Origin of the sequence: uncultured Polaribacter sp. (genome assembly GCF_947503875.1) — a bacterium.
Lineage (GTDB): Bacteria > Bacteroidota > Bacteroidia > Flavobacteriales > Flavobacteriaceae > Polaribacter.
This window is the reverse complement of the sequence record NZ_CANNFH010000004.1, coordinates 57,672-115,342: the sequence shown is the minus strand read 5'-3', so window position 1 is coordinate 115,342 and position 57,671 is coordinate 57,672. Positions and strand designations below refer to the sequence as shown.

Here is a 57,671-nt window from a genome sequence, read left to right as displayed (position 1 = left end):
TCAGAAGGCATGTTGTAATATTTACTTTCAGAAATATGTTTAATACAATCGGTTTCAGAAATTATACCCACCAATTCATTTTTATCATTTACAACTGGTCCACCAGAAATTTTATTTGCAATTAATTGTGCTATTACATGATCTAAAGAATCGGTTGCTTTAAAGGTTATTAGTTTTGTAGTCATGTAATCTGATACCAAAATTTGTGTTTCTTCTTTTGCTGTACTTGCATCTCTTTTTCCTTGAAAGCTCTTGATTCCCATGATAGTATGTTTTATAGTTTTTCTAAAGTTAGCAAAAAATTTATTCAATTTCCTTTTTTCGGCAACAATTTTAATTTTCTTACTCTTATAAAAATCAAATATTTAAGATGAAAAGGTTTTCTACTATAATTTCTATAGTACTTATTATAAGTGTAATTTATTGGAGTTTTTCTGATGCCAAACCCAGTATAACAGAAAAAGTAGAAGTTGCAGAAACGGATTTCTCTATAGATAATGCTTTGTTTTATCTTAAAAATATTTTAGAAAAAGCACATTTTGTAGGAAGTAAGGAACACAAAACTGTACAGAATTATATTGTAAAGCAATTAGAAAAGTTGGGTTTATAACCAGAAATATAAACACAAACTGTAATAAATAAAAAATGGTTTTCAGGTATTACAACAGAAAATATTGTTGCAAAAATTAAAGGTGCTGAAAACGGAAAAGCTTTGTTATTGTTAACGAACTATGATTCTACCCCACATTCCTCTGTTGGTGCAAGTAATGCAGGTTCTGGTGTGGTAACCATTTTAGAAGCTATTCGTGCTTTTTTAGAACAAAATAAAACGCCTAAAAACGATATTATTATTATTATTATTATTTTAATTTCTGATGCGGAAGAATTGGGTTTGTTAGGGGCAAAAGCTTTTGTAGAACATCATAAATGTAAATTGTTTAAGTTATATCGAACTTGGGCTAAATTAAAAGGTACCAGCAAACGCTAAAGAAGAGTGTTAATTACTATGGCTAATTGGAAAAAACTCTTGTACAACGCGTAATTCTGTTCTAAAAGTTAACATTTTAGCCCCAAACTTTTGTAAACCTTCTGCTTGTAGATTGGCTGCATTTTCTTTGTAATAAGCATCTAAAGTTTCTTTATTAGGTGTAGTATATTGCACAGAATAGGTTTTACCACCCATTTCTTCTTCTACCAAAACTTCAGTAAGTTTTGCAGAGGTAAATTTCCCAGTATCTAAAACTTGCGTTATTTTAGAGCTAATCCAGCTTAACCATTCTTTATGAACAGTATCGTCTATATTTATAGTTACGTTATATATATACATTTTTCTTATTATTTTAAGATTATAGGGTTTAGTTATTTTATAAAATATAACTACATCAACCATCAACTAAATAGTATCTCCTCTTAATTTTCTGTATCTTTTTCTGGCATCTACTAGAAAAATACTAGAAGGATAATCAAAAATTATTTTCTGGTAATACTTTTGTGCTTTTTCTGTATTATTCAATTTCTCATACATTTCTGCCATAATAAAATAGACGTCATCTGTTAAAAAACCTTGGTTATCTGCCGCTACAATTTTAGCTAAATCTAAAATAGCTTCTTCGTATTTTTCTTGTTTGATGAGTAATTTTGCTCTAAAAAAGAAAACATCATCGTAAATTACTTCACTCGGTATTAAACCATTTATTAATATATCTTTAGAATTAATAAGGTTGTCTAATTCCATTAACGCTTCATCGTCTTTATTTTGAAAGGCTAATAATTCTGCATTTGCCAATTGTTTTAATCCAGAAGGAATAGAGTCTACGGGTTCATTATCAGAAATTTTTAAAAATAAATCTACAGCATCATTCGCAATTAATTGCGTAGTAGAACCTTTTAAAACTTTTGCCTGTGCTTTTGCCCATTCAAAATCTCCTTTAAAATAGCTAGTTTGTGCCACTTTAAAACGCGCCTCTTGCGCAAGCACGTGGTTTTTTAGTTGGGTTTGTATTTGCGAAAAGTAGATTAAAGCTTTGTTGTATTTTCCTGTAAATACTAAAACATCGCCTAACTTTAGTTTAATTCTGGCTTTAGAGAATTTAGAATTGGCATACAATAAAGCCTCTTCTAACACTTTATTTGCCTGTTCTGGTTGGTTTGCAGAAAAGGTTAAAAAATCTGCATAGGCTACTTGCAAGTTAATAGTTGCACTATTTTTACCAAACTCTCTAAATAAATCTTGAAATAAATTTTCTGTCTCTGGGTTTTTTGTAGCTATCGCTATTTTTGCCAAAAATAAATGAGCATTTATGGCTTCATTTTTATTAGATGTTTTTTCTATAATATAATTAAAACATTCTTCAGACGCTTCATAAGCCTCATTTTCAAAGGCAATTTTAGCTAAGGTAAAAATTGTGCTTAAATCTTCGGGTAATCTTTGGTATAATGCTTTTTCTTGTAAAAGTGCTTTACCATATTGTTTCTGCTGCGTAAACAACCAGCTTAAAAGCACATTCCAAACATCTTTAGGTTTGCTTAAGGACTTTTTTAGCAATGTTTTTCTAAATAGAATGTTGGCTTCATTTTCTGCATCATCTGTAATATATTTACTAATATCGCGCAAAACAGTAGTGTAATACCGTTCATTTTTATCTACCATATTTATGTAAGCCTCAAACATTTCTTTATAGGCTGCTTTTTCTCCATAAATTTGAGCTATCTGAAAGTTATAATTGGCATTTTTATTAGCTTCCATTGCTTTTTGGTAAGCTAAAATAGCTTTGTCTAAGAGGTTGTAATCTTTAAATATTCTACCTAATAAACCGCCATAAGAAGGAATTTTTTCTAATGCCTTTAAGGCAATAGTATAGTTTTCTTCTGCTTTTTCTTTGTCTCCATTTCGCTCAAAATTATAACCTAAATATACAAATAAGAAAATATGCTTGTTATTTGCTTTTATGCGCTCATTTAAAAGCTTTTTGGCATCTAAAAATTGATTAGTTTCTTGGTAACACGCTATTAAACGCCCTAAGTAGTTGGTGTTAAAAGGAGAATATTCATATAGTTTCTTATAAAGCTGAGTTGCTTTTTCGTATTCTCCTGCTCTGTAGTAGTTTTCTGCAAGTAAATAATTATTACGCGCTTGTTGTTGTTTTGCATTTTGTGCAAAACTAAAACAGCTGATTATTAATAAAGTAATTAAAATTATTTTTCTCATACCGAATCAAAGATAATCAACATTAATGTGAATTTTAAACGAAACCAAATCTATTTTTAAGGAGTATTGTAAGGTTTTGGCATAAAAATTGACTTAAGGTATATAACTTATCAAAATTTAAAATTATGAATACTTTTACCAAACAATACGAAATTGCAAAAAATAACGCGAAACAATACATGAAAAACGGTCAAATTTCTGCATACTTACAATCTTTAGTAGAAATGAATAAGTATAAAAAATTAATGGTTACTGTAATCGCAAATTAATAGCCTATTTTTTTGCAGACATTTCTCAAAAGTGAGAGTTTCTCACTCTTGTATTTTTTTTTTTTAATAATAGTGTTTAGACTGCAAACTAAGACCTAAAAAACGGCAATTAATACGTTTAATTGATTATAGAAAACCCACAATAAGGCACCAAAACATCTGGTATTTTAATACCGTCAGCAGTTTGGTAGTTTTCTAAGATTCCTGCTAAAACTCTAGGTAAAGCTAAAGAACTACCGTTTAAAGTATGGGCTAATTTACTTTTACCGTCGGCATTTTTAAAACGAAGTTTTAATCTATTTGCTTGAAAAGTTTCAAAATTAGAAGCAGAACTTATTTCTAACCACCTGTCTTGGGCTGTAGAAAACAATTCGAAATCGAAAGTTAAAGCAGCTGTAAAACCAGTATCTCCACCACACAAACGTAAAATTCTGTAGGGTAATTTTAATTCACGTAAAATGTTTTTAATATGCTCTACCATGTCATTTAAGGCATTGTAAGAGTTATTTGGGTGCTCTATTCTAACAATTTCTACTTTATCAAATTGATGCAATCTATTTAAACCACGCACATGCGCGCCATAACTACCTGCTTCCCTTCTAAAACAAGGCGTGTAACCTGTTGCTGTAATAGGGAAATCTGTTTCTTGCAATAAATCTCCACGAAACATATTGGTAATGGGCACTTCTGCTGTAGGTATTAAAAACAAATTATCTTCTGTGGCATGGTACATTTGGCCATCTTTATCTGGCAGTTGCCCTGTTGCAGTGGCAGATGCTGTATTTACCAAATGTGGTACTTGGTATTCCTTATAACCTGCCTCAATATTTTTATCTAAAAAATAGTTGATTAATGCACGTTGTAAACGTGCGCCTTTCCCTTTATATACCGGAAAACCTGCACCTGTAATTTTGTTTCCTAATTCAAAATCTATAATATCGTATTTTTTAGCCAATTCCCAGTGTGGCAAAGCATTTTCGCCTAAATTTGGTATAGTTCCTTCACTAAAAATTTTCTCATTATCTTCCTCAGAGTTACCCGCTTTAACAGAGGCATGTGGTATGTTTGGTATTTGGTACAATAAGGCCTGTAAATCTTCGGCAAGTGTATTTAACTGTTCAGTTATTGTTTTAGAATCTTCTTTTAATTTACTAGTTTTTTCTTTTAGAATATTGGCTTTTTGTATCTCACCAGACTTAAAAAGACCACCAATTTCTTTAGATAGTTTATTAGATTCAGCTAAAATATCATCTAAAGCAACCTGTGTTGCTCTCCTGTTTTCATCTGTATCTAATACTTTTTTAACAATATTTTCTGCATCCGCAAAATTACGTTTTGCTAAACCTGCCAATACTGTTTCTTTATTTTCTCTAATAAATTGTACTTGTAACATTCTGTAAGAATTTAAGAATGCAAATATATAATTTGTCCTTTTAATAGTAACAACTTACTACATTAAAAATATGAAGGCTATTTTTTTTTGGGCGTTACCACAAGGGTCAGGTTTTCCGTTGCAAGTCCTCGTTCGTACCTCACTGTGGGCTTTTCACTGCAACCCTTAACGCGAGCTTGTCTAATTTTAAAATTATTTGTAAAATATAGCTACCTAAGTTAAATACACTTGTATTTCATGTAAAATGAAAAAATACACGATTTATTTACAAGCATACCTTACAAATCTTGGGGAGAATTAGGTAGCCTTTTATTTTATGGTTAAATACGTTTCTTTAAGAATGTTATTTAAAAGTATTTTAATTATAAATTCATTTTTTTGTAAACATTAAGTTAGCTTTTTTAAGTTGCCATTACTTTTTTTACTATTCTTAATAGTGTTTAAAACACAGCAATTTTTAATACTAGTTTAAGACTCATATTCAATTTAGTATAAAAGTAAACGGCTACCTCAGTTAACTATATTTGTTTCAAATAAAATAAATATATCTTTTGTATAACTGGGGGAATTAGGTAGCCTTTTACTTTTTTTATTAGAACTTTTAAAAACAATTTGCAAGTACACTTGTATTTTACAAAAATCGGGGGAATTGATTAAATTTTAGTGTAATTTTTAAATACGTTCTTTTAAGCTTATGGTTTTATTCCAATTTACTTGTGGGTTTATTTTTACTATTTCTTTTCATTTCTGTAGTGGTTATGTTATGTAAGCAATTATCGTATTTTTTCTATAATTTTTTAAGACAGTATAATCTTTAAAATTGTTTTTAGGGTTAACCAAAAAATATTTTGTAAGTACACTTGTATCATTTAAAAAATATATACTAATAGTTACAAGTGTATCTTACAAAAATTGGGGGAATTGGTTAAATTCTTATTTTATTGTTAAATACGTTCCTTTAAAATTTTGGTTTAATACCATTATCACTAAAGGTTTACTCTTATTTTCTCTTTTAACTTCAATAGAAGCTTTACCATTTGCCAGTTCTATAACTTCACTGCCTGTTGGTGTACCTAAACTTTTAAGGGTTTCTCCACCAGACATGCATTGAAAGTAAACACGACTTTCATAATCTAAACACCGCAAACCTTTTGCATCTATTGCAACTGCAGTAATTAAGTAGTTTCCGTTTTCTAGTAATTTATAGTCTAATTTTAGTTTTTTGGGCTTTCCGTTTTTGGTAAACCTGTAATTTATTTTTAGTTCATCTTTTACCGTTTTTCCGTCTGCTGTTTTACCAGAAGCAACTAAAGTATTTTCGCCTTCTTTAAACTGTAATTTCCAGTTTAAACCAGCTGCAGGAAAATCTTTTGTATTTCTCTTTTTGGTGCCTAAGTTTTTACCGTTTAATGATAATTCTACTTCTGGGCAGTTTGAGTAAACACTAATAGCTCTTGCCAAACCTTTTGGCCCTTGTCTCTCTGTCCAAGTATGCGATTCTATATATGTAAAAGGTTCTTTAGACCAATAACTTTTAAAAACATAAAAAGCATCTTTTTTATTACCAGCTCTATCTACCAAACCTTTTTGGTTCATGTATGGTATTGCATTTTCTGGTCTTAGAGGTGTACCAAAATCTTTAAATGCCCATTGAACGTTACCTACAAAAGTGTCGTCGTTTTCAGATATTCTTAAATGCCAATCAAATAAATCTACAATGTAGTTTTCAGACCAATCTCCTATTTGGGCAATGTTAGCAACATCTGTTTGTACAATAGCTTCTTCCCAACCATCTGCTTGTATTTTCCCTTCGCCAGTAATTGGGTTTTCTGTATGGCGTCCTACATGACTAGAGCCACCATATTCTGCATGTAAAAAATGTTTGTATTCTTTTTTATATTTATCAATTGCTTTTTGGTAGCTCTTGTAACTTCCAGAATACCAACCAGACCAAATAGACGGCGAGAATACATCTATAATATCTGCACCTTCATAATATTTTCTAATAGCTGTTTTTCTAGTTGGATCTAATTTGTGTGCTAAGTCGTTTAATTCAGATAAATAAGCACCTATGTTTTCTGTGTTTTCACCGTTTTCAAAATCTGGTAACCAATACATTTCATTGCCTAAAGACCAAATAATAACACTAGGTCTGTTATAGTTTTGTGCAATAATTTCTGTTAACATATTTTTGGTATTCCTTTTCCAATTGTCGTTTCCTAAACCACCTCTGCACCAAGGTAATTCGTCCCAAACTAATAAGCCTAATTCGTCACAGGCTTTGTAAATTTCTGGGTCTTGTGGGTAGTGGGCCAAACGTACAAAGTTGGTTCCCATTTCTTTAATCAATTCCATATCTGCTCTATGTTGTGCATTGCTCATTGCAGCGCCAACTCCAGCATGTTCTTCGTGTCTGTGCGTTCCTCTTAACAATAATCTTTTTCCGTTAAGATAAAATGCACCATATTCTTTAAACTCAAACCATCTAAAACCAACTTTATCAGTAATTTTATCAATGGTTTTTTCTTCTGATAAAAGTGAAACCTCTATAGTATATAAATTTGGGTTTTCTGTATCCCAAAGTTTTGGGTTTGCAATGTTATTAAAAGCTATTTTTGCTTGATTATTTGCAATAGTAAATTCTTTTTCTACAACAGATTTTCCATCAGAATCTAATAAAACGGCTTTTACTTTTGCATTTCCATCTGCATTTAAAACTGATACAGAACCAACTAACGTTGCATTTGTGTTAGAAACTTGTGGTGTGGTATATTTTAAGTTTGCCAAATGTGTTTTAGGCTTTGTTTGTAAAAAAACATCTCTTGTTATTCCACCAAAAATGAAGAAATCGCTTTTTTGAGAAGGAATAATTTCTGGATTATAACTATTATCTGCCCTTACTACAATTTCATTTGTACCATTTTTAAGAGCATTAGAAATATCTATGGTAAAACCTATATAACCTCCTATATGGCTACCAACTTTGTTGCCATTTACATAGATTTCTGAAGTAATATTTACACCTTCAAAATATAGCTCATAAATGGTATTTGTGTTTATAGTGATATCAATATTTTTTTTGTACCAACTACCATTTCTTCTGTAACCTGGTACAATGTCTGTAGCATCTAGACTATTCCACGAATGTGGTAAGTCTACAGGCTGCCATTTTTTTACTGCTAAAGCTGCATCAATATTTTGAGTATTATTTTCTAAATATTGCCAATCTTTATTAATATTTGTTTTTGTTCTACCTATATTTTCTAAGTTAGTATTGTTACAACAAGTGAATAGTAAACTTATTGTGAAGAAAATAGTATATACAATTAAGGATGATTTAATTTTCATAAGTCTAAATTGATTTTATTCTTAGTAAAGCTTCTAAAAAATAATAGTCTCCGTAAACTATTGGTTCATCCATTTCTGCTCTCTTAGACCAATCGCCAGAACTGTGATCTAAAATAAATGGCGCCTGTATATTTTCGGGTAATATGTAAGTTGCTGTATGTACATTTTTTAGAAACTTTTTACTGTAATTCAAATAAGTTTCATCTTTTGTGTAATCATATAGTTCAATTAATGCAGAGGCTACAATTGCACCTGCAGAAACATCTCTGGGTTCATTTGGTATGTTTGGTGCATCAAAATCCCAATAAGGTATTCCGTCTTCTGGTAAATTTTTATGATTTAAAACAAAGGCAGCTGTTGCTTTTGCTTGCTCTAAATATTTCGTATCTTTAGTATATCTGTAAGCCATAGTAAAACCATAAATTGCCCAACCTTGGCCACGTGCCCAAGAAGAATCATCATTTATACCTTGGTGTGTTACACGCATTCTAACTTTACCATTGGTAGGATTGTAATCTAAAACGTGCCAAGTGCTATTATCTGCTCTAAAATGGTTTTTTAAGGTAGTATTTGCGTGCTTTACGGCAATTTTATGAAAGGTAGAATCTTTAGAAATTTTAGTAGCTTCAAACAACAATTCTAAATTCATCATATTGTCTATAATTACCGGAAAATCCCAACGTTTTTTATTAAAACTCCAAGAACGAATACTTTGTACAGTGTCATTATATCTTGTAATTAAGGTTTGTGCACTTTTAACAATAATATCTTTATACTCTTGATTGTTTTTATGTTTTAAACCTTTACCAAAACTGCAAAAAACTTTAAAACCCATATCATGAGTTCCATCATTAAATTTCTCTTTTTCTATAAAAGCTGTCCATTGTTTTGCTAGATTTTTATAGGCGTCTTCTTTTGTGATTTCATAAATCTGCCAAAGGTTTCCTGCATAGAACCCACTGGTCCAATCTTTAGAAGGTACTTTTTTAATTTTATCTTCTTTAATATTATAGCTTCTTGGGAAAGCTAGAGAATCTAAAGTGTATTGTTTTAATTTTTGATATCTAATTTGTAATGCTTGCTCACCATTAAACGTTTGTGATTCTTGCTTACAAGAAAACAAAACGCTTAAAGTTATTAAGAGTATTAACGTTGTATATATGTGTTGTTTCATAAAATGTAATTTAAACTAACAGCTTTGCGAAAGTAACTATGTTTTAGGTTTTAGATGTCCTAAAAAGGGTGTGTAAAAATACAAATATTTAAAAATCAGAGTGTTATTTTGTTATGATTCTGTTTTAAATATTATTAATTAAAAAAGGCGTTTAACTTTTTTAGAGTTAAACGCCTTTTAATTCAAATAAAAACTCAAAAAATGATGTTTATTTTAGTAACCAGGATTTTGAGGTAATAAATTAGGGTTTCTTGCTAATTCATCTGGTGGTAAAGGCATTAAATAGTCATTATCATCAAATCCAGGTTTTGCTCCTTCTAAGCCTGTTGCACTAAATACTTGATTACCTATTCTTCTACGTGCAATATCATACCATCTTTTAAACTCAAAAGCTAGTTCTAATCTTCTTTCTTCCAGAACGGCTGTTCTTAAATCGTTTTGAGATAAGCCTGAAAGGTTCGCAGGAAAAGCAGAACCATTTCTAGCTCTTCCTCTAACTCTGTTAATGTAAGATAGTGCTTCAGCAGAACCTCCTTGAACTTCATTTAATGCCTCAGCAGCTATTAATAAAACTTCTGCATAACGCATCATAGAATAATTATGTTGAGAACCTCTACCATTATTGTTAGCAGTAGTTCCTGTAAATCTGGTATACTTTGCAATATGTGGCCTGTTTACAGCTCTACTATTAAAATTTCTATAGTTTGTAAAAGGTTCTACATTACCTTCAAAAACTCCTGTAGCATCAAAACTAACTGCTTTTCTATAATCTCTATCATCCCAAGTATTAAAAACATTTAAAGAAGGCACTGCTACAGACCAACCGCCACCAATACCATATTGTTCATCTGAACGAATACCAGTTAAGGCTGGTTGATAATCTTGACCAGAATCTCCATCTCTAAAACCATTAAAGTCTATTGAAAATATTGGTTCTACAGAAGCATCAATTGTATTTGCGTTAAAAAGATTTTGAAAATCTTGTTCTAATCCAAGACCATAAGTTGATTCGTTGTCTATAACGCCTTTTGCTTCATTGTAAGCTTTTTGGAATTCTCCATTTGTAAGATACACTAAAGCTAAGTAAGAATGTGCAGCAGATTTTGCAGGTATTGTTCTAGAACTTTGCTTATTTGGCAACCATTGCTTTGCAAATTCTAAATCTGCTATAATATTTGTATAAACATCGGCTGCTGATGTTTTACTAATAGAGCCTGCTGCAGCTGCATCTGTTACTGTGCCATCTAAATAAGGAATATCACCAAACTGTCTTACCAAATGAAAGTATGCAAAAGCTCTTACAAAATAGGCTTGTGCTACTATTGGGTTTTTTTGACTATCAGGAGCATCTACTAAGGCAGCGCCTTCTATTGCTTGGTTTGCAGCCGCTATCATTTGATAAGTTCTTCTCCAAAAATCTGGTATCATACCATTATCACCAGGTACTTCAAAATCATTATGTTGTATTCTTCTAGCAGAGGTAGTAGGGTCACCAATATCTACCATATCACTTCTTAACATAATAGTTAAAGACATTTTTCTTCCCCAGAAATCTTCATGTTGCATGTGGCCAAATGTTCCATTTACAGCTGTTTGTATATCTTTTGTAGATTGAAAAAAGCCTTCTGGAGCTAATAATCCTACTGGTTGTTCTTCTAAATCTGAACATGCCACCATAGTTAGACCAATGGCAAACAGTAAAAGTTTATATGTTGTTTTCATATTTCTAGTTTTATTTGTTTAAAATTTTATGTTTACGCTTACGTTAATTGCTCTTAATGCTGGGTAATTACCAAAATCAAAACCATTAGTAGTATTAGCAGCGGAGTTGTTGCCACCACCTGCACCAAAATAGCTTACCTCTGGATCTAAGCCAGAATAATTAGTAATGGTAAATAAGTTTTGAGCACTTACAGCTAGTCTTACATTCTGCATTTTTAACTTACTAACTATATCACTTGGTAATGTATAACCTAAAGCGATATTTTTTAATCTGATATAACTACCATCTTCTACAAAACGAGATGAAATTTCTTTTCCTCTTAATTTAGCACGCGGAATATTTGTATCTGTATTCGTTGGCGTCCAAGAGTTTAAAATTTCTGTTGTTGCATTAGAATCTCCGTTAAACAGCTGTACTGCTGTTAGGTTCATAATATCTCCACCTTGTGCTCCTTGAAAAAAGATGTTTAAGTCGAAGTTTTTGTATCTAAAATTATTTGTAATACCAAACGTAAAATCTGGTGTTGGATCTCCTATTATTTGCTGATCTGCAGGCGAAATGTCTCCACTACCATCTACATCTGAAAATAACTGATCACCCGCTTCTCCTCCAGGTAATAATGCAGTACCTGCTGGTAATGCTCCACCTTGGTAAACGCCTTGATAATCTAATCCCCAAAATGCGCCTAGTACTTCTCCTTCTCTTAAAATGTGAGTACGATCTATATTAAAGTAACCTGGAGATGCATCTAAAAAGATATCTAAATTTTCTGTATCAGATAGTTTTACAACTTTGTTTCTATTTAACGAAAGATTAAAATCTGTTGTCCAGCTAAAGTTTTCTTTACTAATATTTCTAGTATTTAAGTTAACTTCAAAACCTTCATTATTAACCTCACCTATATTTCTTAAACTAGCAGCTCTTAAAAACCCAAAATATTGTGGTTGGCCACTGTCTGATAAAATTAAATCTTCTGTATCTATATTATAATAATCTAAAGATAACGATACAGCACTATTAAATAAGCCTAAATCTACACCAATATTCGTTTGAAATGAAGTTTCCCATTTTAAATTTGGGTTTGCACTTTGTAAAGGGGTTACAGCACCAACTGTATTTCCGTTAGCAACTGCATAAATGTTCTGAAAACTAGCTAAAGATTGAAAAGGTGAAATACCTTGATTACCTGTAGCTCCATAACTTGCTCTAAATTTCAAGTTTGAAATACTTTCTATATTTTCTAAAAACTTCTCGTTAGATGCTTTCCAACCAAATGCAAAAGATGGGAAGATGGCTATTTTTTCGTTTGCAGCAAAGTTAGATGCACCATCACGTCTTATGGTTGCTGTAAATAAATATTTGTCATCAAAATCGTAATTTAATCTACCAAATTGAGATTGAATTTCAGATTCTACTAGAGAAGAAGTTGGTATAAGTTGTACAGCACCACCTGCTAAATTACGATAAGAGAAAGAATTTGAAGAAAAGCCTTGCGCTCCTGCTGAAAATCTTTCTGCAACATCTTTTTGGTAAGAATACCCTGCTAATAAAGTTAATTTACCTTTGCTAATTTCTGTAGTATATGTTAAATAGTTTTCACTAATTATGTTAGACCTTCTTAAGTTTCCTATTAAAGCTCTACCACCTACATTACCACCTGCAGTTGTAATTAAACTAGAGGGTCTAAAAAGACCTTCTGTTTCATTAATTGAACTAAAACCAAAAGTGGTTTTAAAGGTTAAGTTTTCTAAAATGTCATAATTCGCATATAAATTTGCTCTAAAGTCATCTCTTTTTGTTTCATTAACACCCTCTGTAGCTACTGCAAAAGGGTTGTCTATATCGTCTCCAACGCTATTTATAGTATTTAATCCGTTTGCATCTAAAATGCCTAAATCTGGCGAAAATCTAAACGAACCAGAAACAACATCATCTCCACCACCATTTGCTGTAGCTCCTGTAGACTGTGTTGGTACGCCGTCTTCTGCTCCTCTACTTCCAAATAAATTCATTCCTAATTTTAGCTTATCAGAAACTTGCGCATCAACATTTGCTAAAAAGGTAAATCTTTCAAATGCAGAGTTAATTAAAACACCGTCTTGTTTAAAGTAATTTGTAGAAGCATAAAAGTTTAATTTATCTGTACCACCAGAAAAAGAAAATTGATGATTTTCTGTAGTTCCTGTTCTGTACAATAAATCTTGCCAATCTGTATTAGCTGGCCCTTGTGCATAAGACGGATTAATAGTTTGTTGATACGTTGCAAACTGGTTTGCATCTAATAAATCTAATTCATTAATTGTATTCTGTATCGAGTAATTGGTATTAAACTCCATAGTAATTTTGCCTTTTCTACCTTTTTTAGTAGTAACTAAAACTACACCGTTAGAACCTCTAGAACCATAAATTGCAGTTGCAGAAGCATCTTTTAAAATTTCCATAGATGCAATATCATTTGGTTGAGGAAAAGTTGCCCCAACAAAACCATCTACTACAATTAATGGACTACTTGTAGCTCCAATAGAGGTGTTACCTCTAATTTGAATATTAATTGGTGCACCTGGTTGCCCACCATTATTAGATTGTACAACTACACCAGCAGCCCTACCTTGTAAAGCTTGTGCAGCGTCCAATACAGGAAATGCATTTAGTTCTTCTGATTTTACAGAAGAAACAGCACCAGTTACATCACTCTTTTTACGAGAACCATAACCTACTACTACAACTTCATCTAAAGAACTAGCATCTTCCATAAGTTTTACATTAATTACGCTTTTGTTACCTACCGTAATTTCTTTAGTTTTAAAACCTAAGTAACTAAAAACTAGCACATCAGATGCACTTTTTGTAGTTATGGTGTAATTACCATCAAAATCTGTGGCAGTACCTACAGAGCTTCCTTTAATTTGAATGTTCACTTGAGGAATTCCTCCTCCAGAACTTCCATCTGTTACTTTACCTGTTACTTTCTGTTGTGCAAAGACACTAGCAGAGGCAATCAAGAAAAAGCTTAGAATTAAATTTTTAATTGCGTTTTTTTTAAGCATGAATTTGATTTTAGTTAAAAATTTATTGGTTTACCAAATTGGTTTACCAGTTTGGTTTTCCAAATATACATAAATATTTGACTTTACAATAAATTAACTTTAAAAAGTTAATTTATCTTAAAATTTACAGAAGATAAATAATACTAAGCATAGTGGTAAAAATTATCACAACTAGGATTACCTCTAAAACAGAAATTTTTAATTTATCTTTCATGTGATAAATGTATCTAAAATTTTAACTTTAAAAATCCTAGAATAGTACTAAAAATGTACAACCCTTGTGTTTTAAGGAAAAAAACAGGGGTTATTTTGTCAAATTAGTAATCGGAAAACTTGTTGGAATACTGTGTTGGCGTCTCACCAAACTTTTTTTGAAAGCATTTACTGAAGTATTTTGGGTTTTTAAAACCTACTTTATAACTTACTTCTGAAATGTTAATCTTACCCTGTTCTAGAAGTTGTGCAGCACGTGTCATTCTAAAGTGTTGTATAAATTCATTTGGTGTAAAACTGGTCCAAGCTTTAATTTTCACAAACAACATTGTTCTACTTACACCTAATTCTGAGCAGAAATAAGGAATGTCAAAAGCATCGTTTGATATGTTTTCTTCTACAATTGCTATCGCTTTTTCAAATAATTTTTCGTCTAAAGAAGATAAAATTACTTTACTAGGTAGTAAAGTTTTGTTAGCGGAAAGGTTTTCTTTTTGTTTGGTAGAGGTTTCTAAAATATTTTTAATTCTAAGTTTAAATTCTTTTAAGTTAAAGGGCTTACTAATATAGTCATCAGCACCACTTTCTAAGCCTTCTAATTTATAGATTAGAGATGTTCTAGCAGTTAATAGTATAATGGGTATATGGCTTGTTTTTATGTCTTTTTTTATTTTGGTACATAGCGTAGTACCATCCATAACAGGCATTACAACATCACTTACTATTAAGTTTGGGTTATATTTAGTTGCCATTTTTAAGGCAATTTCTCCATTTTCTGCTTCAATTATATTATAATCTTTATTTAATATATTCTTTATAAAAGAGCGCAATGGTTTATTATCTTCTGCAAGAAGTATGGTTGCCGCATCTTTTTTATGAATATTATCTCCAATTTGATCTTTAAACAGTTCATTTGGTTTTTCTAATTGTGAAACGTACTGAGATAGATCGTCACTAAATTTAAAATCTTTTGAAATCTCATCTTCTAAAAGGTGGTTTTTTCCTAATGGTAAAGCTACCGTAAATATAGATCCCTCGTTATTTGTATTATTACTAATGTTTATTTTCCCTTTATGTAACACTACAATATTTTTTGCAATAGAAAGACCTATTCCTGTGCCTTTATTGTAGTTCTTATCAGGCTTGTTATTGGCATCAACTTCAAAAAATCTATCAAATATTTTATCTTTGTAGGTTTCAGATATACCTACACCAGAATCTTCTACAGCAATTAAGATTTCATTGCCATCTTTGGTTATACGAACTGTAATTTTACCTTTTTTAGGAGTATATCTAAAGGCATTAGATATTAAATTATAAAAAACTCTTTCTAATTTATAACGATCGTAATATACCAAAATCTCGTTAGCTGAGGTAAGAAAATTATAATCGTAGTTACCATCTTTAGCATATTCTGAGAAGGATAGATAAATTTCTTTTAAAAATTTTACAATATTGCCCTCTGCAGCTTCTAATTTAAAAAGATTTTTTTCTAGTTTTCTAAAATCCATTAACCTATTAATTAAAGAGAGTAAATGGTTGGCGCTACTTTCTATAACTAATAATCTTTTATACATTTTGCTACTACCTGTATAATCTTCTAATATTTGGTGTAAAGGGCCTAGTATTAGTGTTAATGGTGTTCTAAATTCGTGAGAAATATTTGTAAAAAAATCTAGTTTTGCTTTGTTGTTTTCTTCTTTCTTTTCATTCTCTAGAAGTTCTAAATTATAATCATGTTTTAAACGAACCTTAGATTTTTGTATAGTAATTAAAAAATATAAGGCAATAACTATGGCAAGTGCATAAAGTAAAAATGCCCACCAACTTTTCCAAGGAGCGGGCAATACTTTAATTTCTAAACGGGTTGCATTTGTATTCCAAATCTCATTGTTATTTGCTCCTTTTACTTCAAATGTATAATTTCCTGCATTTTGTATGGTATAATAGGCTGCATTTTGCGTGGTATGTATCCACTCTTCTTCAAGTCCTTTTAATCTGTATTTGTAACTATTTTTTTTAGAGTTGATAAAATTTGGAATTGCAAAGTGTATAGAGAAATTTCCTTCATCGTAGTTTAAAGTAACTTTGTCTGTATAGCTTATGGTTTCTTCTATAATTGCATCTTTATCAGTAATTTGTATCGATTTGTTTTTTAACTGAAAGTCTGTTATTAATACTTGAGGATTATACGTATTCATATTAAAATTAGCTGTATTAAAAGAAGTAACCCCACTTGGTCCGCCAAAATAAAAATTAGAATCGCCCAATTTTAAGCTTACATTGTTATTAAATTCATTACCAACTAAACCATCTTTTTGATTATAAACAGTGGTGTTACCTGCTTTAACACCGTACTTTACTATGCCATTATTAGTACTTATCCATAAATTTCGTTCTTTATCTTCTAAAATGCCGCTTATGTTAGAAAACGCATCTCTATTACCACCTAAAATTATGTTTTCAAAGGTTTTATTGGTGGTTAATTTAAATAAACCTTTTGCCTTTGTGCCTACCCAAATTGTATTTTCTTTATCTTGATAGGTTGTGGCAATATCATCTCCAGATTCAACATTATTATCATAAAAAAATCTTTCTACCTTTTTGCTGTTTGTTATTTTATTTAAACCTACTTGCGTGCTCACCCAAATCGCATTTGTAGCATCTACAAAAACAGAACGCACTAAATTGTTAGAAATAGAGTTGCTATTTGTTGTGTTTTTATAGGTTTTAATTTGTTTTGTCTCGGGGTTAAAATTAAAAACACCTTGTCCAAATGTACCAAACCAATATGTATTGTTTTTATCTTTTGTAATGGAGTAAACACCTACATTTTGTAAAATATTATATATTTCCGCGTTAATTATATTATTTTTAAATTGTTTTGTTTTTAGATCATAGAGCGCAATTCCTTTATTTAAAGTCCCAATCCAAAGATTATCATTTTCTACAAAAAGAGCTTTTATATTGTTACTGGGTAATAATGTTTTATTAGTGGGGTTTAAATAGGTAATTTTATCTGTTTGGGTGTTGTAAAAATTAATACCCTGCCCTTCTGTACCAAAAATTAAAATATTTTTATACTGTGCAATAGATCCTACAACATTATAATTTAATTTTCTAGAAATTTGTTGTTCGCAAAAGTTTAAAAAGTTATTGTTAGCTTTATCCCAAATGTTTACACCTCCGTAATATGTACCTACCCAAATAGAGCCTTTTTTATCTTTATAAATTGATTTTACAGAGTTTTTACTAATACTCTCAGGAGCAAAACTATTTGCTTTTATGGTTTTTATTTGTTCATTTTTATCTACTAAAAACAAACCTTTATATGTACCTACCCAGAGTGTACTCTCTTGGTCAAACATAAGTTGTCTAACATTTTTAGAGATAACGCTATGCCCTTTTTCAGATAAATATTTTTCTACTTTTTTAGTAGTTGTGTTTAGTTTTAAAACACCATTATTTCTAGAGCCGAGTAATAAATTGTTATCTGAATCTTCTATAATATTTTGAATCCAAATAGGTTTTGTACTATTGTTAAGTGTATTGTAATTTTCAAAAGCAAAATCTCCATTTATATTACTTTCAAATTTGCTTAAGCCTGCTTTTGTACCCAGCCAAATATTTTTGTCTTTTGTTTGTGTTATGGTTAAAATAAAGTTGTTTACAAGACTATTAGCATTCTTGCTATTACGATAAACATTGGTAAATTCACCTGTTTTTTTACTATAAATAGAAAGACCTCTAGAGGTACCTACCCAAATTTCTCCTGTGCTTACTTCTTTAAGACTCCATATTGTATTGTTACTTAAAGAGTTTTTTGTAGTGGTATGAAAAAAAGTAGTAAAACTGTTTTTTTTAGGATTGTATCTGTTTAAACCATTATAAGTTCCTATCCATAAAAAACCTTCGTTATCTTCTATTATTGATAAAATATCATTGTTACTTATAGAATTCGCATCGCCAACAATATTTCTATAAACAGTAAAATTTTTACCATCAAACTTGTTTAAGCCATCTCTAGTGCCAAACCACATTTGCCCTAATTTATCTTGATGGGTAACAATAACAGAACTTTGAGATAAGCCGTGTAAAGTAGAAATATGCTTAAATACTATTTCTTCTTGTTGGGCAACAAGAACTAAGCAAGTTATATTTAGGAAGAAATAGAGAAGCAATTTTTTCAATTTCATATAAACAAAAATAGAGAAGAATTAACATAGTATTACAAATAAGTTTTTAATCTTTTTAAGTTTTGTTAATTTGGCAATATAAAGTGCGTTTTTGTACATATTTGTAAATTTACAATTTTTGTAATTTAAAATCTATCGCTTTTTAAGTAACATTAGGCTAAAAATTTAGACCAACAGTCAATTTATTTATCGTTTGAAAATAGAATAATAAAAATTTATTTTTTACAAATACGATAATTTTAAATACTAAAATTTATTAAATAATTAATTTTTGAAGTGTTTTTTAAATAAAAAATAAAAAAATAGCTTTACTTATAACGTTAACTTATTTCAAGTAAAAACAACTTATTTTATGTATTTTTGAAATTACAAAAGTTGTTTTTTATTTTCGTTTCACGGAAGCAAAGGGTCTAAATATTGTTAGTTTTAAAACTTAAAAAACAGATTTTTTTTAAATGTAAAACACTGAATTTCAGTATTTTGAATTTTTTTATTCCTTTTGTGTATTATAACGTAAAATAAAAATATTAATATTATAATTACAAATAAGAAAACTAGTAATGAGTAAAACAATCGTATTAACAGGTGCAGGAGGCGTACTTTGTAGCACAATGGCTATGGCTCTTGCAAAACAAGGTAACAAAATAGCAGTTTTAGACTTAAGAGAAGAGGCAGCAAATAAGGTTGCTACAGCAATTAACCAAGCAGGAGGAGAAGCTATAGGAGTTGCTGCGAATGTTTTAGAAAAAGATTCTTTAGAAAAAGCAAAAGAAGTAATTAATACTGCTTTTGGTAAGGTAGATATTTTGGTAAATGGTGCAGGAGGTAATCATCCCTTAGGAACTACATCTAATCCGTTTTTTGCTATAGAAGATTTACAAAGTACGGTAGAAGGTTTCAAGACTTTTTTCGATTTAGATCCAAAAGGAATCGAATTTACCTTTAATTTAAACTTTTTAGGAACATTAATTCCTACACAGGTTTTTGCAAAAGATATGGTTGGTCGTGAAGGTTGTTCAGTTTTAAATATTTCATCAATGAATGCTTACACACCATTAACTAAAATACCAGCATATAGTGGTGCAAAGGCAGCTATATCTAACTTTACACAATGGTTGGCAGTACACTTTTCTAAAGTAGGTATTCGTGTAAATGCATTGGCTCCAGGTTTTTTCTTAACCGATCAAAACAGGGCTTTGTTAACTAATGAAGATGGTAGTTTAACCCAAAGAGGGCAGCAGATTATAGATCAAACTCCAATGGGACGTTATGGAACTGCAGACGATTTGGTAAGCTCTACACTATTTTTATGTGATGATGCATCAGCATTTGTTACAGGAATTGTAATTCCAATTGATGGTGGTTTTTCAGCCTATAGTGGGGTTTAATTTCCCATCTTAAATCTTCCCAAAGGGAAGAAATACTCTTTTAAAAAGATAATAATTAAAAAACAAAAACTTTGAATTCAGAACAAAAAGCAACTAATATCTATGAAACATCACGTCCTTCTGCAAAGACTGGAATGGGATTAGAACAAACATGGCGATGGTATGGGCCAAATGACCCAGTTTCTCTATCAGATATCAAACAATCTGGTGCAACAGGTATCGTATCTGCATTGCATCACATTCCAAATGGAGAAGTTTGGACAGTTGAAGAAATCCAAAAAAGAATTGCACAAATAGAAGCAGTAGGTTTAACTTGGTCTGTGGTAGAATCTGTGCCAATTCATGAAAATATTAAAACCAAAACAGGCGATTATAAAAAATACTATCAAAATTACAAACAAACACTTTTAAATTTGGGTGCTTGTGGTATTGATATTGTATGTTATAATTTTATGCCAGTTTTAGATTGGACACGCACCAATTTAGATTATGAAGTAACTGACCAATCTACAGCTTTGCGTTTTGAAGCGGCTGCATTTGCTGCTTTTGAATTGTATTTATTGAAAAGACCAGGTGCAGAAAATGACTATTCTGATGCACAAAAACAACAAGCTGCAGATTTTATAAAAAATACTTCTGAAGAAGAACAAACTAAACTAATAAGAAATATTATTGCAGGTTTACCAGGCGCAGAAGAAGGTTATTCTTTAGAGGAATTTAATGCAATTTTAGCCACGTATAAAAATGTAGGTCCAAAAGAATTAAAGGCGAATTTATTTTCATTTTTATCAGAAATTATTCCTGCAGCAGAACAAGCAGGCGTGTTAATGTGTATTCATCCAGATGATCCACCTTTTCCTATTTTAGGATTACCAAGAGTAGTATCTACAGAGCAAGATATTGTAGATTTGTACGATGCTGTAAAATCTCCAAATAATGGTTTAACTTTTTGTACTGGATCTTTTGGTGTAAGAGCAGATAATGATTTGGCAGGAATGGTAGAACGTTTAGGAGATCGTATTCACTTTATACATTTAAGAGCTACAAAAAGAGATGCAGAAGGAAATTTCCATGAAGCAGATCATTTAGACGGAGATGTAGACATGTATGCTGTAATGAAAGCTTTAATACTAGAGCAACAAAAACGAATTGCAGCAGGAAGGCAAGATTTAAGAATGCCTTTTAGACCAGATCATGGTCATAAAATGTTAGACGATTTAAAAAAGAAAACCAATCCAGGATATTCTGGAATTGGCCGATTAAGAGGTTTAGCAGAATTAAGAGGTCTAGAATTAGGAATTAGACGTTCACTATAATTAACAATAAATGTCAGTTTAAGCGCAGTCGAAAACTAAAAGCCTTTTGACTGTGCTAAATGTGACAACAAAATAAAAAAACAAAAACTATGGCAACAACATTTGAAACAAGATACGCTTCAAGTCCGCAAGCAGTAAAAAAATACGATACACAAGAACTAAGAGATGAGTTTTTGATACCAGATTTAATGAATGCAGGTCATATAAAATGGGTGTATACGCATTATGATAGATATATGGCAGGAGGTGCAGTACCAACCAGTGAAGCATTAACTTTAGAAACCATAGAATCTTTAAAATCAGAAAACTTTTTAGACAGAAGAGAGGTTGGTGTTATTAATGTTGGTGGCACAGGAACAATTACTGCAGACGGCAAAAGCTATAAAATGCTGCATAAAGATGCATTATACTTAGGTAAAGGTGTAAAAGAAGTAACTTTTACTAGTGAAGATGCCAACAATCCCGCAAAATTCTACATGAATTCTGCACCAGCACACACTGCTTACCCAACAAAGCAAGTTACAAAAGAGGAAGCTAACAAAATTGAATTAGGTAGTTTAGAAACAGCAAACCATAGAACTGTAAACCAAATGATTATTGGTGGTATTGTAACTACTTGCCAATTACAAATGGGAATGACAGAGTTGAAAACGGGTTCTGTTTGGAATACTATGCCAGCACACGTGCATGACAGAAGAATGGAAATCTATTATTATATGGACATTATGGAAGAGCAATCTGTGTGTCATTTTATGGGAGAGCCACAAGAAACACGTCATATTTGGATGCAAAATCATGAAGCAGTAATTTCTCCACCATGGTCTATTCACTCAGGTTCTGGTACTTCTAACTATACCTTTATTTGGGGAATGGCAGGAGAGAATTTAGATTATAATGATATGGATGTAGCAAAAATTACAGATTTAAGATAATATGTCACAAACCTTATTTGATATTACAGGAAAAGTAGCTTTAGTAACAGGTTCTACACATGGTTTAGGAATGTCTATGGCTATGGGTTTAGGTAAAGCAGGTGCTACTATTGTGGTGAATGGAAATTCATCTCAAGAGAAAATAGACAAAGCAGTTGCTTTATACAAAGAAGCAGGAATTAATGCTGTTGGCTACAAATTTAATGTTGCTGATGAAACGCAAGTAATAGCTGCCATTAACAAAATTGAAACTGAAGTTGGTGCTATTGATATTTTAGTAAATAATGCTGGAATTATTAAAAGAACGCCATTGGCAGAAATGGAAGTTGCAGATTTTAAGCAAGTCATAGATATTGATTTGGTGAGTCCTTTTATTGTTTCTAAACACGTTATTAAAGGCATGATGGAACGTAAAGCTGGTAAAATTATTAACATTTGTTCTATGATGAGCGAATTGGGTAGAAATACTGTTGGTGCTTATGCAGCAGCTAAAGGAGGTTTGGTTATGCTTACTAAAAATATGGCTACAGAATGGGCACGTTTTGGTGTACAAGTAAACGGAATAGGACCTGGTTATTTTGCAACTTCACAAACAGCACCAATAAGAGTAGAAGGACATCCTTTTAACGATTTTATTGTGAACAGAACACCAGCAAAAAAATGGGGAGACCCAGATGATTTGGCAGGAGCAGCTGTGTTTTTATCATCAAAAGCAAGTGATTTTGTAAACGGACACATTTTATATGTTGATGGAGGAATTTTAGCCACTATTGGAAAACCGTCAAACGAAGAATAATAAATTATAGCTCCACAAAACACCTGTTTTGTGGAGTTTTTAAGTACCTTAATTATGAAGAAAATAGCACTTTTTTTATTTGGACTTTCATTTTTTACATCTTGTAAAGAAAGTCCAGAAATACTATCTACAATTACTGTAGAAAACAAATTAAATCTTGATAGAGAATTTGAAACTGTAGCAGTAGATATTTCTAATATTAATATTGAAAAAGTAGCTGATCTCGTAATTTTAGATAAAGAAAACACACAACTTACCGCTCAACTTGTAGACAATGATTTGGATGGAAAAAACGATGTTATCCTTTTTCAACCCAACATTAAAGCAAATTCAAGTAATACATACACTTTAGCAATTTCTAAAGCTGAAAAAAAAGCAGATACTGCATACTGCTACTCACGTTTTGTACCAGAAAGAACAGACGATTATACTTGGGAAAACAATAGAGTTGCTTTTAGAACTTTTGGACCAGTTGCACAAAAAATGGTAGAAGATGGTGTAAAAGGTGGTACTTTATCTAGTGGAATAGATGCTTGGTTAAAACGTGTAGAATATCCAATCATTAACAAATGGTACAAAAGAAACGATGCTAAAAAAGGTGCATATCATAAAGATTTGGGTGAAGGTTTAGATAATTTTCATGTAGGGGTAAGTAGAGGAATTGGTGGTACTGCAGTAAAAGTAGATACTTCTTATTATTTTTCTAGAAATTTTACTTCTTATAAAACCATTAGCACAGGTCCTTTAAGAACTAGTTTTGTGTTAACCTACGCTACTTGGGATGCCAATGGAAAACAAATCAACGAGACCAAACACATTTCTTTAGATTATGGTCAAAACTTAACACGTTTTGAAATTGACGTAAAAGGAACAAATACCATTTCATCAGGAATTACATTGCACAACAAAAAAGGAGTTACTAATGAGCAAGATGCTAATTTTTGGATAAGTCATTGGGAAACTTTAGACGATTCTGAAGTAGGCACAGGAATAGTAACTACAAAACCTTACTTTGCAGGATCAGAAAAATACGTAACTGCTAGAAAAGATGAGAGCAATCACTTTTTACATTTAAACGTAATTGATAACAAAGTTGTTTTTTATAGTGGCTTTGGATGGAAAAAAAGCAAACAATTCAGCACACAAAAAGAATGGGAAAATTATTTAACAGATTTCTCAAAAAAAATCAATAGTCCATTAATCGTTACCAAACTTTAATCGCATTATAAAAATGAGAAAATCATATTTTTTTCAATACTTAACTATAGCAGTTACCACTTTATTTTTTCTGGGTTGTCAATCTAAATCTAACGTAAAAACCATACGTTTAGGGCATGCTTTAGATACCCAACATCCAGTGCACAAAGCCATGGTAATTTTAGGTGAAGAATTGAATAAACAATCACAAGGAAAGCTAAAATTAAACATTTATCCTAGTGGACAATTGGGAGGTGAAAGAGAATGTTTAGAATTGTTACAGATTGGTAGTTTGGATATTACTAAAGTATCTGCAGCCGTTTTAGAAAACTTTATACCAGAATACAAGGTGTTTAGTGTGCCTTATATGTTTAGAGACAAAGCACATACTTTTAGTGTTTTTGATAGTGAAATAGGAGAAAGTTTATTGTTAAAAGGAGAAAAGTTTAGATTACGTGGTTTAACCTTTTACGATGCAGGAAGTAGAAGTTTTTATATGAAGGAAGCCCCCATAAAAACCCCAGCAGATTTAAAAGGAAAAAAAATTAGAGTACAAAAAAGTAACATGGCAGTAGCTATGGTAAATGATTTAGGAGGCTCTCCAACTCCAATTTCTTGGGGAGAATTATACACCGCTTTACAGCAAGGTGTTGTTGATGGTGCAGAGAACAATCCGCCAAGTTTTTATACTTCTAAACATTATGAAGTTTGTAAATTTTATAGTTTAGATGAACACACAGCAGTGCCTGATGTTTTATTAATAGGAACAGATACTTGGAAAAGATTAAATGAAGAAGAAAAATCTTGGGTAAAAGCAGCTGTAAAGGTGAGTACTGAAGCGCAAAGAAAATTATGGGCAGCTTCAGAAAAGGAATCAATAGCTGCAGTAAAAGCAGCTGGTGTGCAAGTGGTTTATCCAGAGAAAAAACCATTTGAAGAACAAACCAAAGGAATTTTAGAAATGTTTGATGGTAATGAAGAAATGAAAACACTAATTACTTCTATCAAAAATAAAAAATAATGAGAGCAAAAATAGACAGTGTTTTAGAAAAGTTAGTGCTTTTAATATTAGTAATAATGTTAGTTAGTGTAGTTTGGCAAGTATTTTCTAGATTTATATTAAGAAATCCAAGCACCATTACAGATGAGATTTCAAGTTTTTCATTAATTTGGGTTGGACTTTTAGGAGCAGCTTACGCAGCAGGAAAAAACTTGCATTTAGCCATAGATTTAATACCAGAAAAAACAGTTCAAAAAAATCAAAATTTATTTAACGGAATAGTATTTATTTCAATTGCTGTTTTTGCATTAACTGTTATGATTATTGGAGGAGCAAGATTGTGTCAATTGAGTTTTCAATTTGGGCAAACATCTGCAACCTTAGAAATTCCATTAGGATTTATTTACTTGGTAGTGCCAATTTCAGGCATATTAATTTGCTACTATAGTATTGATACACTTTTAAACTTAAGAAAATTAAACAAAGCATAAATTATGAATTTAGTAGAAGTCCTTATATTAGTAGTTAGCTTTTTAGTTTTTTTATCTTTAAGAGTTCCTATTGCGTTTGCAATTGGTTTAGCCGCTTTATTTACCTTATTAAGTGCCATGCCTTTTTTACCAAGTGTAACAACATTGGCACAAAGAATGGCAACTAGTTTAGATAGTTTTACCTTGTCTGCCATTCCGTTTTTTATATTGGCAGGTCAAATTATGAATAGAGGAGGAATCGCCGTCCGACTCATAAATTTTGCCAAAGCCATAGTTGGGCCATTGCCTGGAGGTTTGGCTTTTGTAAACATTATTTCTTGTATGTTATTTGGTGCTATTTCTGGATCAGCAGTAGCAGCAGCCTCTGCAATTGGTGGTTTTATGAATCCAATGATGGAAAAAGATGGGTATGATAAATCATTTAGTGCAGCTGTAAATATTACCAGTGCAACTACAGGTTTAATTATACCACCAAGTAACGTGTTAATTGTATATTCTTTAGCAAGTGGTGGGGTTTCTATAGCCGCATTATTTATTGCAGGTTATGTACCAGGATTGTTAATTGGTTTGGCATTAATGATTGTAGCTTTAATTTACTCAATCATTAAAAAATATCCAACAGATAAAATGGTAGGCTTTAAAGAATTCTTTAAAAGATTTATAGACGCTTTTCCTAGTTTAATGCTTTTGGTGGTTGTAATTGGTGGTATTGTAGCAGGAATTTTTACCGCTACAGAAGCCTCTGCAATTGCAGTAATTTATACGTTGGTTTTAGGTTTTGTATATAAAGAAATCACAGTTAAAGACATTTCTCCAATACTATTGGAAACCATAAAAACATCAGCAATTGTGTTGTTATTGGTATCTACGTCTATAGCGATGTCTTGGGTAATGAGTTATGAAAATATTCCTCAGGAAATTAGCAACACATTATTGTCAATTAGTGATAACCCAATTGTAATTTTAATCATAATCAACTTAATTTTATTATTTGTTGGTGTTTTTATGGATATGACGCCAGCCGTTTTAATTTTTACACCAATCTTTTTACCAATTGTAACAGAATTAGGAATGGATCCTATTCACTTTGGTATTATTATGATTATGAACTTATGTATTGGTTTATGTACACCACCAGTTGGCTCCGTACTTTTTGTAGGTTGTAGTGTTGCCGATTTAAAAATACAACAGGTAATAAAACCATTGTTACCCTTGTTTTTAGTAATGATTGGTGTACTCCTTTTAATTACATATTTCCCAGATTTAACGCTTTGGTTGCCTAGAGCTTTTGATTTGGTGTAAGTGGAACTTATTTTAATTTAAACATTAAAAAAGCTGTTTCTAATTGTTTAGAAACAGCTTTTTTGATGCATTTTATGCTATGAAAAAATGTGTTTATAGCTAGTTTGGCTTACTTAACGTGAATTTCATATAACTATATAACTTATATTTTTTATATAGCTGAAAATGTGTTATTTGTCATTTCGAACGTAACGAAGTGTAGTTGAGAAATCTTGTATTTAATTTGAGATTTCTCCACAAGGTGCAAATGACTTTAGTTTAAATATTATAAATTGTAATGAACTAACAAAAGGTGTTTTTTAAATCGAATTCACGTTATTTAATAAAAGCGTCCATTATTTCCATAACTTTTATGCCATTTTCTAAAACACACGGATTTTCACCTTTGCCTAAAAAGTAGTTTACAGCGCTTTCTATCATAGGGTATTGAATGTTTTCTGGATTTTTAAAAGTGAAAACTTCTTGCTTACCATTATGATTTAAAAATACTTCTTCACCATAAAAAGAAAAGGTAATTGTACCGTTTTCTCCATAAATTTTACATTCGTCTTTGGTTTCGTTTTCATTGGCATTAAAATTCCAAATTCCTTGAAACTGTACACCACTTTTAAAGCTAACAATACCGTTAACTAAATCGTGTACATGGTTTACTTCATTTGCAGTTGCAAAACCATGAAACGATTCAATTTCGCCAAAATAATTTAGCAATAAATCTATTTGATGAGGTGCAATATCATTAAAATAACCACCACCAGAAACAGCAGGGTTTAAGCGCCATTGGTCTTCTGTTTGTGCAATTATTTTATTTTCTTTTGCTTGAAAAATGTGTATTTGAGCACATTGTACTTTACCAATTGCATTGGCTTCTAGCAATTCTTTAACCTTTGCAAAAGCGGGTAATTTTCTTCTGTAATGTGCTACTACAATTTTATGGGTATCTTCTACAATTTTTTGCAGTTCAATAGCCTCTTGGTAATTTAAGGTAATTGGTTTCTCTAAATAAATTAGTTTATTAGCCGCTAAACATTGTTTAGCAATGGCTAAATGTGTGTTGGGTGGTGTAGCAATATAAACCGCATTAATTTCTGGGTTGTTTAGTAAATCGTCTACAGAATCGTACCAAAAAGGTACGTTATGTCTTTCTGCAAAATCTTTTGCTTTTGCAGTATTTCTGCGCATTACTGCAACTAGTTTAGAGTTGGCCACTTTGTTAAAAGCGGGTCCACTTTTTACTTCTGCAACGTCTCCTGCACCTATAATTCCCCAATTAATTGTATTCATTCTTTTGTTTTATACTTCCCCAAAGGGGAAAAATATTTATTTAAAATTAAAGTAGTTTTTAGCATTATAGTAACAAATATCACTTACAATTTTTCCTAGAAAATCTAAATCGTTTGGTAATTCGCCATTGGCAACATCTGTACCAATAACATTACAAAGAATACGTCTAAAATATTCGTGTCTTGGAAAAGATAAAAAACTTCTAGAATCTGTTAACATGCCAACAAAACCACTTAGTAAACCTTGATTAGAAAGTGTATCTATTTGTTTTTCCATACCATCTTTTTGATCTAAAAACCACCAAGCTGCACCAAATTGTACTTTTCCTTTTATAGTACCATCATTAAAATTACCAACCATAGTTGCAAAAACCTCATTGTCTGAAGGATTTAAATTGTAAACTATTGTTTTTGTAAGTTGGTTAGTGCTATCTAAGGTATTTAAAAAGCCACTTAATGCTTCCGCTTGCGAATAATCTCCAATAGAATCAAAACCAGTATCTGGCCCTAAATCTGCCAATAATCTTTTGTTGTTGTTTCTAATTGCACCCAAATGCAATTGCATTGTCCACCCTCTTTTATGGTACATTTTACCTAAAGCAATCATCGTTTTTGCTTTAAAAAAGGCAACTTCATCTTCAGATAAATTAGTATTGTTTTTTATTTTATCGAAAAGTGAAGCAATATTGTATTTTTCTGTGTTGAAATGATACAATTGCCCCAAACCATGATCTGATAATCTACAACCGTTTGCATTAAAAAACTCGACTCTATTTTCTAAAGCTGCTAATAAATCTGCATAAGAATTTATAGTAATTGAACTTACATTTTCTAGTTGATTCAAGTATGCATTATAACTAGCCACATCTTCTACTGCAAAAGATTTGTCTGGTCTAAAAGTTGGAAAAGTTTTAACTTTAGTGGCATCATTTTGTATGGCAATATGATGTGCTAAAGAATCAACAGGATCATCTGTAGTACAAAGCGATTCTACATTCATCAGTTTTAATAAACCGTTTGCAGCATAACTTTTTTCTTGCAACATTTTAGAAGTCTTTTCATAAATTTCTTCGGCATTTTCTGGAGTTAGTATTTCATCAATTCCAAAATAACCTTTCAATTCTAAATGCGTCCAGTGAAATAGAGGATTTCTAATGGTAAAAGGCACTACTTCTGCCCACTTTAAAAACTTTTCTTTATCTGTAGCGTTTCCTGTAATATATTTTTCATTTATACCAAAAGCACGCATTGCACGCCATTTGTAATGATCTCCATACAACCAAACTTGTGTAATATTTTCAAATTGTTTGTCTGCCGCAATTTCATTTGGTGGCAAATGATTGTGATAATCTATAATTGGTAATTTTTTTGCGTAATTGTGGTATAATGCTTTTGCAAAATCGGTTTGCAATAAAAAATCTTCCGTTAAAAAAGTGTTCATTTTATATCCTATTTCTGTGTGGTAAAGATAAAAATTATTACCTTAAAATGCGCTATCAATAGTAAGATGTAATTGTAATTTTTTATGCGGAAAAGTTAGTTTTTAACGGTAAAATTTCGCAAAACCAATAGAACATCCTATATTTGGTAAACCAAATTGGTAAACCAATTTAAGTTTTAACCTATTTATCCTTCATAAATCTAAGATATGATTAAAAAAATTGCATTTGTAGCCATTCTATTTTTATTAATTTCTTGTAAAGAAAATACTATAAATCGTATTTCTGTAGCCAATTCATTAGCATTAAAAAAAGCATTAAAAGATTTAAAACCTGGTGATGTAATTTTACTACAAGATGGTATTTATAAAGATGTAGAAATGCAGTTAATTGGAGACGGAACCAAAGACAAACCCATAATTTTAAAGGCAAAAAATGCTGGTAAAGTTTTTATAGAAGGTGTTTCTAGCTTAGAACTTAGCGGAAATTATTTAGAAGTTTCTGGTTTGTTTTTTAGAAACGGATATTCGCCTAAAAAAAATGTAATTGCTTTTAGAACTAGTGCTAAAAACGTTGCAAACCATAGTAAAGTAAGCAATTGTGTTATTCTAGATTTTAATAATTTAGAAAGAGATCAAGACAATCTTTGGGTACAATTCTATGGCAAACATAACCAGTTTAGTAATAATTATTTGGCTGGTAAAACCAATGGAGGTCCAACTTTAAGAGTAGATTTAAAAGGAAATCAAAGTATTAGAAATTACCACAAAATCATTAATAATCATTTTGGACCAAGACCTAGAAAAGGTGGCGCAAGAGGAGAAACCATTCAGTTAGGTAGTAGTTTTACGTCTATGAGTCCAAGTAACACTTTAATTGCCAATAATTTATTTGAAGAATGCAATGGCGAAGTAGAAATAATTTCTAGTAAAACCAATTTCAACATTATAAAGAATAATGTGTTTTATAAAAGTGAAGGTTCTGTGGTAACAAGGCATGGTAATTATGTAACTGTAGATGGCAATTATTTTATTGGCGATGGCGTTAACGAACAATTTGGTGGAATTAGAATTATAAATACTGGGCATTGGGTTACAAACAATCTTTTTTATAAAATAAAAGGAAAAAATTTTAGAAGTCCAATTGCAGTGATGAATGGTATACCAAAATCGCCTTTAAATAGATACAACCAAGTAACAGATGTTGTGGTGGCGTACAATACGTTTGTAGATTCAGATGCACCTTTTCAATTTGGAGTTGGGCAAAATCTAGCACAAAAAGACGTTTTGCCAAAATCTGAAATAAGATCTGCAAGAGCTTTAAGAACAGAAGTGGTAAACAATGTAATTTACAATTCTAAAGGAGATAAAACGCCTATAATTGAACATGATAAAGCAGATGGTGTTACTTTTAAAAGTAATGTGATAGATAATAATGGCGTAAAAATTACAAATGCACACGGCTTAATTGCTAAAGAGTTAAGCTTAATAGAAATAGGTGCTAATATTGCTGTTCCTGTAAATGGTTTTGCTGATGTTGAAGAGTATAAAGGTTTCGATTTTGAGGCAATAAAAAATGATTTGTTAGGGAATTCTAGAGCAAAATCGAATCAAATAGGTGCAATTCTTCAAAAGGAAAACATTAATTTAGAATTGTTAGATAAAACAAAATATGGTGCTTCTTGGTTTTCTAATGAAGTTGAAGAAATGGAGATTACAAGGCATGAGGTAAATAATGTTAACGAATTCACATCAAAATTAAAAGCAGCAAAAAGTGGCGATATTTTAGAGTTAAGTAATGGTGTTTATGAAATTTCTAAATCTTTAGAGATTGATAAAACAATTAGAATACAATCTAAAGAAAAAGTAAGTATTGTTTTTTATGGTGAAGAAAACTCGCCTGTTTTTCAATTGAAACCTTATGGTAAATTAACGTTGAAAAACATCAACCTAAAAGGAAATAACAAAAACTATGCTTTTGCAACTTTAAAAAGGCACATGTCTAACCATTTTGGTTTAAATATTCATAATTCAGAAATTAGTAATTTTAAGTATGCGTTAAAAGTGTATAAACAAGCTTTTTCAGAGGAAATTACATTTAAAAATACAGCAATTTTAAATTGCGAAAATGGTTTAGAATTATCTGAAGAAACCAATGACAGAGGAGATTATAATACAGAATATTTAACTATTGATGGCTGTACTTTTAATACCGTAAAACAAAATGTGATTGATTATTACAGAGGTGGTTATGATGAATCTACCATTGGTGGAAACTTATTGGTAACAAATTCAACTTTTACAAACTGCGGAGCAAATGAAAAAAATGGTATTTTATTAAATCATAGAGGAATTGTAAATGTGAACATAAATAACAACACTTTTAAAGATAATAATGTGCAGTTTATTTCTATCTTGTGGGGAGCAAAGAACAATACTGAATTAAACAACACTGTTTCTAATTCTGGAAGTATAAAAACAGAAGAAAACCTGAAACAAAAACTAATGTACTAATATGGCTAAAAAACTAGTAACTTTTGGTGAAGTAATGATGCGTTTATCTCCTCCAGGATATGAAAAATTTTCTCAAGCTTCTTCTTTTGAATTGGTGTATGGTGGTGGAGAAGCAAATGCGGCAATATCTTGTGCGTATTTAGGCATGAAAGCAGAGCATGTAACTCGTTTTCCAGATAATGCGCTTGGTAAAGCAGCAACACAATTTTTACGCAAGCATTGGTTAAGTACAAAAAATGTTATTTATGGAGACCAAATGATGGGCAAATATTTTCTTGAAAAAGGAGCTGTACATAGAGCTAGTGAGGTTATTTACGAAAGAGAAGGTTCTGCTTTTTCTAAGATTACGCCTAATATGATTAATTGGGAAGAAGTCTTAAAAGGTGCAGATTGGTTTCATTGGACAGGAATTACGCCTGCTATTTCAGAAGGCGCTGCTCAATGTTGCTTAGAGGCTATAAAAACAGCTAATAAATTAGGAATTACAGTTTCTGGAGACATTAATTCTAGAAATAATATGTGGAAGTATGGTACGCCAATGCAAGACGTAATTCCTGGTTTAACAAAACATACAGACGTTGTAATTACAAGTAGTAGAGGAATTCGAGAAATGTTTGGCATTGGAAGTGATGAGGATACTTTTAAGTCGCTATCTAAACAATTAATTGCTGCAAATCCCAATCTTAAAAAAGTAGCTAAAAAAACAAGAAGAATTTTAAGTGCTTCACATCATCAAATTCAAGGTAAAATATGGAATGGTGAAACGTATATTAAAACAAATATGCTGAATATTACACATATTATAGACAGAGTAGGAACTGGAGATGCTTTTGCAGCGGGTTTAATTTACGGCTTGTTGCATTTTAATGATGAAAAAGCAATAGATTTTGCAGCATCTGCTTGTGCTTTAAAACATACGGTTCCTGGAGATGTAAATACGGTATCTTTAGAAAACGTAATTGGTTTAATGGACGGTAACATAACTGGTGCAATTGTAAGATAGTGTGTTTTTAATACCAATTAAATTTTAAAATGATACATAAATAAATTGAATTATTTTTTTCTTTATCAAGGCAAAATTTTTAATCATAGCCTAAGTTATGGTTTAAAATTTTAACGCAGATAAAGGTAAAAAGAAACTAGTTATATGGGTTATTTTACTGTTTAATTGGTATAATTGGTAAAAACTGCGTTTTTTATACCTTTTACAATTGTTATTTATTTTAATTCCACTAAAATTTTGATAAAATATTAATTAAGTATATATTTGGTAAACCAAATTGGTAAACCAATTATAAAAACGGATTAAACTTTACAAAATGTCTAGCAAAACTAACTTTTTTTCTTTCTTATTTAGCATTTTGTTCTTCATAATTGCTTGTAATCAGAAAAAAGAAGAAACCGTAGATAATTCCAATAATAATAGTCACCCTAAACTAATACTTACTGCAAAAGGTGTAAAAGAAATAAGGGCACAATTGGGAACAATTCCTATTTTTGATAAAACACTAGCAAAAGTAAAAGCAGCAGTTGATGCAGAAATTGAAAACGGTATAGAAGTCCCAATTCCTAAAGATTATTCTGGAGGTTATACACATGCACGTCACAAACAAAATTGGTTTACAATGCAAAAAGCAGGTGTGTTGTATCAAATTTTAAATGATGATACCTATGCCAAATATGTAAAAGACATGTTAATGGAATATGAGGTTTTGTACAAAACTTTGCCATTACACCCAAAAACACGTTCTTATGCAAGAGGTAAATTATTTTGGCAATGTTTAAACGATTCTAATTGGTTGGTTTATGTAAGTCAAGCTTACGATTGCATTTACAATTACTTATCAGCAGAAGAAAGAAACAAATTAGAAAACAATTTATTTAGACCTTTTGCAGATCATATTTCTGTAGATAGTCCACAATTTTATCAACGTGTGCATAACCATAGTACTTGGGGCAATGCTGCTGTTGGTATGATTGGTTTGGTAATGGACGATCAAGAATTAATAGACAGAGCTTTGTATGGTATTAAAGGCGTTCGTTTAGATAAAACTAAAAAAGACGATGATGGTGGATTTTTAAATAAAGATGGAAAAGCAGGTTTTTTGGCAAATATAGAAGAACCTTTTTCGCCAGATGGCTACTATAATGAAGGCCCTTATTACCAACGTTATGCAGGTTATCCTTTTTTAATTTTTGCAGCTGGTTTACAAAATGTACAACCAGAACTTAAAATTTTCGAATATAAAAATGGAGTGCTTTTAAAATCTATTGATGCATTGTTAAATTTATCAGATGCAGATGGTGCCTTTTTTCCGTTGAATGATGGTCAAAAAGGAATGTCTTACCACACCAGCGCTTTAGTTTCTGCAGTAAATATTTCTTACAAATTTGGTGGTGAAGCACCAGGATTATTAAGCATTGCAAAAGAACAAGATAAAGTGGTTTTAGACGATAGTGGTTTGGCTGTTGCACTAGGCATTAAAAATGATAAAACGGTTCCGTTTCCTAAAAAATCCATCAATTTATCTGATGGACCAGAAGGTAAGCAAGGTGGTGTTGGTATTTTAAGAAATAAAGAAATAGAGTTGGTTTTTAAATACGCTTCACAGGGTTCTAGTCATGGGCATTATGATAAATTGTCTTATTCTTTGTATGAAGATGGCAAAGAAATCATTCAAGATTACGGTTTGGCACGTTTTGTAAACATAGAACAAAAAGGTGGTGGTAATTATTTAAAAGAAAACAAAACTTGGGCAAAACAAACCATTGCACACAATACAGTTACTGTAAATGAAACTTCACATTTTAATGGAAAATATGAAATTGGAAGTAAATTCCATTCTAATCTTCATTATTTTTCTGCGGATGATGCCAATGTAAAAGTAGTAAGTGCAATAGAAAATAACGCCTATCCAGAAGTTAATATGCACAGAACTATGGCGTTAATTAATGATGATGATTTTGAAAAACCATATTTGTTAGATATTATGAAACTTACTTCAGCGAAAGCCAATCAATACGATTTTCCGTATTATTATTTTGGTCAGGTTTTAGAAACAAATTTCGATTATACTACGCAAAATACATTAAAACCTTTGGGTGATAAAAACGGATATCAACACCTATTTTTAGAAGCAAAAGGAAAAGCAGTGGCTGGAAATTCTAAATTTTCTTGGATGCATCACAATCAATTTTATTCTTTAACAAGCGTAACAAATTCAAAAGACCAGCTTTTAATGACGAGAATTGGGGCAAACGATCCCGAATTTAATTTACGTAGAGATCCTGCACTAATTTTAAGAAGAAACAATACAAAAAATACCACTTTTGTTGCTGTAATAGAATCTCATGGTAGTTATAGTCCTGTTTCAGAATCTGCCATAAACACAAAAAGTAGTGTAAAAGAAGTGCAATTGGTTTTAGATTCTAAAGAATACACAGCAGTTTTAATAACTAATATAAATGATACTACAAACCTGTTTATAACGGCAAATTCAAATGCTTCTGAACAAGCAAAACATTCAATAACTATTAATGGTAAGAATTATACTTGGTCTGGTACTTACTATTTTCAATAAAAAATAAATTCAATAAAAATTATGAGTCGATTTAGTGAAAAATACATCATTACAAAAAATAAAGAATGGGAAGTTTTAGGAGGTGGAGTGTCTAGAAAGTTCTTAGGTTATGACAACCAAATAATGATGGTAAGAGTAAAGTTTGATGAAGGCGCATTAGGTGCACCACATCAACATTTTCATACACAGGCAACTTTTGTAGTTTCTGGTAAATTTGAATTTGAAATTGATGGCGAAAAACAAATAGTAGAAGCAGGAGATGGTGTTTATATAGAACCAAATTTACTGCACAGTGCTGTTTGTATAGAAGCCGGTGAATTAATAGATACATTTAGCCCGGTAAGAGAAGACTTTTTATCAGGAGAAAAAGTATCTTATTTTGCTGACTAGGTATTAAAATTGCTCTAAAATTTTAATAATAACTACATATTATTATTTTTTTCCTTTAATTTGTAAATTCCCCAGTCAACATATTTAAAACTATGAAATTAGATACACTTGTAAAGACAGATAACACAAACATTCAAAAAGAAATTATTTCTAAAATAGGAGCATTAATTAATTTTAAGAACCTAGAACCTGGAGATAAATTACCAGCTGAAAGAATGTTGTCTGATAAATTTAAGGTATCTAGAAGTGTAATTAGAGAAGCAATTCAGAAATTAGAATTCTATGGGATTTTAAAATCCATTCCACAAAGTGGAACATTTGTAGCAGATATAGGCGTAATTGCTATGAATGGTATGATTGCAGATATACTCAGATTAGATGAAGCCGATTTTAAATCTTTAGTAGAAACAAGAATTCTTTTGGAGTTAAAAACAGTAAGGTTAGCAGCTACAAGAAGAACAGCAGAAGATTTAATATATATTAAAGATGCTTTAGATGCATATGAAAAAAAGGTTTTAAGCGGAAAAGATGCTGTGCAAGAAGACTTATTGTTTCATTTGGCAATAGCAAAGGCAAGTGGAAATACTACCATGAATAACTTTATGCTAATTATTACACCAGAAATTATTACCAACTTTCAAAAACATCATGTTTGTGACGCAAGTTTATCTCAAAGAGGAATTCAAGAACACCAAGCAATTTTTGAGGCCATAAAAGCACAAAACCCACAATTAGCAAAGCAAAAAATGAAAGATCATTTTAAGGAATTATACCAATATTGCTATCACTCTGCTTAATTTTTTTCTAAAAACAGTAACTTTTTAAACTTTTTGCTTTAATTCTAAAAATATAAATATTTTAGAGTGTGTATTCCTTAAAAAATACTTAAATTTGGTAAACCAAACTGGTAAACCAATTTTAAATATGAATTTCAATCAACTATAATGAAAATAAAAGGCTTAAGATGGTGGGTAGTAGGGCTTGTTGCCCTAGCCGCTGTTATTAATTATATAGATAGGCAAGCATTTGGAGCTTTATGGCCAGAAATAGCGAAAGAGTTATTTCCAGAAATGAATGCTGATGAGACAAAATTAATATATGGTACCATATCTGCCGTGTTTATTATGTCTTACGCTTTTGGGCAAACTATTTTTGGAAAAATATTTGATTGGATAGGAACAAGAATAGGTTTTGCGTTATCTATAGGTATTTGGTCTGTAGCCACTATGATTCATGCATTTGCACAAGGCATGTTAAGTTTTTCAATTTTTAGATCAATTTTAGGTATTGCAGAAGCTGGTAACTGGCCAGGAGCAGCGAAGGCAAATGCAGAATGGTTTCCAATAAAAGAAAGAGCGTTAGCCCAAGGTATTTTTAACTCTGGTGCAGCAGTTGGCGGTATTGTAGCCTATCCTATTATAGGATTGCTTTCTATTTATTTATCATGGCAGGCTATTTTTGTTTGTGTAGGTTTGGTAGGTTTATTATGGTTAATACCATGGTTATTTATTGTAAAATCATCACCAGAAAAACATCCGTGGTTAACGGAAGAAGAAAAAACATACATTCTTACAGGAAAAAGAATTGTGGATGAAAAAGGAGTAATTGAAGCAGAATATAGTCCAGAAACATCAGAACTATTAAAAAGAAAAGAAAGTTGGGGTGTAATTATTGCATCTGCTGCCATAGATCCAATTTGGTGGTTATTTATTGTTTGGATTCCAATTTATTTAAATGAAGTATTTGGTTTAGATGTAAAAGAAATTGCATTTTCAGCTTGGGTACCTTATGTAGGTGCCATGTTAGGTGCTTGGGCAGGTGGTCTTATTGCTCAAAATAGACTTACTGCAGGTTGGTCTGTAGATAAAACTAGAAAAATGGTAATTACACTTGGTTGTTTATTAATGATTCCTTGTTTTATTTTACTGAGAACTCCAGGTACAGCAATAAATGCAGTAATAATTATGGCAGTTTTACTTTTTGGTTTTCAAGTTGCCATAGGTAATGTACAAACCTTACCAAGTGATATGTTTAGTGGAAAAGTAGTAGGAACTTTATCTGGTTTTGCAGGTACAGCAGCAAAACTTGGTGCTTTTGGTTTAACCATATTAATACCTTTATTAACTAAAGGAGGAAATTATACGCCAGCATTTTTAATTGGTGGTGCTTTAGCAATAACAGCCTTGTTAGCGGTTTGGATTTTATGTCCTAAAATAGAACCATTAAAGACATTAGAAGAATAAAAATAAAAGAATTATTAAACAATAAAATAGTAACTATGAGTAATAAGAATAGAGTAGCAATAATAACAGGAGCTACAGGAGGTATTGGTTTTGAAGTAGCCAAAAGATTAGGTAAAGATGGTTATACTGTTATTTTAAATGGAATAAATGATGAAGCTGGTGCAGAAAAATTAAAAGAATTAACAGAAAGTGGAATTTCTGCAGAATATTATGGTTTTGATGTTACTAACGAAGATGAAGTAACAACAAATATAAATACCATTGGAAATAAATATGGTAAAATAGACGTACTTGTTAATAATGCAGGTGGTTTAGGTGGTAGATCTCGTTTTGAAGAAATGACAACAGAATTTTATAAATCTGTAATGGCATTAAATTTAGATTCTACATTTTATGCATCAAGAGCAGCAATTCCTTTTTTAAAGAAAAGCGATTATGCAACTATAATTAATTATACCTCTAACGCAGGATGGAATGCTGGTGGACCAGGAGCAGGAATTTATGGAACGTCTAAAGCAGCAGTGCACGCAATTACAAGAGCTTTAGCGAAAGATTTAGCTGAGTATGGTATTCGTGTTAATGCAGTTTCTCCAGGTACAATAGATACACCATTTCATTCGCAAATAAAATCTACAAAGCCAGAAGTTTTTGCTTCTTGGGCAAATAATATTATGTTAGGTAGATTGGGGCAACCAGAGGATGTTGCTGGTGTTGTTGCATTTTTAGCAAGTAAAGACGCTGCTTTTATGACTGCAGAAACCATACAAATTGGTGGCGGTCAAGCTTTAGGTATTTAAAAATAAATATTTGAATAAATTAAAAAACGGTCTAGAATTACTCTAGATCGTTTTTTTTGTTAGAAGATTCTCTAACAATTAATTTAGCCTCTAAGATTTGTTTTTTTAGTGATTGTTTAAAGGTGTCTTTTTCTATATAATCTAAAAAAGTTTTGGCAGCCATTCTTCCAATCTTGTAACTATGCTGATTTACACTAGTTATTGGCGGTGTAACCATTTTAGAAAAAGGCTCATCACCAAAACCTACCAGTGCAATTTCTTCGGGTATTTTTATATTTTGCTCTTTTAAAACCTGCAATGCACCCAAAGCAGCATAATCTCCAGCAACATAAACGGCATCTGGTCTTTGTTTTAAGTTTAATAATTTTTGCATTTTTTCCCTACCATCTTCTGTAGTTAAACTACTTTCTATTAGTAATTCATTATCCAAAGGTAAGTTGTGTTTTTTTAAAGCGTCTATATATCCTTTAATTCTGTTATTGTAAATTCTTGTTCTTTTAAAACCACCAATATGCGCAATTCGTTTACAGTCTTGTGCTACTAAATGATTCACAATTTTGTGACTACTTTCATAATCATCTATTCCAATATAATCTACATTTAAGTCGTTTTCTCCTCTATCAAAAGTAATTAAAGGAATACCTGCATCTTTTATTTTTTGAAAATGACTTAAGTCTGTGGTTTCATTTGCCATAGAAGCAATAATACCATCTACTTGCGTAAAAAGTAATGTATTTATATTTGCACACTCTTTTTTATAAGATTCGTTAGATTGTGTAATGATTACATTATAACCTTCTTCATTTAAAACTTCTTCTATATTGTGTATGGTGGCAGAAAAGAAATTGCTATTTGTTTTAGGCACAATAACGCCCACCAATTTACTTTTCCCACTTCTTAAAGCACTTGCTAAATGATTTGGTTGATAATTTAGGTTTTCTGCAACTTGCAGCACCGCTTTTTTGGTTTTATCGCTAATTCTAGGATTGTTATGCAACGCTTTAGAAACAGCTGCTGCAGATATATTTAGCACATTTGCAATATCTTTTATTGTCGTTTTCTTTTTGTTTGCCAATTTTTTATATATTTGCTTAAACGTTTAAACAAATGTAATGTTTGAACTGTTATAATCAAAACAAATAACTAATTATAGGTTTTGATTTTATTTTTAAATATTGGTTAAACGTTTAACCAATTAAATATAACTTATTATAAAAAAATATAAAATGGGTAAAGTAGTAACTTTCGGAGAAATCATGTTAAGATTAGCTCCTCAAGGATTTTTAAGATTTTCTCAAGCAAATAATTTTGATGTTGTTTATGGTGGTGGAGAGTCTAACGTAGCAGTTTCTTTAGCAAATTATGGTGTAGATGTAGATTTTGTAACACGTTTACCAAAAAATGATATTGGTGAGTGTGCTATGATGGAAATGCGCAAAAGAGGTGTAAATACAAATAAAATTGTTTGGGGTGGAGACCGTTTAGGAATTTACTTTTTAGAAACTGGTGCAGTTTCTCGTGGTTCTAAAGTAGTTTATGATAGAGCACATTCTGCAATTGCAGAAATAGAAACAGGTATGATAGACTGGGATGCTGTTTTTGAAGGTTGTGAGTTTTTCCACTGGACAGGTATTACACCAGCAATTTCTCAAGGTGCTGCAGACGTTTGTTTAGAAGCTGTAAAAGCTGCTAGTGCAAAAGGAATTACTATTTCTACAGATTTAAATTACAGAGCTAAGCTTTGGCAATTTTGTGATGCTGCACACAGAGAAAAAATAATGACAGAATTAACTTCTTACTGTGATATTGTTTTAGGAAACGAAGAAGATGCAGAAATGCACTTTGGTATTAAGCCAGAAGGAATTTCTGTACAAACAGAAGGGCATAACGTAAAAGCAGAAGCATTTTTGTCTGTTTGTGAGCAAATGATGGAAAAATTTCCAAGAGCTAAAAAGGTAATTACTACTTTAAGAGGTTCTATATCTGCTTCTCACAATACTTGGGCAGGTGTTTTATACGATGGAAAAACATTGTTTCAAACGCGCCAATACCAAATTACAGATATTGTAGATAGAGTTGGTGGTGGAGATTCTTTTATGGGTGGTTTAATTTACGGATTATTACAATTCCCAGAAGATGACCAGCATGCATTAGATTTTGCAGTTGCTGCTTCTTGTTTAAAACACACTATTAAAGGTGATGCCAATTTAGCAACAGTTGCAGAAGTAGAAAAATTAATGGGTGGTGATGCATCTGGACGTGTAGCACGTTAAAAAGGTTTAATTGTTGAAACGTTTAATTGTGTAATTGTGTTCTTCACATTTATGTTTTTTATTCTACCCAACAATTAAACGATTAAACAGTTACACAAATAAATAATTACACAAAATATTATGGCACAATATACAAGATTAGAAGTAGCACAAGTAATGAAAGATACAGGAATGGTTCCTTTGTTTTTTCATAATGATATAGAAGTAAGTAAAAAAGTACTTAAAGCCTGTTATGATGGTGGTGCAAGATTAATGGAATTTACGGCTAGAGGAGATTTTGCGCATGAAGTTTTTGGAGAATTAACAAAATTCGCAATTAAAAACCTACCAGGAATGATTATGGGAGTTGGATCTGTTACAGATGGTGCAGCAGCTTCTTTATATATGGCTTTGGGTGCAAACTTTATAGTTACACCAGTTTTAAGAGAAGATATTGCAATTGCATGTAACCGTAAAAAAGTTTTATGGTCTCCAGGATGTGGTACTTTAACGGAAATTGCTAGAGCAGAAGAATTAGGTTGTGAAATCGTTAAATTATTTCCAGGAGATATTTACGGGCCACAATTTGTAAAAGGTATTAAAGGGCCACAACCTTGGACTTCTATAATGCCAACAGGTGGTGTATCTCCAACAAAAGAAAATTTAGAAGGTTGGTTTAATGCAGGTGTAACTTGTGTTGGAATGGGTTCTAAATTAATGGCAAAAAATGCCGATGGAAGTTTTGATTACGCAACAATAGAAAGCAATACAAAAGGAGCTTTAGATATTATAAAAGCACTTAGAAAGTAATTTTAAAGTATTTTAATATATAAAAACTCGGACTATTAATTTAGCTCCGAGTTTTTTGTTGTAAAAAACAATACTATTTTACTTCCTTTTTTTGTGAAATGATTACATATTAATAAATATCTTTAACGCTAGAAATTAAAGAGAACAAAATTTATTTTTTTAATAAAAAAATTAAAATAAACCCAATGTCAAGTATAAAGTTTTTAGACGCATTAGAAAACCATATAGAAATACAAAATAAGAATTCTAGGGCAATTATAAACCTAGTAAATGGTGCTAGTTTGCAAGAGTTGGTTTTAAATGATCAACTAATTATTAAAGATATAAGCGAAAATTATAAGGTAAATTATGCGTCTTCTATTTTGTTTCCTTTTCCTGGTAGAATAGAAGATGGTAAATATACTTTTAAAGACAAAGTATATCAAGTGCCTTGTAATGATACAGACAATAATAACGCGTTACACGGTGTAGTTTTCGATAAGAAATTTGAATTCGTTTCAAAAGAAAATCTAAATGATGCAATGGTTGTTAAACTCTCTTATCAACCAGAAAAAAGAGAAAGCAGTTTTCCGTTTCTGTATAAAATCGATTTAATATATACTTTATCTGCTACAAGTTTAACTCTAAAAATGGAAGTTACTAATGTTGATAATACTAATTTTCCGTTCTTTTTAGGTTGGCATCCTTATTTTGAAACTAGTAATTTAGATAAAAGTTTTGTTGATTTTAAGAGTAACCAACAATCGAAATTAAATGAGCGATTAATTGCTGTTGACGTTCTTGATAAATTGATAACAGCACCTATAAATTTTAAAAATAAAACATTTGACGATTGCTTTTATTTAACAGATAGCAAAGTAAAATTTACCACTCCAGATTACAAACTCTTAATAAATTCTGATGCAAAGAATACATTTTTACAAATGTACACGCCACCAGATAGAAAAAGAGTTGCTTTAGAGCCGCAAACTGGTCCTTCTAATGCTTTACACAATAAAACAAGCTTAACAATTTTAGAACCTAAGAAAAACTATACTGTAAATTGGTCTTTACAAATCATAGATTAATATGAATTTAATTATACAAGAGGCAAAACAAACGTATATAAATACATTTAAAAATGAACCTATATTGGTTTTTTCTCCAGGTCGAATAAATATTATTGGAGAGCATACAGACTATAATGGTGGTTTTGTTTTTCCGGCTGCTGTAGATTTGGGTATTGTTGTTGCAATTGGCAAAAGCAATACGAACAAAAGTAATGCAATTGCCTTAGATATAAATAGCAATATAACCTTCGATTTAAATAACTTAAAACCATCTAAAGAAGCGAGTTGGGTAAATTATGTGTTTGGCGTTATAGCAGAATTACAAAAAGAAAAAAAGCATTTAGATAATTTTAATATTGTAGTAAAAGGTAATATACCTGCAGGTTCAGGTATGTCTTCTTCTGCAGCATTAGAAAATGGGTTTGTTTTTGGTTTAAATGAACTATTTAGTTTAGGCTTATCAAAAACTGAAATGATTTTTATTTCGCAAAAAGCAGAGCATAATTTTGTAGGTGTAAAATGCGGAATTATGGACCAATATGCGAGCATGTTTGGTGTGAAAAATAATGTGCTTCTTCTAGATTGTAAAACTATTAAAGCAAAATCTTACGAGATTGATTTTAAAAATCATCAATTTGTTTTAATAAATACAAATGTGAAACATAGTTTGGCTGATAGTGCATACAATGATAGACGTGCTGCTTGCGAAAAAGTGGCAAAACTATTAAATGTAACAACTTTAAGGGAAGTTACAGAAAAGGACTTGCAAAAAATTGAGGCTGTAATTACTCCAGAAAATTATCAAAAAGCCTTGTACGTAATTCAAGAAATAGAAAGAACACAAAAAGCGGCAAAGGCAATTGAAAATAATGATTTAGAGGAATTAGGGAAACTTATATACGCTTCACATAATGGGTTACAAAATCAATATAAAGTAAGCTGTAAAGAGTTAGATTTTTTGGTAGACCACGCAAAAAAAGATAACAATGTTTTAGGCGCAAGAATGATGGGTGGTGGTTTTGGTGGTTGTACCATTAATTTAATTGAAAATAACGGAACAGCGCCATTTATTGCAACAATATCTAAAGCGTATAAAAAAGAATTTAATAAAGACTGTACTGTTTATTTTGTAAAATTAGCAACAGGTACGCATTTGGTTGAATAAGCTTTAAAATGGCAAACATGAAAGACAGTAATTTACAAGATTATTCACATAAAAGATTAAATATTTTAACAGGTGAATGGGTTTTAGTTTCTCCACACAGAGCAAAACGACCTTGGCAAGGTCAGAATGAAGAAATTTCTGCGGAGAAAAGACCTGCTTATGATAAAACTTGTTATTTATGTGCAACAAATACCAGAATTAATGGAGAGATAAATCCAGATTATAAGGATGTTTTTGTCTTTACCAATGATTTTGGTGCATTACAAAAAGAGTCGCCTACTTTTGTTAAAGATGATGATTTATTGCAAGCAAGAAGTGAAACAGGTATTTGTAAAGTAATTTGTTTTAGTCCAGATCATTCTAAAAGTTTGGCAGATATGGAAGTTGCAGATATTAAGAAAGTGGTACATGTTTGGCAAAAGGAATATCTAGATTTAGGTAAAAATGATACGATAAATTACGTACAAATTTTTGAAAATAAAGGAGCTGTAATGGGTTGTAGCAATCCACATCCACATGGGCAAATTTGGAGTCAGTCTACTTTACCAAACGAAGTAGTTAAAAAAGACAAACAGCAAAAAAGTTATTTTACTAAAAATAAAACGAGTCTTTTAGGAGACTATTTGCAACAAGAATTAAAAGAAAAAGAACGTATTATTTTTCAGAATGAAGATTTTGTAGTGCTTATACCTTTTTGGGCAATTTGGCCTTTTGAAACCATGATTGCACCAAAAAAAGCGAAAAAAGATATAAGTCAATTAAATGATAGTGAGGCAAAAAACTTTGCAGAAGCTATTGCTGTAATTACAAAAACTTACGATAAATTGTTCAATACATCTTTTCCGTATTCTAGTGGTATTCATCAGGCACCAACAGATGGAAAAAGTAATGCACATTGGCACTTTCACATGAGTTTTTATCCACCTTTATTAAGAAGTGCAACCGTTAAAAAGTTTATGGTAGGTTATGAAATGTTTGGTACACCACAAAGAGATATTACTGCAGAAAATGCAGCCAATAGATTAAGAGATTTACTTTAAATTTAAGTATTTAAACGCCCACTTTATTACCAAAATATGGAGTATAGTGCTGTAAGAATAAGTAGCACTGCAAAACCACCAATATTAAATAAAGGAGACGTTTTAAATAACTCTTTAGAAATATCAATACCTTTTTTATCATTACTACCCTTTTGTTGAACATAGCTAAATATACCAATAGCAAACATGGTTAACAATAAGGTATATCCCATTTGATCCATAAAAGGAACATCTACAAATACTACTAAATTAGACCATCCTTTAGGCGCTACTTTAAAGTACATAGCAATTGGTATGGCTATTAAAGCACCAAAAATGGCTCCTTTGTTTGTTGTTTTTTTCCAGAAAAGGCCTAATAAAAAAACAGCTAAAATTCCAGGACTTACAACACCCGTATATTCTTGTATAAATTGAAAGGCCTGATCTAAATTACCTAGTAAAGGTGCCATTATGCAAGCAATAATTAGTGCTACTAAACCAGACAATCTACCTGTGTTTACAGTGGCTTTATCAGATGCATTTTTATTGATGTACTGTTTGTAAATATCCATGGTAAAAATGGTAGATGTAGAATTTAACATAGAAGCTAAAGAAGAAACAATAGCTGCTGCTAAAGCTGCAAAAGCCACACCTTTAAGACCTGTAGGTAAAAATTGCAATAACCAAGGATATGCTTTATCTGCTTGTTCTAAAGACGGAAGATTGTCTTGTGCGGCTGCCCCTAAACTTACCATAATTTCAGGATCGTTAATCATTACCCAAGCAGCAATACCAGGAATTACAACAATTAAAGGAATTAATAATTTTAAAAAAGCGGCAAGTAAAATTCCTTTTTGCGCTTCTTTTAAAGATTTTGCTGCTAATGTTCTTTGTATAATATATTGGTTAAAACCCCAATAATATAAATTAGCAACCCACATACCACCCACTAAAACAGCTAAGCCAGGTAAGTTTTTATATTCAGGATTTGTTTCGTCTAAAATCATTTCAAAACGACCAGGAACTGCTTCATATACCGTTGTTAAACCTGCTATAAATCCTTGTCCTCCAGAAACTGTATTTAATGCTAAATACGTGGTTATTAATCCTCCTAATACTAAAAAAACTACTTGTATAACATCTGTCCAAGCAACTGCAGATAAACCACCGTATAAAGAATAAGCTGCGGCAAATAAGGCCAAACCTAAAACCCCATAAATTAAAGGAATACCTATAATAGTTTCCAATGCTAAAGCACCTAAATATAAAACAGTGGTAAGGTTTACAAAAACATACAAGGCAATCCAGAATACAGCTAAAATAGTTTTTAAATTGGTGGAGTATCTTTTTTCTACAAATTCTGGTATGGTATATAATCCTTTTTCTATAAAAATTGGTAAAAAGTATTTACCCACAATAATTAGTGTAATGGCAGCCATCCACTCATAAGAAGCAATTGCTAGGCCAGAGGCAAAGCCAGAACCAGACATACCAATAAATTGTTCTGCAGAAATATTTGCTGCAATTAAAGAGGCACCAATTGCCCACCAAGGTAAAGATTTACTTGCTAAAAAATAATCTTCGGCATTTTTTTGATGTCCTTTTTTATCTCTAGAAACCCATAAACCAACTCCTAATATTAAAATTGCGTAGGTAATAAAAACTACATAATCCCAAAAGTGAAAACCTGCTGTCATAATTTTGTTTGTATAAATTATATCGAAGGCTGTAAACTTAAAAAAAATTAGTAGATAAATTTAAGTTTTAGAACACAAATTCTGTGTTGTAAGGTATTGAGTTTTAGATTATTTTTTATGATGCTTTGTGGTTCAATTTATTTTAGTAACTAGTTATAAAATATTGTTTTAGTTTATTAGATATTCTACGTTTATCTTCTTCTAATAAATTAGAACCTGATGGTAAACAGAGTCCATTATTAAAGAGGGTTTCTGCTATATTTTTACCATAATAAGGATATGAATTAAATATAGGTTGTATGTGCATTGGTTTCCATAAAGACCTAGATTCTATATTTTCTTCGTCTAGATGTGCTCTTAATTCTTTTCTATTAAAATTAGTGTTTTCTTTTATTAAAATAACACTTAGCCAGTGGTTAGAGAAATAATTCTCATTTGGTTCTTTAAAAAGATTAACTTCTTTAATATCTGTTAGCAGTGCTTTATAAAATTTATGATTAGCTCTTCTTTTAGCAATATGCGAATCTAAAACCTCCATTTGCCCTCTGCCAATGCCTGCTAAAATATTACTTAATCTATAGTTATAACCAATATTAGAATGTTGATAATGTGGTGCATTATCTCTTGCTTGTGTTGCTAAAAAAATGGCTCTTTCTTTTACTTCTTTATTTTTACAAATTAAAGCACCTCCACCAGAGGTAGTTATCACTTTATTTCCATTAAAAGAAATAATTCCAAAATCTCCAAAAGTACCACACTTTTGGCCTTTATAACTAGAACCTATTGCTGCTGCTGCGTCTTCTATTAAAACAATATCATAGGCCTTTGCAATTTTACTAATTTCTTCAATTTTAACAGGCATGCCATAAAGATGCACTACTACAATTGCTTTTGGTTTTTTTCCTAGTGCAATGCGCTCTTTTATCGCTTTTTCTAAATATACTGGAGACATGCCCCAAGTATCTAATTCTGAATCTATAAAAATAGGTATTGCTCTTTGGTAAATAATTGGGTTTATTGTCGCAGAAAACGTAAAAGTCTGACAAAGAACTTCATCATTATCTTTTACACCGGCTAAAATTAAAGACAAATGTAATGCTGCAGTACCAGAAGAAAGACAAGCTACTTCATTTTGGCTTCCTAGATGATTTTTTATTTCATTTTCAAATTCATTGATATTTTCGCCAAGTGGTGCAATCCAATTTGTGTCAAAAGCTTGTTTTATGTACTTCATTTCTGTTCCTCCCATGTGTGGAGAAGACAACCAAATTTTTGATTTTTTTGGTTGTTTAGAACTGCTAGCATTTAGTGCATCAGAAATTCCTAAAATCTTATTTAACTCCATTTATTATTTGCTTTATTCACTTTTATTCAGTCATTTTTGCCGATTACGCTTACATTAAAGGCTGTTAATTTTCTTTAAATTTTTCAGTGGTAGAGTCCTAAAGTATTTATATTTTCTGACGTAAATACTTTTCCTATGGTTATATAAAACATGTTACATCTAGCAAAAAAGAAAGGTTTTCTATATCTCAAATGTTATATGTAAATTTTTGTTCTCAACTAATTGCATTTCTACCATTTATTTGTGTCAAATCTGTAATACCAGGTCTTACCTGATGTCTTTATTACTGTTCTTTACCATAGAACTCAATATACTCTCTTAATAATGAGCGAGGTACAATAATACTCATGTCTCCTTTTAAAATAGTAAATACTTGCGAAGCTTCATCTAAAGATGTTTGTCTCAAAATTTTTCTTAAGCTCGTTATCAGGTAATAGTTCATCTCTCGAATCTTGTTTCATATTCATGGTTATAAACTTAAAAATCTTAAAAAGTTTACCATTTTTTTTGGCCTAACTTGAAAGAAAAGCGGTTTACCCTTTGTGCTGATTACTAAGATAATAAAAATTATACTGAATATAGGTAAAAACAATAAAAGACAAAATATAGCAATAAAAATATCTAAAAACTTTCTTTAAAAAATACCATACACAGCGTCTTAATTGTTTTTAAAGTTGTACTAAACAGTTTAAAGTTCGGTGTTTGGGTAACCTGATGGTAAAGGATATTAATAATTTATACAGTAGTGCTGTTGCAAATAAATTTCATACTCAAAGTAATTTCAAATTTGCTACACCTAAATACTTATTTAAAGATGAAAATTTGTTGGGTTTACCTGACTATAAAAACAAACCGATAGTTTTGGTTGAAAGTGAAAAAACAGCAATCATTTGCGCAATAAATTTTCCAAATTACATATGGTTGTCTTACGGAGGTATAAATGTTATGACAACTGATAAAATGAAAGTACTTTCTGGTAAAAATATTTTAATAGTTTCTGATTTAATCGAAAATGCAATAAAGATTGCAACTAAAAAAGTTGAAGAATTAAAGAAGTTAAACATTTCCGCAAAAATTTGGGACATGAGAAATGGTCTTAGTGACGGAGAACTTAATCAAAAAGGTTTTTATAATTGTGATTTGGAAGATTTCTTAATTAAAATACACACAATAATATAAAAACTTTAAACTTTTAACCTCCAACAAATTTGTTAGAGGTTTTTTACTTTGTATTTTTAACGAAAATTGCAACACCTCTAAAACTAGATATCCTCTCTATTTTTAGGGTGTACTATTTCAAATCCTTTATATTTGGTAAACTAAATACATATACCAGTTGTAAACACAAACTATGGCAAAAAAAGCAACCACCAAAAAACAAAAATCTATTGAAGAAACACTATGGGATTCTGCAAATAAACTGCGCGGAACTGTAGAATCTTCAGAATATAAACACGTTGTACTGAGTTTAATTTTCTTAAAATTTGCAAGCGATAAATTTGAAGAACGCAAACAAGAACTAATTGCAGAAGGCAAAGAAAAATATTTAGAAATGGCAGCATTCTACAATATGAAGAATGTCTTTTTCTTGCCTAAAATTTCACGTTGGAGTTACATTATAGAAAATGCCAAACAAGACGATATTGCCCTTAAAATAGATACAGCTTTACATACTGTAGAAAAAAATAACCCCGCACTAAAAGGTGCGTTGCCAGATAACTATTTTTCTCGTCTAAATATGGATGTAAGCAAATTAGCGGCACTTTTAGACACCATAAACAATATAGATACGCTTAGAGACAAGGCGCAAGATATTGTTGGTCGTGTTTACGAGTACTTTTTAAGCAAGTTTGCCTTAGCAGAAGGAAAAGGAAAGGGAGAATTCTATACTCCAAAAAGTATTGTAAATCTAATTGCAGAAATGATAGAGCCTTACAAAGGTATCATCTATGACCCTGCTTGTGGTTCTGGTGGAATGTTTGTGCAGTCTATTAAATTTATTGAAGCACATAATGGCGATAAAAAAGCCATTTCTATTTACGGACAAGAATATACATCTACTACGTATAAATTGGCAAAAATGAATTTGGCAATTCGTGGTATTGCTGCAAATTTAGGCGAAGTACCCGCAGATACTTTTGCCAAAGACCAACACAAAGATTTAAAAGCAGATTTTATTATGGCAAACCCACCTTTTAACCAAAAGGATTGGAGAGCTGCTGACGAACTAACAGACGACCCACGTTGGAAAGGGTATGATACGCCACCAAAAAGCAACGCCAATTATGGGTGGATTTTAAACATGGCATCTAAACTCTCACAAAACGGAGTGGCTGGTTTTATTTTGGCAAATGGTGCACTTTCTGGAGGTGGAGAAGAATATAAAATTCGTAAAAAACTGATAGAAAATAAGTTGGTTGAAGCTATTGTAATTCTTCCTCAAAATATGTTTTACACCACTAATATTTCTGTAACTCTTTGGATTTTAAACAACAATAAAAAAGAAAGGACTGTAAAATTACCTGATACAACTCGTAATTACAGAAACAGAGAAGAAGAGATTCTATTCATAGATTTAAGAGAGGTAGGCGAACCTTTTGAAAAGAAATTTATTCAGTTTTCGCCAAAACAAGTCAAAAATATTGCAGAAACCTATCACAACTGGCAAACAAACGTCATTGCGAACGGAGTGAAGCAATCTGCTTATAAAGATGTCCCAGAATTTTGTTACAGCGCAACATTAGATGAAGTAAAAGCCAAAGACTACTCTTTAGTGCCAAGTAAATACATAGCGTTTGTAAACAGAGATGAAAACATCAATTTTGAAGAAAAGATGCAAACCTTACAAACTGAAATGACTGATTTGCTAAAACAAGAAGCAGATTCTAAAGAAGACCTTTTAGCGGTATTTAAAAAATTAGGCTATGAAATCTAATTACAAAAAAATAGGAGATTTCATAGAGTTAGTAGATGTAAGAAATAAAGATTTGTCTATAGACCTGCTTCTAGGATTAAGCGTTACAAAAGAATTTATATCTTCTGTGGCAAATACTATTGGTACTAATATGAAGAACTACAAAATTATCCGAAAAGGACAATTTGCGTGTAGTGTTATGCAAGTAAGGAGAGATAAAAAAATGCCTGTTGCCTTATTACAGGATTTTGATGAAGCCATAATTTCTCAAGCATATCCAGTTTTTCAAATTAAAGATGAAACGCAATTAATACCAGAATATTTGATGATGTGGTTTACACGTTCTGAGTTTGATAGAGAAGCTTGTTTTCACGCAGTTGGTGGTGTAAGAGGAAGTTTAGAATGGGAAGATTTTTTAAATATGGAACTTCCAGTTCCATCCATAGAAAAACAACAAGAAATTGTAAAAGAATACAATACGGTTGTTAAGCATATTAAACTTAATGAACAAATCAATGAGAAACTAGAGGAAACTGCACAAGCCTTATACAAACATTGGTTTGTAGATTTTAACTTTCCAATTACAAAGGAAAGTTGTCCTGAACTTGTTTCAGGATCACCTGAATTGGAAGGTAAACCTTATAAATCTTCTGGTGGTGAAATGGTTTATAATGAGGAATTGGATGGGGAAATTCCTTTAGGCTGGGGAGTTAGTTTAATTTATAATTTTATCGAAGACACCCTGGGAGGTGATTGGGGTAAAGACAAACCTATTGGTAACTATATTAAAAAAGTAAGATGTGTTAGAGGAACAGATATACCCTTACTTAAAAGAGGAAATTTAATTAAAGCACCTATTAGATATATTTTAGAAAAGAATCTTAAGAATAGAGAAATTTTAAAAGATCAAATAGTAATTGAAATATCTGGGGGTAGTCCAACACAATCAACTGGTAGATCTGTATTAGTTACTGAAAATCATTTAAAATTTCTAAATGAAAAAATAATATGTTCAAATTTTTGCAGGACACTAAAGTTGAAAAATGTTTTATATTCTAAATTCCTGTTCTCTCATATCGATTACTTGTACAGTATAGATTATCTATTTTCATTTGAAAACAGTACAACTGGAGTTAAAAACTTTAATATCAATTCTTTTTTAGAAGAAGAATATCTAATTGTTCCAAGTGAACAAACTTTAAAATTATTTAATAGTCATTTTGATATAATAATTACTCATCAAATTTTAAATCAAAAAGAAATTTGTGAATTAGAGAAAATAAACAATTTACTTCTCTCAAAAATGACAAAAATTGGAGTTTAAAAAAGTAAAAGCTAATTAAGAGAAAAAAATATGAGAATTATATCATTTGGGGTAAATAATTTTAGGGGTTTATCAGGAGGAATAGAAAACAATACAATTGAATTTAAAGACTCAAATACAATATTTCTACTAGGTCAAAATAACGTAGGTAAATCTAGTTTTTTAAAAGCTTATGAATATTTCTATAAAAACATATCGCTAACACCAGAGGATATTTATAGAATTGATGTAAATAATGAAGTAGAATTTGAATTAACATTACAACTCGATGACTTTGATTTTGAAAAAGAAGCTATTAAAAACAAAAAAGAAGGTTTAAAAAATTGGCTTGATGAAAACAACTTATTAAGGATTAGAAAAGTAATAAAACCTAAGGCAGGTAGTAAAATTACATTTGAAAAAACAAAAAATTATACTTGGGATTATCAGAATAATAAATGGGAAGCTAAAAATTATGGAGGTATTGGTTTAGATAGTGTATTTCAGTCTGCCTTACCTACACCTATTTTTATTAAAGCGATGCCTTCAGAAGCTGAGGTAGAAAATATAATTAATGAAATTTTAAAGGCAAAAGCAACAGCAAACCTTAAAGATAAAGAAAGACAAGAACTTAGAGAAGCTCAAGAAAAAATTCAAGAATTACAGGACAAACTTTATAATCCTGAATCAATTTCTACTTATAAAGAAGAAGTTAACAAACATTTTCAAGAACTTTTTCCAAATACAAAAATTGAGTTAGGAGAAAAAGATAAAGTAAAATGGACTGAAAATTCTATGGGAAAAAGTTTCTCTATTCATTTTGAGCAAAAAAATGATGAAGGAGTTAAAGATGAATCTATTCCAACAAACTATGACAAAGTTGGGCATGGTGCTGTACGTTCTGCAATATTTTCACTTCTTCTAATGAAGGATATTGCAGAAGAATATGAAAGAGTTGAAAGTAGAAAAGATTATATTGTTCTTTTTGAAGAACCAGAATTATTTTTGCACCCAAAACTAATGAAACAATTACGTTCTCTAATTTATAAGGTTAGTGAAACAGAATCTCCTTATCAAGTTTTATGTGCATCACATTCTCCTCAAATGATTGATATAACCAAAGAAAAATCATCCTTAGTTAGAATGATAAAAAATGATATTGGAACTAAATTATATCAAATAAATGATGAATTTTTAAAACAATCTAAGGAAATTAGAACCAAGGCAGAGTTAAAGCAAGAAATGAATGAGCTTTTGAGGTTTAATCCTTTTTTATGCGAATCATTTTATGCAGATGAAGTTATATTAGTTGAAGGAGCTACAGAAGAAATAATACTTAGAGGGTATATTTCATCAATTGATATTAGTAAAGATTTATTTATTGTGAATTGTGGTTCTGTTACAAACATTCCTTTTTATCAGAAGATTTTCTCTAAGTTCTCTATAAAATACCATGTTATTTGTGATACGGATTCTGCTGTACAAGAAGGAATTGACGAATACTCATTACCTATATTTGATTCAGGAATTCAAAAATCTATTTACAATCAATGTAAGTTAGATAATGAAAAGGAAAATTATGAAATTGGGTTATTTCAGCTTCACTCTACAACTTTTGAGCCTGCGCATCAAAATCAAAATATTCAAAGTAATTTAAGATATCCAGACTCATATAATATTTCTGACGGTAAGCCTTATAATGCAAATCTATATTGGAAAAACGTTCTTGAGCCTAATATTGGAAATGATGATATCAAAAATGTTCCAATTATTAAATTTATTAGAAATATTGTAAATCATTAAAATATTAGTTTTTAGTATTTTTGATATAAATTATTTACAAAACCAACCAACAACCTGTACAATAACTACATGACAGAAACCAACAGAATCGAATACAAAGAAATACTCACAAAAGCAGTAGATATAGAAAAAGAAGTCATTGCTTTTTTAAACTATACCTCTGGTGGTGCGCTTATTTTTGGTGTAGATAAATTTGGTAAAGCAGTTGGTGTTGCAGCTATAGATGATACGATGTTGCGCATTAAAGACCGTTTAAAAACAAATATACGTCCATCTTGTATGGGCTTGTTTGATATTTCTGTTGTAGCGCAAGAAGGTAAGCAATTGGTAAAAGTTACCATTGCTAGTGGAAGCGAAAAACCTTATTTTAAAACCAAGTATGGTATGAGTGAACGAGGTTGTTATATGCGTGTAGGAACCGCATCTGAACCCATGCCTCAAAAAACAATAGATAATTTATACGCTTCACGCACAAGAGATACTATTAGTAAAATTGTATCGCCCAAACAAAAATTGTCTTTCGAGCAATTGCATATTTATTATCAAGAAAAAGGGAAGGCACTCAATGCACAATTTGCCACCAATTTAGAGTTGGTAACAGAAGACGATACTTGGAATTATGCAGGATATTTATTGTCTGATATCAATAACATTTCTATTAAAGTAGCCAAATATGCAGGCACAAATCGTGTAGAACTAATAGAAACGAATGAGTATGGTTATACTTCACTCATTAAAGCTTGCAAGCAGGTTTTAGACAAATTAGATGTAGAAAACAGAACCATTGCAAAAATAACAGCAAAAGATCGCCTAGAAAAACGTTTATGGAATGCTAGAGCTTTAAGAGAAGCTGTAATAAACGCTTTTGTTCACAACGATTTTAGTAGAGAAGTACCGCCAAAATTCGAGATTTTTAGTGACCGAATAGAGATTACTTCAGCAGGAAGTTTGGTTGATGGTTTAAGTGAAAAAGAATTTTTTAAAGGCTTTTCTATCCCAAGAAATAAAGAGCTTATTCGCATATTTAAAGATTTAGATTTGGTAGAACAATTGGGTTCTGGAATTCCAAGAATTTTAGATGCCTATCCTCAAGAATCCTTTGAGTTTACTGAAAACTTTTTACGTCTTGTGCTACCTGCAACCGAACAAGTTACCGAGCAAGTTGACCCCACAAGTACCCCACAAGTACCCCACAAGTTATCACCTATTACCGACCTAGTTAGCGACCCAGTTAACGACCTAGTTAGTGACCCAGTCAAGAATCTACTTTTGGTAATGGATAAAGAGTATAGTATTAGCGAATTAATGGCTTTTCTTAAATTATCTCACAAACCAAATTTTAGAAAAAATTACTTACAACCAGCTGTTGAATCGGGTATAATAGAATTAACCATTCCAGAAAAACCTAGCAGTAGTAAGCAAAAATACCGATTAACATCAAAAGGAAAAAGTATAAAAAAGCAATGAAATTTACAGAATATCAATTAGAAAAAGCATTTATAGAATTATTACAATCGGAAGAAATTCCGCACGTTAATGGTGCAACCATTTCAAGAGATATTCAAGAAGTTTTATTAGAAGAAGACTTAAAAACGTTTCTACTTTCTAAATATCAAACAGAAAAACTTACAGCTGTTGAGGTAGAAAGAATTGTAAGACAACTAAAAACGTATTCCGCTTCAGATTTATACGAAAGTAACAAAGCTATTATGAAATTGGTAGCAGACGGTTTTTCTTTTAAAAGGGAAGACCGCAGTCAAAAAGATATTTGGATTTATCTTATTGATTTTTCAGAAGCAAATAAAAATACTTACAAATTCGTAAATCAATTAGAAATTGTCGGTTACGAAAAAAGAATTCCAGATGGTATTTTATACATCAATGGTTTACCATTAGTAGTATTTGAATTTAAAACTGCTATAAAAGAGCAAACTACAATACATGATGCTTATGTTCAGCTCACCACTCGTTACAAAAGAGACATTCCAGAATTGTTCAAATACAATGCTTTTTGTGTAATTAGCGATGGAGTAAACACCAAAGCAGGCTCATTTTTTGCGCCATATGAGTTCTATTATGCTTGGAGAAGAGTATCAGGCTTAAACAAAGACGTGGATGGTATAGATGCAATGTTTACCTTAATTCACGGCATGTTTAACCATGAAGATTTAAGAAATATCATTCGTAATTTCATTTACATTCCAGATGCTTCTAAAAAAGATGAAAAGATAGTTTGTCGCTATCCGCAATATTATGCGGCTAATAAGTTATATGAGAATATAAAAGTACACCAAAAGCCAAAAGGAGATGGTAAAGGTGGTACTTATTTTGGAGCAACAGGCTGTGGTAAAAGTTTTACCATGTTGTTTTTAACGCGCTTGTTAATGAAGAGTGTGCATTTTAGCAGTCCAACAATAGTTTTAATTACAGATAGAACCGATTTAGACGACCAACTTTCAGGACAATTTACCAATGCTAAAGGTTATATTGGCGATAATAATATTATCAGTGTAGAAAGTAGAGATCATTTACGTAAAGAAATACAAGGCAGACAAAGTGGTGGTGTATTTTTAACAACCATTCATAAATTTACAGAAGATACAGAGTTACTTACAAACAGAACGAATGTAATTTGTATTTCTGATGAAGCACACAGAAGTCAGACCAATTTAGATCAAAAAGTAACGCTAACTAAAGATGGTGTTTCTAAGACTTTTGGTTTTGCAAAATACTTACACGATTCCTTACCAAATGCTACATTTGTAGGGTTTACAGGGACGCCAATAGATGCTACTTTAGATGTTTTTGGTGCTATTGTAGATAGTTATACCATGACAGAATCTGTAAAAGATGAAATTACGGTTCGTTTGGTTTATGAAGGTAGAGCTGCAAAAGTTTTGCTAAAAAGCGAAAAACTACAAGAAATTGAAGGTTATTACAGCCAATGTGTTGCAGAAGGTGCAAGTGAATATCAGGTAGAAGAAAGCAAGCGAGCAACTACCAATATGAATGTAATTATTGGTGATCCTGACAGATTAAAAGCAGTAGCCTTAGATTTTGTAAATCATTATGAAACAC

General features: G+C 31.1%; 44 protein-coding genes (2 of these 44 cut by a window edge). 29 read left to right on the top strand and 15 right to left on the bottom strand.

Translation table 11 applies throughout. The features are described 5' to 3' along the window. Positions 1–263: the 5' portion of a CBS domain-containing protein gene (locus tag Q0684_RS07545; RefSeq protein ID WP_299014637.1), read on the bottom strand. The gene continues 202 nt to the left of window position 1, outside the view; only the first 263 of its 465 coding nucleotides appear in the window; the start codon lies at positions 261–263; its stop codon lies off the left edge, out of view. Between the two features lie 107 nt (positions 264–370). Here Q0684_RS07545 and Q0684_RS07540 point away from each other — a divergent pair, with 107 nt between their 5' ends. Further along, positions 371–610, top strand: coding sequence for a hypothetical protein (locus Q0684_RS07540; protein ID WP_299014634.1), 240 nt, complete (start codon positions 371–373; stop codon positions 608–610). A 24-nt stretch (positions 611–634) separates the two neighbouring features. Further along, positions 635–988, top strand: a complete 354-nt coding sequence (locus Q0684_RS07535; RefSeq protein WP_366140199.1) for a M28 family peptidase — start codon at positions 635–637, stop codon at positions 986–988. A gap of 9 nt (positions 989–997) precedes the next feature. Here the strand turns inward: Q0684_RS07535 and Q0684_RS07530 are convergent, their stop codons facing one another. Next, complete coding sequence (locus tag Q0684_RS07530; RefSeq protein WP_299014631.1) at positions 998–1,327, bottom strand: DUF4286 family protein; 330 nt, start codon at positions 1,325–1,327, stop codon at positions 998–1,000. A 66-nt stretch (positions 1,328–1,393) separates the two neighbouring features. After that, a complete protein-coding gene (locus Q0684_RS07525) occupies positions 1,394–3,208 on the bottom strand; it encodes a tetratricopeptide repeat protein (protein WP_299014628.1) in 1,815 nt (604 codons plus the stop codon). Positions 3,209–3,333: 125 nt separating this feature from the next. Here Q0684_RS07525 and Q0684_RS07520 point away from each other — a divergent pair, with 125 nt between their 5' ends. Then, positions 3,334–3,477, top strand: a complete 144-nt coding sequence (locus tag Q0684_RS07520; RefSeq protein WP_299014625.1) for a hypothetical protein — start codon at positions 3,334–3,336, stop codon at positions 3,475–3,477. A 118-nt stretch (positions 3,478–3,595) separates the two neighbouring features. Here Q0684_RS07520 and serS read toward each other — a convergent pair whose 3' ends face one another. The 6 genes from serS to Q0684_RS07490 form a co-directional block, all read right to left on the bottom strand. Beyond that, complete coding sequence (serS, locus tag Q0684_RS07515; RefSeq protein ID WP_299014622.1) at positions 3,596–4,870, bottom strand: serine--tRNA ligase; 1,275 nt, start codon at positions 4,868–4,870, stop codon at positions 3,596–3,598. A gap of 933 nt (positions 4,871–5,803) precedes the next feature. After that, positions 5,804–8,218 (bottom strand): glycoside hydrolase family 2 TIM barrel-domain containing protein, encoded by a 2,415-nt coding sequence (locus tag Q0684_RS07510; RefSeq protein ID WP_299014619.1) that lies wholly within the window; start codon positions 8,216–8,218, stop codon positions 5,804–5,806. Positions 8,219–8,222: 4 nt separating this feature from the next. Further along, the gene (locus Q0684_RS07505) at positions 8,223–9,392 is read right to left on the bottom strand and encodes a glycoside hydrolase family 88 protein (protein ID WP_299014615.1); all 1,170 of its coding nucleotides are present in this window, start codon (positions 9,390–9,392) and stop codon (positions 8,223–8,225) included. Between the two features lie 213 nt (positions 9,393–9,605). After that, complete coding sequence (locus Q0684_RS07500) at positions 9,606–11,114, bottom strand: RagB/SusD family nutrient uptake outer membrane protein (protein WP_299014611.1); 1,509 nt, start codon at positions 11,112–11,114, stop codon at positions 9,606–9,608. An 18-nt stretch (positions 11,115–11,132) separates the two neighbouring features. Continuing rightward, positions 11,133–14,162, bottom strand: a complete 3,030-nt coding sequence (locus tag Q0684_RS07495) for a TonB-dependent receptor (RefSeq protein ID WP_299014608.1) — start codon at positions 14,160–14,162, stop codon at positions 11,133–11,135. A gap of 317 nt (positions 14,163–14,479) precedes the next feature. Continuing rightward, a complete protein-coding gene (locus Q0684_RS07490; protein WP_299014606.1) occupies positions 14,480–18,571 on the bottom strand; it encodes a two-component regulator propeller domain-containing protein in 4,092 nt (1,363 codons plus the stop codon). Positions 18,572–19,131: 560 nt separating this feature from the next. Between Q0684_RS07490 and Q0684_RS07485 the strand changes: the two genes are divergently transcribed. From Q0684_RS07485 to Q0684_RS07450, 8 genes are all read left to right on the top strand, one after another. After that, a complete protein-coding gene (locus tag Q0684_RS07485) occupies positions 19,132–19,959 on the top strand; it encodes an SDR family oxidoreductase (RefSeq protein WP_299014603.1) in 828 nt (275 codons plus the stop codon). A gap of 134 nt (positions 19,960–20,093) precedes the next feature. Continuing rightward, positions 20,094–21,275, top strand: coding sequence for a mannonate dehydratase (gene uxuA, locus Q0684_RS07480; RefSeq protein WP_299015537.1), 1,182 nt, complete (start codon positions 20,094–20,096; stop codon positions 21,273–21,275). Positions 21,276–21,364: 89 nt separating this feature from the next. Next, on the top strand, positions 21,365–22,207 hold the full coding sequence (gene kduI, locus Q0684_RS07475; RefSeq protein ID WP_299014600.1) for a 5-dehydro-4-deoxy-D-glucuronate isomerase: 843 nt from the start codon (positions 21,365–21,367) through the stop codon (positions 22,205–22,207). Position 22,208: 1 nt separating this feature from the next. Next, positions 22,209–23,003, top strand: a complete 795-nt coding sequence (locus tag Q0684_RS07470; RefSeq protein WP_299014597.1) for a gluconate 5-dehydrogenase — start codon at positions 22,209–22,211, stop codon at positions 23,001–23,003. A 54-nt stretch (positions 23,004–23,057) separates the two neighbouring features. Continuing rightward, positions 23,058–24,221 carry a DUF4861 family protein gene (locus Q0684_RS07465; protein WP_299014594.1) on the top strand — a complete coding sequence of 388 codons (1,164 nt, stop codon included), beginning with the start codon at positions 23,058–23,060 and terminating at the stop codon, positions 24,219–24,221. Between the two features lie 13 nt (positions 24,222–24,234). Continuing rightward, positions 24,235–25,221, top strand: a complete 987-nt coding sequence (locus Q0684_RS07460) for a TRAP transporter substrate-binding protein (protein WP_299014590.1) — start codon at positions 24,235–24,237, stop codon at positions 25,219–25,221. Beyond that, positions 25,221–25,691, top strand: coding sequence for a TRAP transporter small permease (locus Q0684_RS07455; RefSeq protein WP_299014587.1), 471 nt, complete (start codon positions 25,221–25,223; stop codon positions 25,689–25,691). Before Q0684_RS07460 ends, Q0684_RS07455 begins: the two co-directional genes overlap by 1 nt. A 3-nt stretch (positions 25,692–25,694) precedes the next feature. After that, complete coding sequence (locus Q0684_RS07450) at positions 25,695–26,993, top strand: TRAP transporter large permease (RefSeq protein WP_299014584.1); 1,299 nt, start codon at positions 25,695–25,697, stop codon at positions 26,991–26,993. A 315-nt stretch (positions 26,994–27,308) separates the two neighbouring features. Here Q0684_RS07450 and Q0684_RS07445 read toward each other — a convergent pair whose 3' ends face one another. Both Q0684_RS07445 and uxaC read right to left on the bottom strand, forming a co-directional pair. Continuing rightward, the gene (locus tag Q0684_RS07445) at positions 27,309–28,274 is read right to left on the bottom strand and encodes a Gfo/Idh/MocA family oxidoreductase (protein WP_299014581.1); all 966 of its coding nucleotides are present in this window, start codon (positions 28,272–28,274) and stop codon (positions 27,309–27,311) included. Positions 28,275–28,310: 36 nt separating this feature from the next. Further along, on the bottom strand, positions 28,311–29,714 hold the full coding sequence (uxaC, locus tag Q0684_RS07440; RefSeq protein ID WP_299014578.1) for a glucuronate isomerase: 1,404 nt from the start codon (positions 29,712–29,714) through the stop codon (positions 28,311–28,313). A gap of 207 nt (positions 29,715–29,921) precedes the next feature. On the opposite strand from uxaC, the gene Q0684_RS07435 reads away from it, so the two are divergent. The 7 genes from Q0684_RS07435 (at position 29,922) to Q0684_RS07405 (ending at position 39,236) form a co-directional block, all read left to right on the top strand. Beyond that, entirely contained in the window at positions 29,922–32,225 is a 2,304-nt protein-coding gene (locus tag Q0684_RS07435; protein WP_299014574.1) for a chondroitinase-B domain-containing protein, read from the top strand. Position 32,226: 1 nt separating this feature from the next. After that, positions 32,227–33,228 carry a sugar kinase gene (locus Q0684_RS07430; RefSeq protein WP_299014571.1) on the top strand — a complete coding sequence of 334 codons (1,002 nt, stop codon included), beginning with the start codon at positions 32,227–32,229 and terminating at the stop codon, positions 33,226–33,228. Positions 33,229–33,544: 316 nt separating this feature from the next. Continuing rightward, positions 33,545–35,806, top strand: a complete 2,262-nt coding sequence (locus tag Q0684_RS07425) for an alginate lyase family protein (protein WP_299014568.1) — start codon at positions 33,545–33,547, stop codon at positions 35,804–35,806. Between the two features lie 21 nt (positions 35,807–35,827). Continuing rightward, positions 35,828–36,196, top strand: a complete 369-nt coding sequence (locus Q0684_RS07420; RefSeq protein ID WP_299014566.1) for a cupin domain-containing protein — start codon at positions 35,828–35,830, stop codon at positions 36,194–36,196. Positions 36,197–36,288: 92 nt separating this feature from the next. Further along, a complete protein-coding gene (locus Q0684_RS07415) occupies positions 36,289–36,993 on the top strand; it encodes a FadR/GntR family transcriptional regulator (RefSeq protein ID WP_299014564.1) in 705 nt (234 codons plus the stop codon). Between the two features lie 147 nt (positions 36,994–37,140). Continuing rightward, on the top strand, positions 37,141–38,439 hold the full coding sequence (locus Q0684_RS07410) for an MFS transporter (protein ID WP_299014561.1): 1,299 nt from the start codon (positions 37,141–37,143) through the stop codon (positions 38,437–38,439). Positions 38,440–38,474: 35 nt separating this feature from the next. Beyond that, on the top strand, positions 38,475–39,236 hold the full coding sequence (locus Q0684_RS07405) for an SDR family NAD(P)-dependent oxidoreductase (RefSeq protein ID WP_299014556.1): 762 nt from the start codon (positions 38,475–38,477) through the stop codon (positions 39,234–39,236). A gap of 37 nt (positions 39,237–39,273) precedes the next feature. On the opposite strand, the gene Q0684_RS07400 is transcribed toward Q0684_RS07405, so the two are convergent. Continuing rightward, positions 39,274–40,311, bottom strand: a complete 1,038-nt coding sequence (locus Q0684_RS07400) for a LacI family DNA-binding transcriptional regulator (protein ID WP_299014555.1) — start codon at positions 40,309–40,311, stop codon at positions 39,274–39,276. A gap of 151 nt (positions 40,312–40,462) precedes the next feature. On the opposite strand from Q0684_RS07400, the gene Q0684_RS07395 reads away from it, so the two are divergent. The 5 genes from Q0684_RS07395 (at position 40,463) to Q0684_RS07375 (ending at position 45,552) form a co-directional block, all read left to right on the top strand. Next, entirely contained in the window at positions 40,463–41,509 is a 1,047-nt protein-coding gene (locus Q0684_RS07395) for a sugar kinase (protein ID WP_299014552.1), read from the top strand. 120 nt (positions 41,510–41,629) lie between these two features. Then, positions 41,630–42,298 carry a bifunctional 4-hydroxy-2-oxoglutarate aldolase/2-dehydro-3-deoxy-phosphogluconate aldolase gene (locus tag Q0684_RS07390; RefSeq protein WP_299014549.1) on the top strand — a complete coding sequence of 223 codons (669 nt, stop codon included), beginning with the start codon at positions 41,630–41,632 and terminating at the stop codon, positions 42,296–42,298. Positions 42,299–42,483: 185 nt separating this feature from the next. Then, a complete protein-coding gene (locus tag Q0684_RS07385) occupies positions 42,484–43,365 on the top strand; it encodes an aldose 1-epimerase (RefSeq protein WP_299014546.1) in 882 nt (293 codons plus the stop codon). Between the two features lies 1 nt (position 43,366). Then, positions 43,367–44,512 (top strand): galactokinase, encoded by a 1,146-nt coding sequence (galK, locus tag Q0684_RS07380; protein WP_299014543.1) that lies wholly within the window; start codon positions 43,367–43,369, stop codon positions 44,510–44,512. Positions 44,513–44,529: 17 nt separating this feature from the next. Further along, the gene (locus tag Q0684_RS07375) at positions 44,530–45,552 is read left to right on the top strand and encodes a UDP-glucose--hexose-1-phosphate uridylyltransferase (RefSeq protein WP_299015534.1); all 1,023 of its coding nucleotides are present in this window, start codon (positions 44,530–44,532) and stop codon (positions 45,550–45,552) included. Between the two features lie 26 nt (positions 45,553–45,578). Here Q0684_RS07375 and Q0684_RS07370 read toward each other — a convergent pair whose 3' ends face one another. The 3 genes from Q0684_RS07370 to Q0684_RS13515 all read right to left on the bottom strand — a co-directional run bounded on the left by Q0684_RS07370 (position 45,579) and on the right by Q0684_RS13515 (position 48,979). After that, positions 45,579–47,228, bottom strand: coding sequence for a sodium/sugar symporter (locus Q0684_RS07370; protein WP_299014540.1), 1,650 nt, complete (start codon positions 47,226–47,228; stop codon positions 45,579–45,581). Between the two features lie 142 nt (positions 47,229–47,370). Beyond that, a complete protein-coding gene (locus tag Q0684_RS07365; protein ID WP_299015531.1) occupies positions 47,371–48,477 on the bottom strand; it encodes an aminotransferase class I/II-fold pyridoxal phosphate-dependent enzyme in 1,107 nt (368 codons plus the stop codon). Positions 48,478–48,856: 379 nt separating this feature from the next. Further along, positions 48,857–48,979, bottom strand: a complete 123-nt coding sequence (locus Q0684_RS13515) for a sugar transferase (protein WP_366140196.1) — start codon at positions 48,977–48,979, stop codon at positions 48,857–48,859. Positions 48,980–49,275: 296 nt separating this feature from the next. Between Q0684_RS13515 and Q0684_RS07355 the strand changes: the two genes are divergently transcribed. From Q0684_RS07355 to Q0684_RS07330, 6 genes are all read left to right on the top strand, one after another. Next, positions 49,276–49,752: a DUF6371 domain-containing protein gene (locus tag Q0684_RS07355; RefSeq protein WP_299014537.1), complete on the top strand. Its 477-nt coding sequence runs from the start codon at positions 49,276–49,278 to the stop codon at positions 49,750–49,752. Between the two features lie 172 nt (positions 49,753–49,924). Further along, a complete protein-coding gene (locus Q0684_RS07350; protein WP_299014534.1) occupies positions 49,925–51,508 on the top strand; it encodes a class I SAM-dependent DNA methyltransferase in 1,584 nt (527 codons plus the stop codon). Further along, positions 51,498–52,811 (top strand): restriction endonuclease subunit S, encoded by a 1,314-nt coding sequence (locus Q0684_RS07345; RefSeq protein ID WP_299014531.1) that lies wholly within the window; start codon positions 51,498–51,500, stop codon positions 52,809–52,811. The genes Q0684_RS07350 and Q0684_RS07345 overlap by 11 nt, the downstream gene beginning before the upstream one ends. Before the next feature lie 30 nt (positions 52,812–52,841). Then, positions 52,842–54,593: an AAA family ATPase gene (locus tag Q0684_RS07340; RefSeq protein WP_299014529.1), complete on the top strand. Its 1,752-nt coding sequence runs from the start codon at positions 52,842–52,844 to the stop codon at positions 54,591–54,593. 69 nt (positions 54,594–54,662) lie between these two features. Then, complete coding sequence (locus Q0684_RS07335; protein WP_299014526.1) at positions 54,663–56,060, top strand: Fic family protein; 1,398 nt, start codon at positions 54,663–54,665, stop codon at positions 56,058–56,060. Further along, on the top strand, positions 56,057–57,671 hold the 5' portion of the coding sequence (locus Q0684_RS07330) for a type I restriction endonuclease subunit R (protein ID WP_299014523.1). Its footprint extends 1,523 nt past the window's final position; the window shows 1,615 of its 3,138 coding nt (coding positions 1–1,615); its start codon is at positions 56,057–56,059; its stop codon lies off the right edge, out of view. The genes Q0684_RS07335 and Q0684_RS07330 overlap by 4 nt, the downstream gene beginning before the upstream one ends.

Bases quoted from the DNA above. Each gene is read 5' to 3' on its own strand.
- Q0684_RS07540 (WP_299014634.1), top strand. From the start codon at position 371: ATGAAAAGGTTTTCTACTATAATTTCTATAGTACTTATTATAAGTGTA.
- Q0684_RS07530 (WP_299014631.1), bottom strand. From the start codon at position 1,327: ATGTATATATATAACGTAACTATAAATATAGACGATACTGTTCATAAA.
- Q0684_RS07525 (WP_299014628.1), bottom strand. From the start codon at position 3,208: ATGAGAAAAATAATTTTAATTACTTTATTAATAATCAGCTGTTTTAGT.
- Q0684_RS07520 (WP_299014625.1), top strand. From the start codon at position 3,334: ATGAATACTTTTACCAAACAATACGAAATTGCAAAAAATAACGCGAAA.
- serS (WP_299014622.1), bottom strand. From the start codon at position 4,870: ATGTTACAAGTACAATTTATTAGAGAAAATAAAGAAACAGTATTGGCA.
- Q0684_RS07510 (WP_299014619.1), bottom strand. From the start codon at position 8,218: ATGAAAATTAAATCATCCTTAATTGTATATACTATTTTCTTCACAATA.
- Q0684_RS07505 (WP_299014615.1), bottom strand. From the start codon at position 9,392: ATGAAACAACACATATATACAACGTTAATACTCTTAATAACTTTAAGC.
- Q0684_RS07500 (WP_299014611.1), bottom strand. From the start codon at position 11,114: ATGAAAACAACATATAAACTTTTACTGTTTGCCATTGGTCTAACTATG.
- Q0684_RS07495 (WP_299014608.1), bottom strand. From the start codon at position 14,162: ATGCTTAAAAAAAACGCAATTAAAAATTTAATTCTAAGCTTTTTCTTG.
- Q0684_RS07490 (WP_299014606.1), bottom strand. From the start codon at position 18,571: ATGAAATTGAAAAAATTGCTTCTCTATTTCTTCCTAAATATAACTTGC.
- Q0684_RS07485 (WP_299014603.1), top strand. From the start codon at position 19,132: ATGAGTAAAACAATCGTATTAACAGGTGCAGGAGGCGTACTTTGTAGC.
- uxuA (WP_299015537.1), top strand. From the start codon at position 20,094: ATGGGATTAGAACAAACATGGCGATGGTATGGGCCAAATGACCCAGTT.
- kduI (WP_299014600.1), top strand. From the start codon at position 21,365: ATGGCAACAACATTTGAAACAAGATACGCTTCAAGTCCGCAAGCAGTA.
- Q0684_RS07470 (WP_299014597.1), top strand. From the start codon at position 22,209: ATGTCACAAACCTTATTTGATATTACAGGAAAAGTAGCTTTAGTAACA.
- Q0684_RS07465 (WP_299014594.1), top strand. From the start codon at position 23,058: ATGAAGAAAATAGCACTTTTTTTATTTGGACTTTCATTTTTTACATCT.
- Q0684_RS07460 (WP_299014590.1), top strand. From the start codon at position 24,235: ATGAGAAAATCATATTTTTTTCAATACTTAACTATAGCAGTTACCACT.
- Q0684_RS07455 (WP_299014587.1), top strand. From the start codon at position 25,221: ATGAGAGCAAAAATAGACAGTGTTTTAGAAAAGTTAGTGCTTTTAATA.
- Q0684_RS07450 (WP_299014584.1), top strand. From the start codon at position 25,695: ATGAATTTAGTAGAAGTCCTTATATTAGTAGTTAGCTTTTTAGTTTTT.
- Q0684_RS07445 (WP_299014581.1), bottom strand. From the start codon at position 28,274: ATGAATACAATTAATTGGGGAATTATAGGTGCAGGAGACGTTGCAGAA.
- uxaC (WP_299014578.1), bottom strand. From the start codon at position 29,714: ATGAACACTTTTTTAACGGAAGATTTTTTATTGCAAACCGATTTTGCA.
- Q0684_RS07435 (WP_299014574.1), top strand. From the start codon at position 29,922: ATGATTAAAAAAATTGCATTTGTAGCCATTCTATTTTTATTAATTTCT.
- Q0684_RS07430 (WP_299014571.1), top strand. From the start codon at position 32,227: ATGGCTAAAAAACTAGTAACTTTTGGTGAAGTAATGATGCGTTTATCT.
- Q0684_RS07425 (WP_299014568.1), top strand. From the start codon at position 33,545: ATGTCTAGCAAAACTAACTTTTTTTCTTTCTTATTTAGCATTTTGTTC.
- Q0684_RS07420 (WP_299014566.1), top strand. From the start codon at position 35,828: ATGAGTCGATTTAGTGAAAAATACATCATTACAAAAAATAAAGAATGG.
- Q0684_RS07415 (WP_299014564.1), top strand. From the start codon at position 36,289: ATGAAATTAGATACACTTGTAAAGACAGATAACACAAACATTCAAAAA.
- Q0684_RS07410 (WP_299014561.1), top strand. From the start codon at position 37,141: ATGAAAATAAAAGGCTTAAGATGGTGGGTAGTAGGGCTTGTTGCCCTA.
- Q0684_RS07405 (WP_299014556.1), top strand. From the start codon at position 38,475: ATGAGTAATAAGAATAGAGTAGCAATAATAACAGGAGCTACAGGAGGT.
- Q0684_RS07395 (WP_299014552.1), top strand. From the start codon at position 40,463: ATGGGTAAAGTAGTAACTTTCGGAGAAATCATGTTAAGATTAGCTCCT.
- Q0684_RS07390 (WP_299014549.1), top strand. From the start codon at position 41,630: ATGGCACAATATACAAGATTAGAAGTAGCACAAGTAATGAAAGATACA.
- Q0684_RS07385 (WP_299014546.1), top strand. From the start codon at position 42,484: ATGTCAAGTATAAAGTTTTTAGACGCATTAGAAAACCATATAGAAATA.
- galK (WP_299014543.1), top strand. From the start codon at position 43,367: ATGAATTTAATTATACAAGAGGCAAAACAAACGTATATAAATACATTT.
- Q0684_RS07375 (WP_299015534.1), top strand. From the start codon at position 44,530: ATGAAAGACAGTAATTTACAAGATTATTCACATAAAAGATTAAATATT.
- Q0684_RS07370 (WP_299014540.1), bottom strand. From the start codon at position 47,228: ATGACAGCAGGTTTTCACTTTTGGGATTATGTAGTTTTTATTACCTAC.
- Q0684_RS07365 (WP_299015531.1), bottom strand. From the start codon at position 48,477: ATGGGAGGAACAGAAATGAAGTACATAAAACAAGCTTTTGACACAAAT.
- Q0684_RS07350 (WP_299014534.1), top strand. From the start codon at position 49,925: ATGGCAAAAAAAGCAACCACCAAAAAACAAAAATCTATTGAAGAAACA.
- Q0684_RS07345 (WP_299014531.1), top strand. From the start codon at position 51,498: ATGAAATCTAATTACAAAAAAATAGGAGATTTCATAGAGTTAGTAGAT.
- Q0684_RS07340 (WP_299014529.1), top strand. From the start codon at position 52,842: ATGAGAATTATATCATTTGGGGTAAATAATTTTAGGGGTTTATCAGGA.
- Q0684_RS07335 (WP_299014526.1), top strand. From the start codon at position 54,663: ATGACAGAAACCAACAGAATCGAATACAAAGAAATACTCACAAAAGCA.